Origin of the sequence: Geodermatophilus saharensis (genome assembly GCF_900188205.1) — a bacterium.
GTDB lineage: Bacteria > Actinomycetota > Actinomycetes > Mycobacteriales > Geodermatophilaceae > Geodermatophilus > Geodermatophilus saharensis.
Genome location: NZ_FZOH01000005.1, coordinates 167,234 through 222,176, shown reverse-complemented (window position 1 = coordinate 222,176; position 54,943 = coordinate 167,234). Strand labels below are relative to the sequence as shown.

Below are 54,943 nucleotides of genomic sequence, written 5' to 3'. Positions count from 1 at the left end.
AGTGCGGCTTCAAGGCCATCCGGGCCGACGTCGCCGCGCAGCTGCTGCCGCTGGTGGAGGACACCGGCTGGTTCTTCGACACCGAGCTGCTGGTGCTCGCCGAGCGGGCCGGGCTGCGCGTCCACGAGGTGCCCGTCGACTGGGTCGACGACCCCGACAGCCGGGTCGACCTCGTGCGGACCGCGCGGGCCGACCTGGCCGGCATCGTCCGGGTGCTGCGGGCCCTGTCCACCGGCCGGCTGCCGCTCGCGCGGCTGCGCGCCACCATCGGCCGGCAGCCGCTGCCCGACCCGCTGCCCGGGGTCCCCGGCTCGCTGGCGGCCCAGCTGGTGCGCTTCGCCGTCGTCGGGGTGCTCTCGACGCTGGCCTACCTGGTGCTGTTCGCCGCACTGCGCGAGGTCGTCGCCGCCCAGCCGGCGAACCTGCTCGCCCTGCTGGTGACCGCGGTGGGCAACACCGCCGCCAACCGGCGGGTGACCTTCGGCGTCCGCGGCCGCCCCGGCGCCGCCCGGCACCAACTGCAGGGCCTGGCCGTGTTCGCCCTCGCCCTGGCCCTCACCAGCGGGTCGCTGGGCCTGCTGCACCTGGCCGACCCCACCCCGGCCCGCGCCGTGGAGCTGACCGTGCTCGTCGGCGCCAACGCCGTCGCGACGCTGCTGCGCTTCGTGCTGCTGCGCGGCTGGGTGTTCCGCCCCGACCGCACCCGCGGCACGGCCGGTGCCGTCGCCGCCCCCGAGATGGAGACCGCCCGATGACCGCCACCCTGCCGGCCCCGCCCGCCGTCCCCGGTGCGCCGGCGCGTCCGCGCGCCGGGCGGGCCGCCCGGTTGCTCCGCGGCTCGCCGGCCGACCCGCGCTGGGTCCGCCCGGCGCTGCTCGGCCTGCTGGGGGCCACCGGCGTCCTGTACCTGTGGGACCTGTCGGCCTCGGGCTGGGCCAACGCCTTCTACGCCGCGGCCGCGCAGGCCGGCTCGCAGAGCTGGGAGGCGTTCTTCTACGGGTCCTCCGACGCGGCCAACGCCATCACCGTGGACAAGCCGCCCGCCTCGCTGTGGGTGATGGCGCTGTCGGTGCGCCTGTTCGGGCTGAGCTCGTGGTCGCTGCTGGTGCCGCAGGCGCTGATGGGCGTGGCCACCGTCGGGCTGCTGTACCTGGCGGTGCGCCGGGTGGCGGGCCCGGGCGCCGGGCTGGTCGCGGGGGTGGCCACGGCGCTGACCCCGGTGGCGGCGCTGATGTTCCGCTTCGACAACCCCGACGCGCTGCTGGTGCTGCTGATGACGGCCGCCGCGTACGTCCTGACCCGGTCGCTGGAGCGGGCCTCCACCCGCGGCCTGGTCGGCGTCGGCGTGCTGCTCGGGTTCGCCTTCCTCACCAAGACGCTGCAGGCGGTGCTGGTCGTCCCGGGCTTCGCGCTGGTGTGGCTGGTGGCCGCCCCGACGACGCTGCGCCGCCGCGTGCTGCAGCTGCTCGGTGCCGGTGCCGCGATGGTCGTGGCCGGCGGCTGGTGGGTCGCCGTCGTCGAGCTGGTGCCGGAGTCGATGCGGCCCTACGTCGGCGGGTCGCAGACGAACTCGGTGTGGGAGCTGATCTGGGGCTACAACGGCCTCGGCCGGCTGACCGGCGAGGAGACCGGCAGTGTCGGCGGCGGCGGGTGGGGTCAGACCGGGCTGGGCCGCACGTTCGGCGCCGAGGTGGGCGGCCAGGTGGCCTGGCTGCTGCCGGCCGCGCTGGTGCTGCTGGCGGCCGGGCTGGTCGCCGTCGGCCGGGCGCGGCGGACCGACCCCCGCCGGGCCGCGCTGCTCACCTGGGGCACCTGGCTGGGCGTCACCGGGCTGACCTTCAGCCTGATGGCGGGCATCTTCCACGCCTACTACACCGTCGCCCTGGCCCCCGCGATCGCCGCGCTGGTCGCCGTCGGCGGTGCGCTGGTCTGGCAGCGGCGGGACCGGGTGGAGGCCCGGCTGGTCCTGGCGGTGACGATGGCCGGCACCGCGCTGTGGGCCTGGGTGCTCCTGGGCCGCTCGGCGGACTTCCTGCCCTGGCTGCGCTGGACCGTCCTCGCCGCGGGCCTCGTGGCGGCGCTGGGGCTGCTCGCCGTCGACCGGCTGGGGCGCGCCGCCGTCGCCGGGGTGCTGGCCGTCGGCCTGCTCGCCGGGGTCACCGGCCCGGCCGCCTACGCGCTTCAGACCGCCGCCACGCCGCAGACCGGTTCCATCCCCAGCGCCGGGCCGGCCGTCGCCGGGACCGGCTTCGGCGGCGGCCCGGGCGGTGGCGCCCCGTTCCGCGGCGGGCAGCCACCGGCCGCCCTCCCCGGCGCCGCGCCGCAGAGCACCGTCACCCGCGGCCCCGGCGGCGGGGCAGGGAGCCTGCTGGGCGCCGCGGACGTCAGCGAGGAGACGGCCGCCGCGCTGGCCGCCGACGCCGACGGGTACACCTGGGTCGCCGCCGCGGTCGGCTCGAACACCGCGGCCGGCTACCAGCTGGCCACCGGGCTGCCGGTCATGGCGGTCGGCGGGTTCAACGGCAGCGACCCCTCGCCGACCCTCGAGCAGTTCCAGCAGTACGTCGCCGACGGCGAGATCCGCTGGTTCATCGGCGGCGGGACGGGGATGGCCGCCGACGGCGGCAGCTCGGCGTCGGCCGAGATCGCCGCCTGGGTGGCGGAGAACCACACCGCGCAGATCGTCGACGGCGTCACCGTCTACGACCTGACGCAGCCGGCGAGCTGACCCCGCGCGAGGGCCCCGGGACCCCCGGGGCCCTCGCGCGCTCAGCGGGTGGTGCCCCGCACCACCACCCGCCACTCGTCCGGCGCCGGGTCCCCGGGCTCGAGGCCCAGCGCGACCAGGGCGCAGCGGGACCCCTGCCGGCGCAGCGACTGCGCGAGCGTGGTCAGCCCGGCGCGCCCGGCGGCGTCACTGTCGTCCCAGCCCGTCACCGCGACGTCGTCGGGGACGTCGAGTCCCGCGGCCGCCACCGCCCGCAGGGCCCCGAGCGCGAGCTCGTCGCTCATCGCGGCGACGGCGTCCGGGCGGTGCGGGCTCCGGAGCAGCTCGGCGGTGAAGGCCTCCCCGTGCCCGGCGTCGTTCACCGGGCAGACGGCGAACCGCAGCTCCTCGGGAGCGTGCCCGGCCCCGGTCCAGGCGTCGCGCAGTCCCTCCCACCGGTGCCGGGTGACCGGGAAGCGCGCCGGCCCCACGGCCGGGCCGGTGAGCAGCCGGCGGGCCCGGTCCCGGTCGAGGGGGAAGCCGAGCACCACCGGCCGACGCGCACCGGCGAAGGCCACCCGGCCGATCGCCGTGGCGGCGGCACGGTCGTCGATGCCGACCACCGGCAGTCCCCGCCGGTGGGGACCGGCGTGGACGACGGCGGGCAGCCCGGTGTCGGCCACCGCGTCGAGCACCGGGTCGTCGTCGCTGGTGGTCCAGACGACGAAGCCGTCGACCACCGCCCGGGCGACGCGCTCAGGATCGCTGGGCGCGCCGGTGATCGGGACCAGCGTGAGCCCGACGCCCTCGGCGGCACAGACGTCGGCGACCCCGGCCAGGAACCGGGCGGCCTGGGGGTCGTCGAAGGCGTAGCCCAGGCGCTCACCGAGCACCACCCCGAGGCTGCCGACGCGTCCCCGCCGCAGGGAGCGGGCGGCCGGGTGCGGACCGGGGTAGCCGAGCGCCTGCGCCGCCGCGCGCACCCGGGCCGCGGCCTCGGCAGAGACCCGCCCGGGCCGCGAGTAGGCGTAGGACACCGTCATCGGCGAGACGCCGGCGGCGCGGGCCACCTCCCGCATCGTCGGACGCCGCGACGGGTCGCCGCCGGTCCTGTCCACCCGTAGATTCTAGCTGTGTATCGATACACACGGCGTGCTGCGGATCCGTCGTCCGAGGTCTCCCCCGCACCCGGGCCGGCCCCGGTGGTCGACTCCGACCCCTTCGTGCGGGACGCACCGACCGTGGTCGCGTACGCGACGTTGGCCGCCTTCACGTTCTGGCTGTACGCCTTCGGGCCCGCGCTGACCCTGCTGCGCGACGAGCTGCACTTCTCCTACACCGTGCTGGGCCTGTACTCCGTGCTGTGGTCGGGTGGTGCCGCACTCGCCGGCGCCGGGTTCGCGGTCGCCGCCCGTCACCTGCCGCGCCGCGCGTTGCTGTGGGGCTCCGCCCTGGCCACCGTCGCCGGCGCCGCGCTGTTCACCCTCGGTTCCGGGATCACCCCCACCCTGGCCGGGGCCGTGGTGCTGGGAGTGGCCGGGACGACCCTGCTCGCGGTGGTCCAGGCGGTGCTGTCCGACCGGCACGGCGCCCGGCGGGACCTGGCCCTGAGCGAGGCCAACGTCGGCGCGGCGGCCTGCGCGGTGACCGCGCCGCTGGCCCTGGGCGCACTCGCGGGCAGCCCGGCCGGCTGGCGCGCCGCCTTCGCGCTGCCGGCGCTCGCCCTCGTCGCCCTGTACCTGCGGTACCGCGGCCTCCCGCTGACGGCGACCCCTCGGCCTCGCGACGACCGGGGCACGCCTCCCCCGCCACCTCGCTCGGGACGACTGCCCCCGGCCGCCCGGCTCTTCGCCGCGCTGACCGCGGTCGGCATCGCCGTGGAGTTCTGCCTGGTCTACTTCGGCACCGAGGTGCTGGTCGGCACCGGCCTGAGCACCGCCGCGGCCGCCACCGCGCTCAGCAGCAACTACCTCGGCCTGCTGGTCGGCCGCCTCGCCGGCGCGGTCCTGACCCGTCGCCCCGGCCGGACCGTTCCGCTGCTGCACGTGTCGATGGCGGTCACCGCCGCCGGGTTCCTGCTGTTCTGGCTGAGCGACCACCCGGCGCCCGCGGTGCTGGGCCTGTTCGTCTGCGGAACGGGCATCGCCAACCTCTATCCGCTCTCGGTGGCGCTGACCCTCGGCGCCGCCCCCGGACGTGAGGACCCGGCCAACGCCCGCACCCAGCTCCTCGGCGGCCTGGTCACCGCGGCGGCGCCCTTCCTCCTCGGCAGCCTGGCCGACGCCCACGGGCTGACCGTCGCCTTCACGCTGGAGCCCGTGCTCATCGGCGCCGGCATCCTGCTGCTGCTCACCGGTCTGCGCGCCCGGGACCGCCCCGCCGGAGGGCCGCCGCCCCCGTGACACCACCGCGGTGTCACGGGTCTTGCAGATGACGTCATGGTGGTGTCATGGTGACGTCATGGACCTCACGCCGTTCGTCGACCAGCTCCGCCGGGAGCTCGCGCTGGCCGCCGCCCCGGGCGGGGAGGAGGCCCAGGCCCTCGCCGAGCGGCTGACCGCCCCGCTCGAGTCCTCGGTCCGGCTGGCCCTGCTCAGCGCACTGTCGGCCGCGGCCGAGGAGATCACCGGCCAGCTCGCCCCCGGCTCCGTCGACGTGCGGCTGCGCGGCAGTGACATCGGCTTCGTCGTCACCCCTCCCCCGGCCGAGGAGCACCCGCCCGCGCCGGCCCCCGAGACGGCGGTCCCCGACGCCGACGACGGCAGCACGATCCGCATCACCCTGCGGCTGCCCGAGACGCTCAAGGTCCGGGTCGAGGAGGCCGCCGCCCGCCTGGGCTCCTCGGTCAACACCTGGCTGGTCCGGGTCGTCGCCGACGCCGTCGCCCGCGCCGACCGTCCCCCGGCTCCCGAGGCCCGCCGCTCGCGGTGGTCGTCGGGCCAGTCCTACACCGGCTGGGTCCGCTAGCCCCGCCCCCGCACCCCGCCCGCACCGCACCCCCGGCCGACCGGACGGGGGCCGACCCGGCACGCCCAGGAGGCGCCGCCATGCCCACCTTCGACACCCCCGACCCGATCAGCGCCCGCATCGACGTCGCCGCCGGCGGAGTCCGCGTCCGGGCCACCGACCGTGCCGTCACGGAGGTCACCGTGCGGCCGCGCGACGAGCGCAGCAGCGCCGACGTGCAGGCCGCCGAGCAGGCCACCGTCACCTACGCCGACGGGCACCTGCTGGTCCGCACCACCGGCCGCCCGCGGCTGCTGTTCCTCGGCTCCGGCGGCGAGGTCGACGTCGACGTCGTCCTGCCCGAGGGCTCGGCGCTCGACGTGCGGACGACGGCCGGCGACGTCTCCTGCTCCGGCCGGCTCGGCGCCGTCGCCCTCGAGACCCGCTACGGCGACCTCCGGCTGGACACCGCCACGAGGCTGCGGGCGCGCACCAGCAGCGGCGGCGTCACCGCCGGGGCCGTGGACGGCGACGCGGTCGTGCACACCGCCTACGGCGACGTGCGGGTCGGCCGCACCGACGGCGACGCCCGGCTGCAGACCTCCTGCGGTGACGTCACCGTCGACCGCGCCGCCGGCTCGCTGCTCGGCAGCACGAGGTACGGCAGGGTCCGCGTCGGCGAGGCGGTGGGCGGGTCGGTGGTGCTGGAGACCGCCTACGGCGAGGTCGAGGCCGGGATCCCCGCGGGCACCGCGGCCTGGCTGGACCTGCAGGCGGCCGCGGGCAGCATCCGCAACGAGCTCACGGCCGCCGACGGTCCCGACGACGCCGGCGGGACCGTCGAGCTGCGGGCGCGCACCGGCTACGGCGACATCCTCGTCCGCCGGGCGTGAGGGGACCTGCGGTGATCTCCGTCGTCGGACTCCGCACGGCCTTCGGCTCCACCGTCGTCCTCGAGGGGCTGGACCTCACCGTGGCCGAGGGCACCGTCTACGCCCTGCTCGGCCCCAACGGCGCCGGGAAGACCACCACCGTCGACGTGCTGTCGACGCTGCTCCCCGCCGACGCCGGCGAGGTGCGCGTCGCCGGGCACGACCTGGCCCGCGAACCCGGCGCGGTGCGCGCCGCGATCGCGCTGACCGGCCAGTTCTCCGCCGTCGACGGCCTGCTCACCGGCGCGGAGAACCTCCGGCTCATGGGCGACCTGCACCACCTCGGCCGGCGGGAGACGCGCCGCCGCGCCGCGGCGCTGCTCGCCCGCTTCGACCTCGAGGCGGCCGCCGACCGAGTGCCGGCCACCTACTCCGGCGGCATGCGCCGGAGGCTGGACCTGGCCATGGGGCTCATGGGCGACCCCCGGGTGGTCTTCCTCGACGAGCCGACCACCGGGCTGGACCCGCGCAGCCGCCGCGCCGTGTGGGACGCCGTCCGCGACCTCGTCGCCGACGGCGTCACGGTCCTGCTCACCACCCAGTACCTCGAGGAGGCCGACCAGCTCGCCGACCGGATCGGCGTCCTCGACGGCGACCGGCTGGTGGCGGAGGGCACCGCCGAGGAGCTCAAGCGGCTGGTGCCCGGCGGGCACGTGCGGCTGCGGTTCGACGACGGGGCCGGTCTCGACGACGCCGCGCGGGCGCTCGGCGTCCAGGCGCCGGACGCCGGTTCGCTGGCGCTGGAGGTGCCGGGCGACGGCAGCGTGGCGGCGCTGCGGGCGCTGCCGGCCCGCCTCGACGACGCCGGCGTCGACGTCGCCGGGCTGACCGTGCACACCCCCGACCTGGACGACGTCTTCCTGGCCCTCACCGGCCGGACCGCCCTCGAGGAGGTGTCCTCGTGACCACGCTCGCCCTCACGCTGAGCGACTCCGCGACCATGCTGCGGCGCAACCTGAGACGCGCGGCGCGCTACCCCGGCCTGACGCTGGTGGTCGCCGCCGTGCCGATCGTCATGCTGCTGCTGTTCGTCCACGTCCTCGGCGGCACGCTGGGTGCCGGGCTCGGCGGGCCGGCCGGCGGCCGCCCGGAGTACGTCGCCTACGTCGTGCCCGGGATCCTCGTGCTCGCGATCGCCGGCGGCGCCCAGGGCACCGCGATCGGCGTCGCCATGGACGTCGCCGAGGGGATCATCGCCCGGTTCCGGACCATGTCGATCGCCCGCGCCGCGGTGCTCACCGGCCACGTCGTCGGCGCGGTGGTGCAGACGATGGCCGGGCTGCTCGTCGTCGTCGCCGTCGCCCTGCTCGTCGGCTTCCGGCCGGACGCCACCCCGGTGGAGTGGCTCGCCGCGGCCGCGCTCCTGGCGGTGACCAGCTTCGCGCTGGCGTGGCTGTCGGTGGCCATGGGGCTGAGCACGAAGACGGTCGAGGCGGCCAGCAACCTGCCGATGCCGCTGATCCTGCTGCCCTTCTTCGGCAGCGGGTTCGTGCCGGTCGAGTCGATGCCGGCCGGACTGCGGTGGTTCGCCGAGCACCAGCCGTTCACGCCGGTGATCGAGACGCTGCGCGGCCTGCTCACCGGCACCGCGGTCGGGTCGAGCTGGTGGGTGGCCACGGCCTGGTGCGCCGGCATCGCCCTCGTCGGGTACCTGTGGGCCCGGGCCCGCTACGAGCGGCGCCCGGCCCGCTAGCCACGTCGCGCCGCCGCCCGGGAATGCCGGCGGCGCGCCCGACGCTCTCCGGGTCAGCACCGCCCCGGACGAGCACCACCCCGGATGAGCACCACCCCGGATGAGCACCGCCCCGGTCGAGCACGCCTCCCCTCCCCCGCCCCGAGAGGCCGCGCATGCCCACGCTGCTGTCGTCCCGCTCCGCCTCCCCCGACGTGCGGCCGGCTCCGCGCCGCCGTCGCCGCGGCCTCCTCCGCCTCGCGGCGGCCGGTGCGGGCGCGGCCGTGCTCGTGCCGGTCGGGCTGCAGGTCGCCGGCTGGCTGCCCGAGGACCCGTTCGGGCGGGACGAGGTCGACCGGAGCACGACCCCGCTGCTGCTCGCCCTCGAGGACCTGCACGAGTACCACGCGGCGACGGGCGCGTTCCAGGTCGTCGTGGACCGGGAGGTGGACACCCGGTACGTGCCGTCGGCCATCAGCGGCGAGCGGGTCCAGCTCCTCGCGACCGGGACCGCCGACGCCTACGTGGACTTCTCCGGCCTGGACGCCGGGGCGGTGACCCTCTCCGGCGACGGCACCGTCGCGACGATCGAGTTGCCGGCGCCGCGGCTGGACGAGGTCCGGATCGACCCGGAGGAGAGCCGTGTCCTCGACCGGGACCGGGGGCTGGTCGAGCGGATCGGCGACGCGGTCGGCGACGACCCGGTCGACGACAGCGAGCTCTACGCGCTGGCCGAGGACCGGCTGACCGCGGCGGCCGCCGAGAGCGACCTGCGCGAGCGCGCCGAGACCAACACCCGCGAGATGCTGACCGGCCTGGCCCGGTCGTTCGGCGTCGACGAGGTCGAGGTCCGCTTCGAGGAGACCGCCGACAGCGCCGGCTGAGAGCGCGGGCGGCCCGGGACCGAGGTGGTCCCGGGCCGCTCGCGTTCCCGATCGGCCCCCTGCAGGGACCCGCCACGAGCCTGCGAGTGACGGGCAGGGGGTCCTGCGTCAGCGGCGGAGGCCGTACTCCTTGAGCAGACCGCGGCTGATGATTGTCTTCTGGATCTCGCTGGTGCCCTCGCCGATGAGCAGGAACGGCGCCTCGCGCATGAGCCGCTCGATCTCGTACTCCTTGGAGTAGCCGTAGCCGCCGTGGATGCGGAACGACTGGGTGGTCACCTCGGCGCAGTACTCGCTGGCCAGCAGCTTGGCCATCCCCGCCTCGACGTCGTTGCGCTGACCGGCGTCCTTGAGCCGGGCGGCGTTGACCATCATCAGGTGCGACGCCTCCACCTTGGTCGCCATCTCCGCGAGCTGGAAGGCGATCGCCTGGTGCTGGGCGATGGGCTTGCCGAACGTCTCCCGCTGCTGGGCGTACTCGACGGCGAGCTCGAAGGCGCGGATGGAGATGCCGCAGGCGCGGGCGGCGACGTTGACCCGGCCCACCTCGACGCCGTCCATCATCTGCGCGAAGCCGCGGCCGGGCTCCCCGCCGAGCACCATGTCCGCGCCGATGCGGTAGCCGTCGAACACCAGCTCGGTGGTGTCGACGCCCTTGTAGCCCATCTTGTCGATCTTGCCGGGGATGGTCAGGCCCGGAGCCACGGTGCCGAAGCCGGCGGGCTTCTCCACCAGGAACGTCGTCAGGTTCTGGTGCGGCTTGTCGGCACCCAGGTCGGTGCGCACCAGCGCGGCGACCAGCGTGGAGGACCCGCCGTTGGTCAGCCACATCTTCTGGCCGTCGACGACGTAGGAGTCGCCGTCGCGGACGGCCTTGGTGCGGATGCCGGCGACGTCGGAACCCAGCCCCGGCTCGGACATCGAGAACGCGCCGCGCACCTCGCCGGTGGCCATCCGCGGGAGGAAGTGCTCCTTCTGCTCCGGCGTGCCGTGCTGGCGGATCATGTAGGCGACGATGAAGTGGGTGTTGATGACGCCCGAGACGCTCATCCAGCCGCGGGCGATCTCCTCGACCACCAGCGCGTAGGTCAGCAGCGACTCGCCCAGACCGCCGTACTCCTCCGGGATCATCAGCCCGAAGATGCCCAGCTCCTTGAGCCCGTCGACGATCTCGGTCGGGTAGACGTCGCCGTGCTCGAGCTCCTGGGCGTGCGGGATGATCTCCTTGTCCACGAAGCTCCTGACCGTCGACAGGATCTCCTGCTGGACGTCGGTCAGGTCGGCGGTCTGTGCCAGTCGGGCCACGTCTGCTCCTCCGGGACTCCGGTGTCCGTGTTACCGGCGAGTATGGGCCACCCCCCGGCCGCCGCCCCTGTGTCCCCGGTCACGACGGGACGTCCCCGGCACAGGAAGCTCTCCGCACGTCCCACGCCTCAAGACGTGCGGAGAGCTTCCGATGCCTCAGCGCCTCAGGACTCGGGCGGGGTGAACGACGACGTGCGCGACATGCCCGCGGCGCGGCCCTTGCCGGCGATGACCAGCGCCATCTTGCGGCTGGCCTCGTCGATCATCTCGTCGCCGAGCATGGCCGAGCCCTTCTTCCCGCCGGCCTCCGACGTGTACCAGTCGTAGGCGTCGAGGATGAGCTCGGCGTGGTCGTAGTCGGCCTGCGAGGGCGCGTAGATCTCGTTGGCGGCGTCGATCTGGCCCGGGTGCAGCACCCACTTGCCGTCGAAGCCGAGCACCGCCGAGCGCTTGGCCACCTCGCGGAAGGCGTCGACGTCGCGCACCTGCAGGAAGGGCCCGTCGATGGCCTGCACGCCGCGGGCGCGGGCGGCCATGAGGATGGTCATGAGGATGTGGTGGAACGGGTCGCCCGGGTAGTCGGGGTGCAGCGCGCCCACTACCAGCGACTTCATGTTGATGCTGGCCATGAAGTCGGCGGGGCCGAAGATGATCGTCTCGATCCGCGGGCTGGCGAAGGCGATCTCGTTGACGTTGATCAGCCCCTGCGCGGTCTCGATCTGCGCCTCGATGCCGATCCGCCCGACCTCCAGGCCGTTGGCCTTCTCGATCTGGGTGAGCAGCAGGTCCAGCGCCGCGACCTGGGCGGCGTCGGCCACCTTGGGCAGCATGATGCAGTCCAGCTCGGCGCCGGCGCCCTCGACCACCTCGACGACGTCGCGGTAGGTCCACTCCGTCGTCCAGTCGTTGACCCGGACCGTGCGGATCCGCCCGCCCCAGCCGCCCTCGTTCAGCGCCGCCACGATGTTCTTGCGCGCGCCCGGCTTGGCCAGCGGCGCGACGGCGTCCTCGAGATCGAGGAACACCTGGTCGGCCGGCAGCCCCTTGGCCTTCTCCAGGAAGCGCGGGTTGCTGCCCGGGACGGCGAGGTTGGAACGGCGGGATCGGAGCTCGGCCACGGTGCCTCCAGTGGTGATCGTTGACCGGAGGGTAGTGACGGCCCGTCGGCCCCTCGCAGGGTCTCGCCACGAGCGGCAGTCGGCCTCCCTGCAGGGGCCCGCCGCGAGCCTGCGAGCGGTGGGGGGCAGGGAGGTCCGTGCAGGGGGGCGAGGGAGTCCTTCGTCAGGTGACCGGCTCGACCGGCGTCGGCGGCCGGCCGGCCCGCACCACCAGCGCCACCCCGGTGACGACGGCGGCCAGGCCCGGCAGCGCGAGCAGCGGCGGCGTCTGCTGCAGCAGCACCAGCGCCACCAGCAGCGCCCCCGGCACCTCGAGCAGCACCGCCAGGCCGACCACCGTGGGCCCGACCGTGGACAGCACCAGGTTGAGCAGCGTGTGCCCGAGGATCTGCGCGCAGACGGTGATGGCCGCGATCAGCCACCAGTCGCGGGCGCTGAACCCGGCGAGCGGGGTGGTGGTCACCAGCGCCGCGACCGCCAGCACCACCGCGCAGGTGGAGTAGCAGACGACGGAGTAGGCCGACGTCGCCAGCCGGGTGCGCGCCCGGGCGCCGGCCAGCATGTAGCCGGCGGCGCAGATCGCGCCGAGCAGCGCCAGCCCGTCACCGGCCAGCGCCTCCAGGCTCACCGCGACGTCGACCCCGGCGATGAGCGCCGCACCGACGACGGCCAGTGCCAGCCCGGTCCACACCTGCACGGGCAGCTGGACGCCGGAGACGCGCGCGGCCAGCGCCGTCCAGATCGGGGTGGTGGTGACCAGCGCCGTCGACGCGGCGACCGTGGTCATGGACAGGCTGGGCAGCCACGCGGCGAAGTGCGCGGCGAGGAAGAGCCCGGCCACCACCGACGTCGTCAGGTCCCGCGGCCGCAGGCCGGTCAGCGTGCCCCGCTCGCGGCCGAGCAGCACCGGCACGAGCAGCGCCGCGCCGGCGGCGTTGCGCCAGAAGGCGATCGCCAGGAACGAGGTGGTGACCAGCGCGGTCAGCGGCCCGGAGAACGAGATCCCGACGACGGCGACCGCCATCAGCCCGACGTCGCGGGCGCCCGGGCGGTGCACCGCCCACGGGTCGACCGCCGCCGTGCCCGCGCTCACGGGACGCGGATGCGACCGGCCGCGACCGGCATCACCGCGCCGGCCACCGTGGCGGCCTCCGCCCGGCCGGCGGTGGCGGTGACCGTGCACCGCAGCACCGACGGGCGGCCCAGCGCCTCGCCCTGGCGCACGGTGTAGGACGACGTGCCGTCGGGTGCCAGCAGCCCGGAGGCGACCAGCCAGACGCCGGCGCCGAGCGCGGCCGAGCCGGTGGCGGGGTCCTCGCTCCAGCGCAGGTCGTCGGCGAACACGCGGGCGTAGGCGGTCGAGGACGCGGCGTCCCAGCTCAGCACCGCCACGCCCTCCCCCAGGCCCAGCCCGGACAGCGCGGCGGGGTCGGGCGCGGCCTGGTCGACGACGCCGGGGTGCACGGCGAGGAAGGTCCACGGCAGTCCGCAGCCGGCCACCGACGCGGGCACGCCGACGGCGTCGGCCGCCGCCAGCCCCACCGCCTCGGCGAGGACCTCCGGGTCGGGCCCGTCCTCGATGGTCGGGCGCCCGCCGGTCAGGGTGGCGCCCTCCTCGGTCACCTCGACGGGCAGGACGCCGGCGCCGCACTCCTGGTGCAGCGTGCCCGCGGGCAGCCGGCCGGTGCGCACCAGCGTGTGCGCCGCGCCGACGCTGGGGTGCCCGGCGAAGGGCAGCTCGGCCCAGGGGGTGAAGATGCGGACCCGGTAGGACGCGCCGGGCTCGGTGGGCGCGCAGAGGAACGACGTCTCCGACAGCGCGAACTCGTTGGCCAGCGCCTGGCACTGGGCGGTGCTCAGCTCGTCGGCGTCGAAGACGACCGCCAGCGGGTTGCCCGCGAACGCCCGCGGGGCGAAGACGTCGACGACCTCGTACTCCACGGAACCGGGGGCGGCCACCCGCCGACGGTAACCTCACCGACCGTGAGCACGGTGACCAGGGCCTACGTCTCTCGGCTCGCCGGGCTCCCCGTCTTCGACCCCAACGGCGACCGGGTCGGGCGGGTGCGCGACCTGGTCGTGGCGCTGCGCGTGGGCACCGCCAGTCCCCGGGTGCTGGGCCTGGTCGTGGAGGTGGTGGCCCGCCGCCGCATCTTCGTGCCGATGGGCCGGGTCACCACGGTCGACCCCGGCGCGATCGTGCTCTCCTCGGGCACGCTCAACCTCAAGCGCTTCGAGCAGCGGCGCGGCGAGACGCTGGTGCTCGGCGAGCTGCTCGACCGCACGGTCACCCTCCGCGAGTCCGGCCGCCGCGCCACCGTCGTCGACGCGGGGATCGAGCAGACCCGCACCGGCGAGTGGGAGGTCACCCGGCTCGCCGTCCAGGAGCCCGGCCGGCTGGGCCGGCGCGGGCAGCTGCACCAGCTGGCCTGGGACGAGGTGTCGGGGCTGGCGCTGTCCGAGACCGGCCAGGGCGCCGAGACGCTGATCGCCACCTACCGCGAGCTCAACGCCGCCGACCTCGCCCACGCGCTGCAGGACCTGCCGGTCAAGCGGCGGCACGAGGTGGCCGGCGCCCTCGACGACCAGCGGCTGGCCGACGTGCTCGGCGAGCTGCCCGAGACCGAGCAGATGGCGATCCTGCAGACCCTGGAGGAGGCGCGGGCCGCCGACGTCCTCGAGGAGATGGACCCCGACGACGCCGCCGACCTGCTCTCCGAGCTGTCCAACGTCGACCGCAACCGGCTGCTGGAGCTCATGGAGCCCGGCGAGGCCGAGCCGGTGCGCCAGCTGCTGCAGTACTCCGAGGACACCGCCGGCGGGATCATGACCAGCGAGCCGGTGATCCTCACCCCCGACGCGACGATCGCCGAGGCGCTGGCCCGCGTGCGCGAGCCGGAGCTCACCCCGTCGCTGGCCAGCCAGGTCTACGTCTGCCGCCCGCCGTCGGCCACCCCGACCGGCCGCTACCTCGGGCTGGCGCACATCCAGCGGCTGCTGCGCGAGCCCCCCTCGGCCCTGGTCAGCGGCGTGCTCGACGACCTCGAGCCGCTGCGGCCGGAGGCCCCGCTGGCCGAGGTCACCCGCTACTTCGCCACCTACAACCTCGTCGCCGCGCCGGTGGTCGACGACCGTGGCCGGCTGGTGGGCGCGGTGAGCGTCGACGACGTCCTCGACCACCTGCTGCCGGAGAACTGGCGGGAGCGGGCGCGCCGTGGCTGACGGCCGGCGGCTCGACGTCCCCCGCGGCTCGCCCCGCGGGCTGGGCAGCTACCTGCGCCTGGACCCCGACGCGGTCGGCCGGTTCGCCGAGGCCATCGCCCGCTTCCTCGGTACCGGCCGCTTCCTCGCCGTCCAGACGATCATCGTGGTGCTCTGGATCGCGCTCAACGTGTTCGCCGTGCGGCTGCGCTGGGACCCCTACCCGTTCATCCTGCTCAACCTGGCCTTCTCCACCCAGGCCGCCTACGCCGCGCCGCTGATCCTGCTGGCGCAGAACCGGCAGGCCGACCGCGACCGGGTGCAGGCGGAGGAGGACCGCGCCCGCGCCGCGCAGACCCGGGCCGACACCGAGTACGTGGCCCGGGAGCTGGCCGCGCTGCGGCTGGCGATCGGCGAGGTGGCCACCCGCGACTTCATCCGCGGCGAGCTCAACCGGCTCGTGGACGCCCACCCGGCCGAGGAGCGCGAGAAGAAGGGCAAGAAGCGGCACAAGGACGCCGCCCAGCCGGCGCTCGCCGACCCTCCGGTGTAGCCCGCGCCCCCGTTCCGTCGCACCCGTGCGGCACCCTGCGGGGCATGCGTGCGCACGCGGTGGTGCCCTCCCCCATGGGGCCGCTGACCGTCGTCGCCGACGACGGCGTGCTCGTCCGGCTGTACCTCTCGCCACCGGGCCCCGAGGCCGACCTCGGCGCGCGGGACGACGCCGCCCTCGCCGACGTCGCCGGTCAGCTCGGTGAGTACCTCGCCGGCGACCGGGAGGCCTTCGACCTGCCGCTGCGGCCGGTGGGCAGCGTCTTCGAGCGGGCCGTGTGGCGGCAGCTGGCCCGGATCCCCTACGGGGAGACCCGCAGCTACGGCTCGGTCGCTGCGGCCGTCGGCGAGCCGGGCGGCGCGCAGGCCGTGGGCCTCGCGTGCGGGCGCAACCCGCTGGCCGTCGTCGTCCCCTGCCACCGGGTGGTCGGGGCCGACGGCAGTCTGGTGGGCTTCGGCGGCGGGCTGGCCCGCAAGCGCTTCCTGCTCGACCTCGAGCAGCGGGACACCCGGCTGTTCTGAGCCGGCACCGGTCACGGCGATGAGGAGCCGGCCGTCCCGTCCTCGCGCACCGCGGCTGCCGACAGCTCCAGCTCGACGTAGGCCGCGATCATCGCCCGGTACACGCGCTCGGCCACCTCGGGGCTCGCGCCGCGAGCGGCCGCCAGGGAGCGGGCGCGGGCGACGACCTGCTCGACCCGGTCCGGCGCGCGCACCGCCGCCGCGTTCGTCTTGAACCGGGCCGCCGCGCGCACGAGCTGCTCGCGCCGGGCCAGCAGCGCGACGAGCTCGGCGTCGAGCGCGTCGATCGCGGTGCGGACGGCGGCGAGGTCGGGGAACCGGTCCACCTCACCCTCCCAGGACGTGCACGAGCGCCCCGGTGACACCGGCGAGCACCAGGACGACGACGAACGGGGCGCGCAGCGCGAGCGCGAGTGCGGCGACGGCGAGCCCGGCCAGCCGGCCGTCGACGACCAGGTCGCGCCCCGACGCCACCGCCTGCACCGCCACGAGCGCGGCCAGCAGCGCGGCGGGGACGAAGGTGACCATGCGGGTGACCCACGGGCGTTCCACCCACGCGGCCGGCACCGACAGGCCGGCGAGCTTGAGCAGGTAGCAGCCCAGCGACCCGGCCAGCACGACCGCCCACAGCGTCCCGCTGCTCACCGGCTCCCCTCCTGCGGTCGGCCGGCCAGGGCGACGGCGACGACGGCGGTCACCACCTGCACGCCGGGCGGCACGAACGGGGTGAGCGCCAGCGCCACCGCCGCGCCGCCGAGAGCCACCCGGCGGGCGACGGCGGGTTCCTCGGCGCCGGCCCGCAGCCGCGGCCACAGCAGGGCCAGGAACGCGGCCGGGACGACGGCGTCCAGCGCCGCCTGCGCGGCCTCCCCCAGCGCCGCGGCACCGAGGGCGCCGACCAGCGTGGTGGTGTTCCAGACGGTGAAGATCGCCGCGCCGCCGGAGAGGAACGCCAGCCGGGCGAGGTCGCGGTCGGGAGCGGCCACGGCCAGCGCCGTCGTCTCGTCGATCACCCAGTGCGCCAGGCCCAGCCGGCGCAGCAGCCCACGCGGGGCCAGCAGCGGGGCCAGGCGGACGCCGTAGACGGTGTTGCGGGTGCCCAGCAGCAGCGCGCTGCCGATGGCCGCCGCCGCGCCGCCCCCGGCGCCGAGCACGCCGACGAGGGCGAACTGCGAGGCGCCGGTGAACATCAGCAGCGACATGGCCAGGGCCTGCCAGGAGTCCAGGCCCGCGGAGTCGGCGGCCGCGCCGAAGGCGACGCCGTAGAGACCGACGGCGACCCCCAGCCCGATCGCGTCGCGCAGGACGGCGGTGCGGGCGGTTCCGGACACGGGAGCCGAGGCTAGTGACCCGCCCGGGTGGGGAAGGGAGGCGCCCGGCACGGCGTTGACCTGCACGGGTACGGGGCGCCGGACTGCGCAGCACGTCACCCCCGCGCCGGGCGGCACCCGGTGCCGACCGCCGTACAGTGGCAGGTGGCCCGGAGAACGCGTCCCCGCCCCGTGCGGCAGGCCGCGGCCGGGTCCCCCCGTCGAAGGAGACACACACCCCCATGTCCGACACGCTGACCGGCTCGCCGGCGCTCGACGCCGTCAACGCCGCTCTGGCCACCGTCCAGGACCCGGAGATCAACCGTCCGCTGACCGACCTCGGGATGGTCAAGGACGTGCAGATCGGGGTCGGCGGCGACCCCGGCGCGGTGCGGGTCGAGGTCTACCTCACCGTGGCCGGCTGCCCGATGCGCGAGACGATCACCAACCGGGTCACCACCGCGGTGTCCGCCGTCCCCGGCGTGACCTCGGTGCAGGTCGGTCTCGACGTCATGAGCGACGAGCAGCGCGCCGAGCTGCGCCGGACCGTGCGCGGCACCGACGCCGCCGAGCCGGTGATCCCCTTCGCCCAGCCGGGCTCGCTGACCCGCGTCTACGCCGTCGCCTCCGGCAAGGGCGGGGTGGGCAAGTCCAGCGTCACGGTCAACCTGGCCGCCGCGCTGGCCCGCAAGGGGCTGTCGGTGGGCGTGGTCGACGCCGACATCTACGGCCACTCGGTGCCCCGCATGCTGGGCGTCGAGGACAAGCCGACGCAGGTCGACAACATGATCATGCCGCCGCAGTCGATGGGCGTGAAGGTCATCTCGATCGGCATGTTCACCCCGGGCAACACCCCCGTGGTGTGGCGCGGGCCGATGCTGCACCGCGCGTTGCAGCAGTTCCTCGCCGACGTCTGGTGGGGCGACCTCGACGTGCTGCTGCTCGACCTGCCGCCCGGCACCGGTGACGTGGCGATCTCCATCGCCCAGCTGCTGCCCGGCGCGGAGATCCTCGTGGTGACCACGCCGCAGCAGGCCGCCGCCGAGGTGGCCGAGCGGGCCGGCGCGATCGCCACGCAGACCCACCAGCAGGTGGTCGGCGTCATCGAGAACATGTCCTGGCTCGAGCTGCCCGACGGCTCGCGCATGGAGGTCTTCGGCTCCGGCGGCGGCCAGGCCGTCTCCGACGCGCTGACCCGCACGCTCGGCGCGCGGGTGCCGCTGCTGGGCCAGATCCCGCTCGACACCCGGCTGCGCGAGGCCGGCGACGCGGGTGCCCCGATCGTGCTCGCGCAGCCGGAGACGCCGGCCGCGCAGGCGCTCACTAAGATCGCCGACTCCCTCGCCGTCCGCCAGCGCGGGCTGTCCGGCATGTCGCTGGGGCTCACCCCCGTCCGCCGCTGACACGCACCGGAGGCCCGGTCCCGCGAGGGACCGGGCCTCCGTCGTCTCCGGGTCAGGTCCGCGGCGGCTCGCGCGGCCCGCCCTGGACCTCGTGGAACCCCGGGGTGGCGGCGACGAGCCCGACGCCGTCCCACAGCCGACCGGCGGCCTCACCGCGGGGCACCTGCGACAGCACCGGGCCGAACCAGGCGACCGGCCCCTGGGAGCCGGGCACCGCGACGAGCGGCGTGCCGACGTGCGTGCCCACGAGCCGGGTGCCGGCCTCGTGCGAGGCGCGGACCAGGTGGTCGTGCGCGTCGGAGCCCATGACCTGCGCCAGGTCCCGCGGCAGCCCGACCTCCTCGAGCAGGACCCGGGGGTCCGGCCACTCCCCGCGGGTGTGCACCGCGCCTCCCCACGCCCGGTAGAGGGCGGTCAGCGCATCCTGCCCGTGCCGGTCGGCGACCACGGCGAACAGCCGCACCGGCTGCCACAGCCAGCCCTCCGGATCACCCTCGGGATCGTCGTCGCGGCCCTCGTCGAGCACCGACAGGCTCATGACGTGCCAGCGGACCCGCACCGGCCGGACGCGTTCGACCTCCCACAGCCAGCAGGCCGTCACCCAGGTGTAGGGGCAGCTCGGGTCGATCCAGCACTCGGCGTCCACCGCCCGCGCCCGGGTCAGGTGGCGTCGACGTCGAAGGGCGGCGGGATGCTGCGGTCGCGCCGCGCCGCGGCCGGCTTCACCAGGCTCGCGGCGGTGGCCCCGGCGGCGGTGGCGCTGCCGCGGCGCACCGGCGGGGTGTCGTCGTCCTCGAACAGCTGGGCCCGGATGAACGTCTTCGGGTGGTACTTGCGCAGGTCGAGGTCGCGCAGGCCGGCGAGCTCCTCGCCGAGGGACTCGTCGACCTGGGCGCGCACCCCGGTCAGCGCCGTGCGGACCTTCTTGAGGCCGGCGGCGGCGTCGCGGGCCAGGGTGGGCAGCCGCTCGGGGCCGAAGATGAACAGCGCGGCCAGCGCCAGGACGACGATCTCGCCCCACCCGATCGAGTCGAACACCCGCCACTCCCGTCCTCGGTCGCACCCAGGGTAGTTTCGCGCGGGCTCTCGACTAGGCCTGGTCGAGCGTCGCCCGGACCGTCGTCGAGGACCCGTTGCGGATCAGCTCGATCGTCACCACGTCCCCGGGCCGGTGGGCGTCGACGGCGACGACGAGCTCCTCGGAGCTGCCGACCGGCACGTCGTCGACGGCGATCACCACGTCCTGCTCGCGGATCCCCGCGGCGGCCGCCGCGCTGTCGGGCTCCACGTTGAGCACCAGCGCGCCGTCGCGGGTGCCGTCGGTGACCGACCGGGCGTTGACCCCGAGCGAGGCGTGCACGGCCGTGCCGGTGGAGATCAGCTGCTCGGCGATGTCGCGGACGGTGTCGATCGGGATCGCGAAGCCCAGGCCCACGCTGCCGCCGCCGAGCGAGGCGATCGCGGTGTTGATGCCGATCACCGCGCCGGTGGCGTCGACCAGAGCGCCACCGGAGTTGCCGGGGTTGATCGGGGCGTCGGTCTGCACGGCGCTGATGACCGCGTTGGTGTCGCTGCCCTCTCCCGCGAGCCGCACCGGCCGGTCGAGGGCGCTGACGATGCCGGTGGTGACGGTGCCGGCCAGCCCCAGCGGCGAGCCGATGGCCACCACAGGGTCGCCGACGACGACGTCGTCGGAGCTGCCCAGCGAGGCGGTGACCAGGCCCGGCCGGTCCACCTTGAGGACGGCGAGGTCGCTGGCCGGGTCGCGGCCGACGATGCGCGCCTCGGACCCGGTGCCGTCGCTGAACACCGCGCGGATCGCGGCGCCCTCGACGCCGTCGGCGCCGGAGATGACGTGGTTGTTGGTGACGATGTAGCCGTTCTCGCCGTCGACGACCACGCCGGAGCCGGTGGCGCCGGCCTGGCCGATGCGCACCTCGATGGACACCACCGCCGGCGTCACGCGCTCGGCGATGTCGGCCACCGACCCCGGCTCGCGGGTGACGGCGTCGTCGGTCTCGGACAGGGTGGTGCCCGGCGCGAGCAGCGGCGTCTCCGCGGCCTCGCGGGTGAGCAGGTAGCCGACCCCGCCGCCGAGCGCGCCGGCCAGCAGCACCGCCAGCAGCACGAGGGCGGCCACCCGCACCGACAGGTCCCGCAGCCGCAGCTTGCGGCGGCCCTTGCGGTCGACGACGACCGGGCCCTCCTGCTCGGCCTCCTCCTCGAACACCGCCGGGCCGGCGAGGCCGGCCGGGGCGTGCGGGTCGCGCCACGGGTCGCTGCGGGCGTCGGACTTCCACCACGGCCCGGCCGAGGTGCGCCGCCGGCCCGGGCGCCCGCCGGGCGGCTCCTGCAGCCCGGCCTGCCCGGCCGGGCCGCGGAAGGCGCGCAGCACGGCCTCCGGCGGCGGCGGGGCGACCGGGCGCGGCGGCGGGGTGAGCCGGTCGCCGGCGAAGCTGCCGGGGACGGCGGCCGGCCGCCCGAACGCGGCCTGCTGGGCCGGGCTCGGCGGAGCGGCCGCCTGCACCGCGGGACGCCCGCGCTCGGGCGGGTCGAACGGTCCGGAGGCACCGGCGGGACGGGCGAAGGCCGCGTCGCCGGCGCGGTCGTCGGCCTCGGTGGTGCGGTCGACGGTGCGGTCGCCGTCGTCGGACCCGGACTGCCGGGCGTCGGGTGGCGTCACGGGTACAGGGTCCTCCCGGGACCTGGCAGGTGGGCGCGGCGGGTCGGCCCCGCCGCCGGGGAACCTTGAGTGTCGCAGCTCAGGGGGTGGTGCCGGCGGCGTCCTGCGACTGCGTCAGCGTCCGCACCACCGGGGGCCGCACCTCGGTGCGCTCGTCGGGCCCGGACCCGCCGGCCACCGACGACGGCGGCGAGGCGGGTGAGGCGGTGCCGACGTCGGGCAGCTGGAACGCGAGCACGGCGACGCCGAGGCTCAGCCCGATGAAGGTCCCGGCCACCCCGCGACGGAGCCAGCGCGCCTGGTGCAGGGGTGCGCTGCGCGCGGGCGGGTCGTCGAGCGCGATGGTCCAGCAGCCCGAGGAGTCGGTGACGGTCAGCTGGCCGGGTCCGGCGGCGACCGCACCGAGGCCGCCCGAGCCGGGGACGTCGGCGGTGAACGGGATGGCGCACAGCCGCGACAGCAGGTCGCCCGGGACGGCGACGTCGGCGGCGGTGTGCAGCGCCTCCTTGGCCTCCCGCTGGGCCTGCACGAGCATCCGGCACTCCGCGCAGCCGGCCAGGTGACGGGCGGCGCGGGCGGCGGGGCCGCTGGCCAGCTCGCCGTCGACCAGGGCCGCGATGGCCTCCTGCGCCAGGTGGCTCTCCGGCAGGCTCATGCCGTCGCTCCCGGTGCGGCGACCCCCCGGGGAGCGAGGTGCGCCAGCGCCTGGCGCAGCTGCACGCGGCCGCGGTGGATGCGGCTGCGCACGGTGCCGAGCTTGATGCCGAGAGTGGTCGCGATCTCCTCGTAGGTCAGGCCCTCGATGTCGCAGAGCACGACGGCGACGCGGAACTCCGGCGGCAGCGCGTCGAGCGCCGCCTGCACCTGCGGGTCGAGGTGGGTGTCGGCGTAGACCTGCTCGGGGCTGGGCGCGGTGCCGGGCAGCCGCTCGGTGTCCTCGGGCAGCGCGTCGAAGCGGATCCGCTGGCGGCGGCGGACCATGTCGAGGAAGAGGTTCGTGGTGATCCGGTGCAGCCAGCCCTCGAAGGTGCCCGGCGAGAAGTCCGCGAGCGAGCGGAACACCCGCACGAAGGTCTCCTGGGTCAGGTCCTCGGCGTCCTGCGCGTTGCCCGAGAGGCGGTAGGCGAGCCGGTAGACGCGGGCGGAGTGGTCGCGCACGACCTGCTCCCAGGTGGGCGCGACCCACACCTCACCGGCGCCGGACACGCCCGGCTGGTCGGCGGCAGGGGGGACGGCGGCCTCGGACACGCCTCCAGTATCGCGGACGCGCACGCTGCCGACCTCCCCCGTGGGATGGGCGGGGACGGCGGCACGCTCGGGTGTCACACCCGGCCCAACGGGCGGCCGTTCCCGCGGTGTTCCCGTTCACAGGCACCTCACAGGTCCGGGTCACACCTGCGCTTCCCGGGTCGCGGTGCCGGCGGCCTTTACCCTCGGCCGGTGATGAGCGCCGAGGGACCCCCGCCGCACGCGGGCGGCACCGGCGGCGCCGCGTGGGCCGACCGGTACGCCTCCGAGGACCCCGTCCTCGCCGCCGCCCGGGCCCGGGCCGGCGCGCTGGGCGGGCCGCCGCCGGTGGAACCGGCCGTCGGGGCCGCCCTCGCCGTCCTGGCCGCGGGCAGCAGCGCCCGCGCGGTCGTCTCGATCGGCAGCGGTGGCGGGGTGGCCGGTCTCTGGCTGCTGCGCGGCATGCGCCCCGACGGCGTCCTCACCGTGCTCGACACCGACCCCGAGCAGCTGCGGGCGGCCCGGCGCGCCCTCGCCGAGGCCGGCGTCCCGCCCGGCCGGACCCGGCTGATCTTCGGCACGCCGGCCGAGGTGCTGCCGCGGCTCTCGCCGGGCGCCTACGACCTGGTGGTGTGCACCGCCCCGCCCACCGAGTGGTCCGGCCACCTGGGCGCCGTCGCCGGACTGGTGCGCACCGGTGGCACGCTGGTCTGCCACGGCCTGCTCGCCGGCGGCCGCATCGGCGACCGCGCGGCCCGCGACCCGCAGACGGTGGCCTGGCGCGACCTGGCCCGCACGGTTCGCGAGGACGAGCAGCTCACCTCCGCCGTCCTGCCGGTCGGCGCGGGCCTGCTGCTGGCCACCCGCCGGCCGTGAGGGAGCAAGGACCTGCCTGCCCCCCACCGCTCGCACGCTCGCGGCGGGCCCGTGCAGGCCGGCCGGGGTCAACGGAACGGGTGCTCGGCCAGCGGCTCCCAGGGACCGCCGAGGTAGCGCCACAGCCCCAGCCCGCGGGCGGGCACCGCGTGCGGGACGAAGCCGGCCGCCAGCCGGTCGCGCAGCTCCCGGGCCACCTGCGGGTCGACCTTGTTCTGCACGGTCACGTGCGCCGACAGCCGCTGCCGGTCCTGCCGGGTCAGCCAGGGGTCGAACTCCGCGGCCAGGGCGGCGTGCAGGCCCGAGAGCTCGCCGGCGTGCAGCCGGTAGGCCACGCCGCGGCCGAGCAGCTGCAGGCCGGTCACCTCGACGTCGAAGGGCGACCGGTCCGCGGCCCGGGCCAGGGCCGCCTCGACGGCGGGCCGCTGCTCCCCGGGCAGCGCGTGGAACAGCGTCACGTGCGCGGCCAGGTGGTTGCGCCCGGCCGGGAAGTGCTCGGCGCGCAGCCGGTCGAAGCGGGCCTGCGCCTCCGCACCGAGCAGCAGCGTGACGACCAGCGGTGACGTGCTGGAACGGCCCTCGTGCAGGGGCCCGTCCCGAGCGGAGCGAGGGGTGGGGGCACGAGGGTCCTTCGTCACCGACGTCAGACGATCGCGCGGGCGCCCTTCCCGAGGACGGCCACGCCCCCGGCGCTGACGTGGTAGTGCTCCCGGTCGGCGTCGGTGTCGACGCCGATGCGGGCCCACGGCGGCACGACGACGTTCTTGTCGAGGATCGCCCGGCGGACGTAGGCGCCCTCGCCGACGTGCACGCCGTTCATCAGCACGCTGTCCTCGACCCGGGCGCCGCGGTCGACGTGCACCCCGGGTGAGACGACGCTGTTGTGCACCGACCCGCCGCCGATGATCGCCCCGGCGCTGACCATCGACTCCTCGGCGCGGCCGCCGAGCACGAACTTCGCCGGCGGCAGCTGGGGCGGCAGGGTGTAGATGGGCCAGCGGTCGTTGTAGAGGTTGAACACCGGCGTCACCGACACCAGGTCCAGGTGCGCGTCGTAGTACGAGTCGATGGTCCCGACGTCGCGCCAGTAGCCGTGGTCGCGCTCGGTCGTCCCCGGGACGACGTTGGTGGAGAAGTCGTAGACGTAGGCTCGCCCCTGGTCGGCGAGCATCGGCATGATCGACCCGCCCATGTCGTGCACGGAGTCGGGGTCCTCGGCGTCGGCCCGCAGGGCCTCGAGCAGGGCGTCGGTGGTGAAGACGTAGTTGCCCATCGACGCGAAGGACTCCTCCGGGGAGTCGGGCAGCCCCGGGGGGTCGGCCGGCTTCTCGAGGAAGCCGCGCACCTTGCCGTCGGCGCCGGCGTCGATGACGCCGAACTCCGTGGCCTCGCGCCGCGGCACCCGCAGCCCGGCGATCGTCACGCCCGCCCCGGTCTGCAGGTGCTGGTCGACCATCTGTCCCGGGTCCATCCGGTAGACGTGGTCGGCACCGAAGACGACGACGATGTCGGGTCGCTCGTCGTAGATCAGGTTGAGGCTCTGGAAGATCGCGTCGGCGCTGCCGGTGTACCAGCGCGGGCCGAGCCGCTGCTGGGCCGGCACCGGGGTGATGTAGTTGCCGAGCAGCTGCGACATCCGCCACGTGGTGGTGATGTGCCGGTCGAGGCTGTGGCTCTTGTACTGGGTGAGCACCGCGATCTGCCGGATCTCGGCGTTCACCAGGTTCGACAGCACGAAGTCGATGAGCCGGTAGTTGCCCCCGAAGGGGACCGCCGGCTTGGCGCGGTCAGCGGTCAGCGGCGCCAGCCGCTTGCCCTCACCACCGGCCAGGACGATGCCGAGCACCCGGGGACCCCCACGCATGGGGCGAACCTAGCCGCTCCGGCGTCCGGCGGCCCCTCGCCGGCCCCTCTAGGGTGATCGACGTGCGGATCGGCATCGTCACGCGCGAGTGGCCCCCCGACGTCTACGGCGGCGCCGGGGTGCACGTCGAGCACCTGGTGGCGGCGCTGCGCTCGCTGCCCGCGGGGCCCGACGTCGACGTCCACGCGTTCGGCGCCCCCCGGCCCGACGCCGTCGGCTGGCCGGTGCCGCCGGGGCTGGCCGGCGCCAACGGCGCGCTGCAGGCGCTGGGCACCGACGTCGAGATCGCCGCCGCGCTCGGCGGCGTGGACCTGGTGCACAGCCACACCTGGTACGCCAACGGCGCGGGCCTGCTGGCCGCGCTCGTGCACGGCCTGCCGCACCTGGTCACCGCCCACTCCCTCGAGCCGCGCCGGCCGTGGAAGGCCGACCAGCTCGGGGGCGGCTACCGGCTGTCGTCGTGGGTGGAGCGCACCGCCTACCTCGCCGCCGACGGCGTGATCGCGGTCAGCCACGGCATGCGCGCCGACGTCCTCGACGCCTACCCCGACCTCGACCCGGCCCGGGTGCACGTCGTCGGCAACGGCGTCGACGCCGAGGCCTACCGCCCGGTGCACGACCCCGACGTCGTCCGCTCCCTGGGGGTGGACCCCGACCGGCCCTACGCGCTGTTCGTCGGGCGGATCACCCGCCAGAAGGGCGTCGTCCACCTGCTGCGGGCCGCCGAGCGGCTGCCGGCCGACGCGGGTCTGGTGCTGTGCGCCGGGGCCGCCGACACCCCGGCCGAGCGGCAGCAGGTCGCCGACGCCGTCGCCGAGCTGCAGGCCCGCCGCCCCGGCGTGGTGTGGATCGAGGCGATGCTGCCGCGCGAGCAGCTCGTGCCGCTGATCACCGGGGCCACGGTGTTCGTCGTCCCCTCGGTGTACGAGCCGCTGGGCATCGTCAACCTCGAGGCCGCCGCCTGCGGCACGGCCGTGGTCGCCAGCGCCGTCGGCGGCATCCCCGAGGTGGTCGCCGACGGCGTCACCGGCCTGCTCGTGCCCTACGACCCGGACGACGTCGCCGCCTTCGAGGCCGGCCTGGCCGAGCGCATCGCCGAGCTGCTCGCCGACCCGGCGCGCGCCGCGGCGATGGGCGCGGCCGGACGGGAGCGGGTGCTGTCGGAGTTCGGCTGGGCGGCGATCGCCCAGCAGACGGTGCAGGTGTACACCGCCGTGCTGGAGGCGCGGGGCTGAACCCGTCCGGTGCGCCGGCGCGCCGGATGGGAAGCTGTGCCGTCGTGACGTCCCAGCCCTCCGCCGAGGACCCGATCCGGGCCCTGGTGCGCGCGTCGCACCACCTGCCCGCCGACGACCTGGGCGCCGTCGTGGCCGAGCACGCCCGCCGGCTGGGTGCCCACGACGCGGTCGTCTACCTGACCGACTACGCCCAGCACGAGCTCGTCCCGCTCGCCGGCCGCGGCGTCCCCGACCGCCAGCCGCTCACCGTCGACGGCTCGCTCGCCGGCCGCGCCTTCCGCCGGGTGGAGCCGTTGCGGTCGGCGCCCCACGACGGGCCGGGGAGCCTGTGGCTGCCGCTGCTCGACGGCGCGGAGCGGATCGGCGTCCTGGAGCTCGTGCTGCCGGAGGAGGTGTCGCCGGCCCTCGAGGACGACGTGCGGTCGTTCGCCTCGCTGATCGCCGAGCTGGTGGTCACCCGCGACTCCTACAGCGACGTCTTCTCCCGGCTGCGCCGGCGCCGGCCGCTGTCGCTGGCCGCGGAGATCCAGTGGGAGCTGCTGCCCCCGCTGACCTACGCCAGCGACCGCGTGGTGGTCACCGGCGCGCTGGAGCCGTCCTACGCGATCGGCGGGGACACCTTCGACTACGCGGTCAACGGCCCGCTGGTCGACCTCGCGGTGCTCGACGCCGTCGGCCACGGGCTGCCGGCGGCGCTGCTGGCCACCGCGGCCGTCGGCGCCTACCGACACGCCCGGCGCGAGGGGCTGGACCTGCCCGGGGTCGCCGCCGCCATGGACGCCGTCGTCGCCGGGCAGTTCTCCGACAGCCGGTTCGCCACCGCCGCCGTCGCCCGCCTCGACCTCGACACGGGGGTGCTGCGCTGGGTGAACTGCGGGCACCCGGACCCGCTGCTGGTCCGCGACGGCGTGCCGCTGCACCCGCCGGCGTGCCGCCCGGCCCGCCCGCTCGGGCTGCTCGCGGGCCGACCGGACGTCTGCGAGGTGCAGCTGCGGCCCGGCGACCGCGTGCTGCTCTACACCGACGGCGTCGTCGAGGCGCGCTCGCCCGAGGGCGAGTTCTTCGGCGAGGAGCGGCTGGCCGACCTCGTCGTCCGCGCCGAGCTGGCCGGCGACCCGCCGCCGGAGACCATGCGCCGGCTGATGGGCAGCGTGATGGACCACCAGCACGGGCAGCTGCAGGACGACGCCAGCATCGTCATGGTCGAGTGGCGCACCGGCCGGGAGGACCGGCTGCGGCTGTGAGCACCGCCCCTGCCGGGGACGGGCCGGAGGCCGGGGCCACCGCCCGTCCGGATGTCGTCGTCGGCCTGGTCGCCGCGCCCGGGGTGCCGGCCGAGGTCGCCGACGAGCTGGGCCCCGACCTCGCCGCCGCGCTGCGCGGGGAGCACCCCGAGGTGGCCTGGGACGTGCGGGTCGTCGAGGACGGCCTGGTCGCGCCGCCGGCCGACGACGCCGAGATCGTGGCCGCGGCGCGCGAGCGGCTGCTGGCCGAGGAGTGGGACCTCGCCGTCTGCGTGACCGACCTGCCGCTGACCGTCGCCCGGCGCACCGTGGTGGGACACGCCAGCCCGGTCCACGGCGTCGCGGTGCTGTCGCTGCCGGCGCTGGGCGCGGTCGGCCGGCGACGACGGGCCCTGCAGACGTCGCTCGGCCTGGTCCGCGCGCTGCTCGGCGACGACGGCGGGGACCCCGGGGTGCTGCGCCGGCGGCTGCGCGAGCTGGCCGCCGACCAGGGCGACGCCGGGGGCGGGTTCACCGCCCGGGTGCTCACCGGCAACCTGCGGCTGCTCGTCGGCATGGTGCGGGCCAACCGGCCGTGGCGGCTGACCGCGTCGCTGTCGCGGGCGCTGGCCGCCGCGGTGGCCGCCGGCGTGTTCGCCCTGGTCACCTCGGACATCTGGCGGCTGGCCGACCGGTTCGGTCCCGTGCGGCTCGTGGCGGTGGGGCTGGGCTCGGTGGTGGCCATCTGCGCGACGTTGGTCGTCGGCGCCCGGCTGTGGGAGCGGGCCGGCTCGCCGCGGGTGCGCAAGCAGGTGGCGCTGTTCAACCTGGCCACGGTCGCCACCGTGGTGCTCGGCGTGCTCACCCTCTACGCCGCCCTGTTCACCCTCGCGCTGACCGGTGCGCTGCTGCTGGTGCCCTCCGGGTTGTTCGCCGAGGGGCTCGGGCACCGCGCCGGCCTCGGCGACTACCTGGAGCTGGCCTGGCTGACCAGCTCGCTGGCCACCGTCGGCGGCGCGCTGGACGCCGGGCTGGAGGAGGACGAGGCCGTCCGCGAGGCCGCCTACACCCACCGGCCGGGTGCCGGCGGATGACCCGCTGGTCCCGGCCGCCCGAGCGGGGGGAGGATGCCCTGTGACCATCGCCACGCGGTTCGCCGCGGCGCTCGACGACGAGAGCACCGGCGGGTCCGGGGACGCCGAGCTCCTGCCGGTGCGGCTGGCCCGGGCCGCTGCGGTCACGCTCGGCGTGGACGGGGCGGGCCTGTCGGTCGTCGACCCCGCCGGCGAGCGGATCCCGCTCGGGGCCAGCAACGCGGAGTCCGCGTGCGCCGAGCGGCTGCAGTTCACCGCCGGCGCCGGGCCGTGCTGGGAGGCCCAGCGGACCCGCCTGCCGGTGTTCGCCGTCCCCGCCGACCTGCACCGCCGCTGGCCGGCCTTCGCCGAGATGCTCGCCGACCAGACGCCGTTCCGGGCGGTGGTGGCGTTCCCGCTGCGCGAGGACCTGGCCGGCGCCGGCGCGCTGGACCTCTACTTCACCGACGGGGCGGCGGTCCCGGCGCTCGACGTGTTCTCGGCGGTGGCGGTGGGTGAGCTGGTGACCGCGGCGCTGACCGAGGCCGCCGTGTGGTCGGACTGGCCGGCCGAGAGCGGGCCCGCGTGGCTGCACGGCCCGGAGGCGCGCCGGCGGTCCGCGGTGATGCGGGCTGCCGGCCGCGCGGCGATGGTGCTGCAGTCGGACCCGGTGACGGCGCTGGCGCTGCTGCGCGGCGCCGCCTACGCCGGCGGTCGCACCGTCGAGGACCTCGCCGAGGACCTCGAGAGCGGCCGGCTGCGGGTGGAGGACGTCATCACCGGGCCCGCCGCCTGACCCGTCCCGTGTGATCGTTCCCGCAGGTCAGCACGGGAATCGGGGTCCCGCGGCGGGCGCTGCACCTGCCGTGACCGCCGCGCTGCCGCCGTCCGCCGTCCCGGCACCCGTCCCCTCCCCCACCCGCCTGCTCGACGTGCGCACCGTCTACGCCGAGCCCGCCGCCCTCGAGTCCGCGCGCGGCCGCGAGGTGCTCGCCCGGTTCCCGGGCGCCGAGGTGGTCGAGGTGCCCTCGCACTGGCAGATCCCGGAGCTCAACGGCAACGCGGGCAACGTCGAGCGCTGGGTGCGGGTGAAGACCGAGACGCTGGTGCTCGGGGTGAAGAAGTCGCTGTCGGCCCGGCCGAACAGCCGCTCGTCGAACTGGATCGCCCCGTCGACGGCGAACGGCTGTGCGATGGCCTGTGCCTACTGCTACGTCCCGCGGCGCAAGGGCTACGCCAACCCGATCACCGTGTTCACCAACATCGAGCAGATCACCGGCTACCTGCGGCGGCACGTGGCCCGGCAGGGCGCCAAGACAGAGCCCGACCAGTGCGACCCGGTGAGCTGGGTCTACGACATCGGCGAGAACAGCGACTGCTCGGTGGACGCGCTGGTCAGCGACAACGTGGCCGACCTGGTGGCCACCTTCCGCGGGCTGCCGACCGCCAAGGCGTCCTTCGCCACCAAGTACGTCAACCGGCAGCTGCTCGACCTCGACCCGCAGGGCCGCACCCGCGTCCGGTTCTCGCTGATGCCCGACGCCGACTCGAAGGTGATCGACGTCCGGACCAGCCGCGTGCCCGACCGCATCGCCGCCGTCGACGACTTCGTCGAGGCCGGCTACGAGGTGCACCTCAACCTCTCGCCGGTGGTGCTGCGCGAGGGGTGGGAGGCCGACTGGGCCGACCTGCTGCGCCGCCTCGACGACACCCTCTCCCCCGCCGCCAAGGCCCAGGCCGCGGCCGAGGTGATCATGCTGACCCACAACCGGGACCTGCACGAGGTCAACCTCGGCTGGCACCCCAGGGCCGAGGACCTGCTGTGGCGGCCGGACCTCCAGCAGCCCAAGCGCAGCCAGAACGGCCAGTGGAACGTGCGCTACCGCAACGGCGTGAAGCGGGCCGGCGTCGAGCGGCTGCAGGAGCTCATCGCCCACCACGCGCCGTGGCTGCGCGTCCGCTACGCCTTCTAGCCCGTCTCGCCGGCCGAGGTAGCCGACCCAGCTGACCGGATCGGCGTGCGACCGCAGCTGCCCGGTGTCGTACGCCGTCCACCCGGCGATCGACGTCGCCGCCCAGGTGAGCAGGAACAGCGCGCCCACCAGCAGGCCCAGCGAGCGGGAGAACGCGCCGGCCCGCCAGCCGCCGGCGCGCACCCACGACGGCGAGTCGGCGCGGGCGTGCGCGCCCGTCCGCTGGTCCTCGTCGCTCTCGGTGCCGACCTGGTGGGGCTCCTTCGACTCCGCCGAGCCGCGCTGGACCAGCCACACCGTCGCGAACACGTAGAGGAAGAACTTCAGGTACTCCGACTGCCGGTTCTCCATGACGTCGACGGCGAACGACGACGAGGTGACGTACCTGGCCAGCGACACCGGGTCGAGCCCCTGGGCGAGGCGACTCGTCGGGCAGGCGCTCGCCGGCGCCGCCGAGGAGAGCGAGCACCACCTGCTCCACGGCGGGCAGGTGCACGTCGGAGCACCCGCTGACCAGCAGGACCCCGAGGACCGGCCACACCGCCGAGGCACGCACGGGCCGCCTCCTCCGCCCGCGAGACCGCGTCTGCTCCGCATCCAGGACCGATCCTGTTCCGCGCCCGGTGGTCCCACCACCGCTGGTGATCACCCGTTCGGGTCGCGCCGGCGCGCACTACGGTGACCGGGTGGCTCGGGTGGTGGTCGTCGGCGCGGGCCTGGGCGGTCTCGCGGCGGCCGCGCGGCTGGCCGCCTCCGGGCACCGGGTGACGGTGCTGGAGCAGTCCGACGACGTCGGCGGCAAGCTCGGCTGGTACGAGCGCGACGGGCACGCCTTCGACACCGGCCCGAGCCTGGTCACGCTGCCGCAGGTGCTGCGCGACCTGTTCGACGCCACCGGCGGGCCGCTGGAGGACGCCGTCGACCTGGTCCGGCTCGACCCCGCGGTCGACTACCGGTTCGCCGACGGCACCCGGCTGGCCGTCCCCGGGCACCTCGACGACGTCCCCGCCGCGCTCGACGACGCGCTGGGCGGCGACGCCGGCGCGCAGTGGCGGGCGCTGCTCGACCGCGCCGAGGCGATGTGGGCGATCACCGAACAGCCCTTCCTGCGCTCCCCGCTGCGCGGCGCGGCGACCCTCGCCCGGCTGGCCCGCGACCCCTCCGACGTCGGCACCGTGGCGCCGTGGCAGACGCTGCGCGGCCTGGGCGCCCGCCACCTGCGCGACCCGCGGCTGCGGGTGCTGCTCGACCGCTACGCCACCTACTCCGGCTCCGACCCCCGCCGCGCCCCGGCGGTGCTGGCCACCGTGCCGTGGGTGGAGCAGGCCTACGGCTCCTGGTACGTCCGCGGCGGGCTGCACCGGCTGGCCACCGCGGTGGCCGACCGGGCCCGCGAGCGCGGGGCGCAGGTGCACACCGGCACCCCGGTGCGGCGGGTGCTCAGCGACGGCGGCCGGGTCTCGGGCGTGGAGCTGGCCGACGGCGGGGAGGTCACCGCCGACGTCGTCGTCTCCGGCGCCGACGCCACCGCGCTCTACGCCGGGCTGCTGCCGCCGAGCCGCCGCACCCGGGCGGTGCGGCGCGGGCTGACGCGGGCCACGCCCTCGCTGTCGGGGTTCGTGCTGCTGCTGGCGCTGCGCGGCCGCACGCCCGGCCTCGCGCACCACACCGTCGCCTTCCCCGCCGACTACGACGCCGAGTTCGACGCCGTCTTCGGCACCGGCCGGCACCGGGGCGTCCCGTGCCCGGTGCCCGACCCGACGGTCTACGTCAGCGCACCCGACGACCCCGCCACCCGGCCCGACGACGACAGCGAGTCGTGGTTCGTGCTGGTCAACGCACCGCGGCACGACCCCGACGCCGGCGTCGACTGGGACGCCCCCGGCCTGGCCGACCGGTACGCCGGCCGGGTGCTGGAGGTCATGGCCGCCCGCGGACTCGACGTGCGCGACCGGGTGCGCTGGTGCGTGGCCCGCACACCGGCCGACCTCGCCCGTGAGACCGGCGCCGTCGGCGGCTCGATCTACGGCACGTCGAGCAACGGCGCCCGCGCGGCGTTCCTGCGGCCGGGCAACGCCGCGCCGGTGCGCGGCCTGTACCTGGTCGGCGGCTCCTCCCACCCCGGCGGCGGGCTGCCGCTGGTGACCCTGTCGGCCGAGATCGTCGCGGGGCTGGTCGGACCGGCCTGAGCGCGTGGGAGGGCCCCCGGTGCACACCGACCCGCCCGAGAACGCGTCCGAGACGCTGCTGCAGAAGACCTGGGCCGTCGAGCGCTTCGCCGGGCAGCCGGTCCCCGAGCCGTGGTCCGGCGTCGACTGGGACGCCACGCCCGGCTGACGACGGACCCCCTCCCCCGCCCTCGCAGGCACGCGGCGGGCTCCTGCAGGGGGCCGCCGGCGCACCGACGCGGTGGTCGCGGTCGCGGGGACCTCGGCGCGCTGTCGGCCGTGCCGCGGAGGACCGGCACCGCGTCCAGCCTGCGGTGGATGCTGCTGCACCTGCTGGAGGGGACCGCCCGGCACAACGGGCACACCGACCTGCTGCGCGAGGCGGTCGACGGCGTCGTCGGCGAGTGAGCCGCCCGGGTCAGCCGCGGGCGGCGCCCACGCCGAGCACCGCGGCCAGACCGAGCGCGCTGCGCGGCGCGTAGGCCGCGCGCCACAGCCCGCCGTGGACGGCGGCGTGGGCCTCGTCCTGCCACGGGTGGTCGTGCCGCGGGCCGCCGCCGGTGTGCAGGTCGTGGACCAGCAGCGCGGCCATGAGCACGTTGGACGTCGCCGGCTCGAACACCTCGACGCCGAAGCGGTGCGCGCCGGCGTAGGCGGCGGCCAGCGCGCGGTTCTTGAGCACCGAGCGGGTGCGGGTGGGCGGCGCGACGTTCAGCGACACGGTCGTGCCGGCCGCCCGCGCGACCGTGGCCCGCCACCGCTGCAGGCGCTTGGCCAGCGCGTAGTTGGGGCCCTGCTGCGGCACCAGCGCGTCGTGCAGGCCGGGGTCGGCGCCGGGCACGTAGCCGCGCTGCAGCAGCCGGCCGGCCGACAGCGTCCGCAGCGGCCGGCCCAGCAGCTTGCCGACCCGCGAGCGCCCCTCGTAGGCGTGCACCGACTGCGCGACGGCGTCGGCGGGGACGGCGAAGACGTCGGTGGGCGTGGCGAGGAAGGCCAGCGCGGCCTCGGGCCGGGCGGCCTGCACCCGCAGGGTCAGCGCGTCGACGGCGGCCGACACGCGGACGTTGGTGGCGCCGTCGGCGTAGACGTAGTTGCCGAGCACCGGCTCGCCGGGCAGCCCGGCGAGCCAGTCGGCGACGGCCGGCACCTCGCGCACCAGGTCGGCGCCGGCGCCGTCGGGCAGGTCGCCGCCGGCGGTGGGCACCAGCAGCGTCCCGGCGCCGCGGCGGGCGGTGTCGAGGACCCGGCGCCACAGGTCGGGCCGGGGCAGGTCGACCGCGGCGACGGTGGCGCCCCAGCGCAGCAGCGCGGTGAGCGGCCCCATCTCCGCGCCCGCGCCGAGGACGGCCACGGTGCGGCCGGGCAGCGCCAGCCACTCGGGGTGCGCGGCGACCTCGCGCACCGCCGCGGCCGCCGTCGGCTCCAGGACCCCGCACTCCACCCAGGTGTCCAGCCGCCGGGACAGGTCCTCGCCGCCGAGCCGGCGGCCGTGGAAGGGCAGCGTGAACGCGCGCTCGGGCTCGCCCTGGCCGGTGACCTCGGTGGTGTGCAGGGCCCGGCCGGCCGGTGCGGTGAGCAGCCGGTCCAGCGGCTGCTCACCCTCCTCCCCGGCGACCCGCAGCCGGCCGTGGACGGCGTCGAGCCCGGCACCGGCGATGGTGCGGGCCGCCTCCGGCGAGGCGAGCCCGGCCTCGACCAGTCGGCGGAAGTGGGTGAGGTAGCCGGCTCGCCAGTTGGTCTCCCGCTCGGCCGCGCGGGCGCCGACCGGGTCGACCGGGCGCAGCGCGTCGGCCACCACCGCCCGCCCGACCGCCGCGGTGCTGCGCCGCCCGTCGGGGCCGGCCGGGAAGACGACACCGCTGTCGTCGGTGCTCATGGGGCTCCCTCAGTGGGTGGTGGCCGGCGCGGGGTCGACCGGCGCTCCGGCCTCGAGCCAGCGCAGCAGCGTCCGCGCGCCGAACCCGGTGCCGCCCTTGACCACCTCGGCGTCGTCGGACGCGGCCCGGGCCGGACCGGCGACGTCGAGGTGGGCCCAGGGCAGGTCCCCGGCGAAGGGCCGCAGGAAGATCGCGGCCGTGGTGCCGCCGGGGTTGCCGGGGGCGTTGTTCGCGTCGGCGACGTCGCTGTGCAGCAGCTCGGCGTACTCCTCGGCCAGCGGCATCCGCCACACCTGCTCGCCGGCGTGCAGCGCGGCGGTGCCCAGCGCGCCGGCCAGCCCGTCGGTGGTGGCGTAGAGGCCGGCGGTGCGGGTGCCGAGCGCGACCTTCATGGCGCCGGTGAGCGTGGCGACGTCGACGAGCACGGTGGCGCCCAGCGACAGCCGCGCGTGGGCGAGGCCGTCGGCGAGCACCATGCGCCCCTCGGCGTCGGTGTTCTGCACCTCGGTGGTGCGCCCGCCGACGTGCCGCACGACGTCGGCCGGGCGGTAGGACGACCCCGAGACGGCGTTCTCGGCGGCGGGGACGACGGCGGTCACCGCGACCGGCAGCTCGAGGCGGGCGGCGGCGTCGAGCGCGGCGAGGACGGCGGCGCCCCCGGCCATGTCGGTCTTCATCTCGCGCATGCCGGCGTTGGGCTTGATCGAGATGCCGCCGGTGTCGAAGGTGATGCCCTTGCCGACCAGCACGGGGTGCGACGCGCCGGCGCCGGGCGGCGCGTAGGAGGCGATGACCAGCCGCGGCGGGGACGCCGAGCCGCCGCCCACGGCCAGGACGCCGCCGAAGCCGCCGGCGGCGAGCTCCTCGGGGCCGAGCACGGTGACGGTGACGTGCGGCAGGCCGGCGAGGCGCTCGACGGCCTGCCCGGCCAGCCAGGCTGGGTCCTTGGTGTTGCTGGGCGTGTTGACGAGGTCGCGGGCCCACGCGACGGCGTGGCCGGTGACCTCGCCGGCGCGGGCGGCGGCGGCCACGGCGGGGTCGGCCGCGTCGGTGGCGACGACGGCGACGGTGGCCAGCCGCGGCGGGTGCGGCTTGGACGTCTCGCGGAAGCGGTAGCCGCCGAGCAGCGCGGCCTCGACGGCGGCCCGCACCTCGTCGGCGCCGGCCGGGGCCAGGGCGGTGTCGAGGGGCAGCACCAGCCGGGTGGCGCCGTGCTCGGCGAGGGTCTGCGCGCGGCGGACGGCGGTGGCGACGTAGCTGCGCAGGTGCGGGAGGGTGCCGTCGCCGATCCCGACGGCGACGACGCTGCGCGGACGGCGGCCGGCGACCGGCAGGTTCGTGACGGTGCCGGGACGCCCGGTGTTGCCGGTGTCGGCCAGCGCACCGGCCAGCAGCCGGCCCGGGACCGCCGGGAGGGTGCCGAACGCCGGCGAGGTCAGCCAGGGCGGCAGCGTGGCGTCGGTGCCGACCGGGACGGCAAGGACGTCGTCCTCGCCGAGCCGGGGCAGGGAGGTCAGCAGGTCGACCCGCGGCAAGGGTGCGGCCCCGGTCGCCGGCGTGCTGCCGGCGGCCGGGGCCGCGTCGTCCTGCGCGGGGCTGCCCGAGGGCAGGCTCGCGGAGGCGTTCAGCTGGTCGCGCCCTTCAGGGCCTCGGAGAGCGCTGCGGCCTCGTCCGGCGACAGCTCGACGACCAGGCGGCCACCACCCTCGAGCGGCACCCGCATGACCAGGCCGCGCCCCTCCTTGGTGACCTCCAGGGGACCTTCACCCGTGCGCGGCTTCATGGCCGCCATGCGTGCCTCCTTCGCCGGCCACCCGCCGCCCTCTGCGGCAGCGGTGTGGCTGTTCCTCGGTGCTGAGCTCTCGGGACATGATCCCGTATCCCCGCCGCGGGACCAACAGGAGCCCCTTCAGGGGGTCGCCCGGAAGCAGGTCGCCACGTGGTCGTCGACCATGCCGGTGGCCTGCATGAGCGCGTAGGCGGTCGTCGGGCCGACGAACACGAAACCGCGCCGCTTGAGCTCCTTGGCCATCGCCGTGGATTCCGGGCTGGTGGCCGGGACGTCGGCCAGTGTCGCCGGGCGGGGCCTCGGCGCGGTGGGCGCGAAGGACCACAGCAGGTCCGACAGCCCCTCCGGGACCTGCTGAGCCGCGCGGGCGTTGCGGACCGCGGCGGCGATCTTGGCGCGGTTGCGCACGATGCCGGCGTCGGCCATCAGCCGCGCCTCGTCGTCGGGGGTGAACTCGGCGACCGCGTCGATGGAGAAGCCGGCGAACGCCGCCCGGAAGGCGGGGCGCTTGCGCAGGATGGTGATCCAGGACAGGCCGGACTGGAACGCCTCGAGGGTGAGCCGCTCGAACAGCGCGTCGTCGCCGCGGAGCGGGAAGCCCCACTCCTCGTCGTGGTAGCGCTGGTACTCCGGCGAGCTGTCCCCCCACCCGCAGCGCACCCTGTCCACCCTGCCGACGCTAGCGCCGCCCGACGACGTCATGCCGCTGGGACCAGCGGTGTGGGGGTGGCGATCCGGGTGCCGTCGGGTCTGTACGTGTGCCACCGGCCGGCGGGTTGTCGTGCGACCCGGAAGCCGTGGTGGTCGGCCCTCGCGTAGGGGCCCGCCGCGAGCTGGCGAGGGACGCGGGGGTCCTTCCACCAGTGCACCAGGTGGTGCACGCCCGCCCGGTGAGTCGGCGCCGAGCAGCCGGTGAACACGCAGCCGCCGTCGCGGAGCTCGACCGCGCGGCGCAGCTGCCGGCTGACCAGCCGCCGGCTTCTGCCGAGGTCGAGCGGAACCCCGTCGGGGCCGGACACCACCCGGGAGATGGCCCCGTCGCAGGCCAGCCACCGCGCGCGGGCGGCGGAGATCACCGCTCCGAAGCCCATGCTGGCCGCGCCCGCGCCGGGAGACGGGTCGGCCAGGTCGTCGAGGCCCACCCGCACCGCCACGTGCGGCTTCACCGTCCGCAGCGTCGGCAGCGACCCAGCGGCCAGGGCGTTGTCGGCCAGCTGCACCAGGGCATCGCCCTGCCGCTGCGCTCTCGTGCGCTCGTCGCCGGCGGGGCGGTCGTGCTGCACGAACGGCTCCAGCGCCGCCTGCAGCTTCTCCCCACCCACCGCGTCCCGGTGCCCGCGGAAGCTCAGCGACCCGTCACCGTGCCTCGACAGGGTCAACGACCGACCCTCGGTCGGATCCGGTTCGGGACCGTCGGGATCCAGGGCCTGCGCGTAGCGCCGGACCACCGCCACCTGCGCGGCGTGCTCCTGCTCGACGGCCACCCCGGTGAGCACCCCGTCGACCTCGCCGAGGTCGACCCCGGCGGCGGCGACCGCCGCTGCGGGGTGACCAGCCCGGCGGCCTCGGCGACCTGCTCGGCGCTCACCCACCCGGCGTCGTGGGCCTCGGCCAGGGCGGGCAGGTGCTCCAGCGCCCGCCCGTTGCCGACGAGCCGGGACGCCACCGCAGCCGACAGCCGGCAGTGCCCGCGCAGCCACGAGGCCATGCTCTTCATCCCGTCCCGCTCCGGCGCCTGCGACAGCTCCGCCGCCCGCACCCGGCGGGCCAGGGCGGCGTCGGTCCGGTTGCGCTCGGCCAGCAGCGCGGCGACGTCGTCGAGGACGTCGTCACCGGCCTGCCACCCAGTCGAACATGTACGAAGACCACCGCGACGAAAGCCTCTCTGCGGCCCACCCCCTCAGGTGACAGGCTTGTCCACAGGTTCCGCGCGTGCCTTGACGGATGCGCTCAGGGCACCGGGGACTCCACCGGGACCGGCGCCGGGGCGTTGCGCCGGGTGGCGAGCACGCAGCCCACGAGGACCAGCGGAAGCCCCACCGCCAGACCCAGGGTGAACGGCTCGTCGAGCAGCAGGACCCCGGCGACGACGGCGACCGCCGGGTTGACGAACGTGATCACCAGCGCGCGCTGCGGGCCGGCCTCGCGGATCAGCGCGAAGAACAGCACCAGCGCCAGCGCCGTGCAGACGACGCCCAGCGCCGCCATCGACCCGAGCGCCCGCGGCGACGCCGTCGTCAGCTCACCGAGCCGGGGCAGCGCGAACGGCGCGTAGACCACCGCGGTGACCACCAGCGCGACCGCGCTGACCGTCACCCCGGAGAGGTCGCCGAGCGCGCGGCTGGCCACCAGCGGCGCCGTGCCGTACCCGATGACGACGAGGACGACGGCCAGCACCGGCAGCAGCGCGATGCCCTCGACGTCGAACCCGAGCAGCGCGGCGATGCCGAGGACGCCGAGCCCCATGCCCGCCAGCCGGACCGGGGTCAGCCGCTCCTCGTCGCCGAGCAGCCGCGCGGCCAGCGCGGCGACGAACGGCACCGACGCCACCAGCAGCCCGGTCAGCGAGCTCGACAGCGTCACCTCGGCGTAGGACAGCAGCAGCCAGGGCGCGGTCATCTCCAGCACGGTGAACAGCAGCAGCGCACGCCAGTGCCGCAGCGCCGCGCGGACCCGGCCGCGCGCCAGCACCCAGGGCAGCAGCAGCGCCGCCCCGAGGGCGCACCGCGCGAAGACGAGGACGACCGGCGACACCTCGTCGACGGCGACCTTGATCAGCAGGTACGGCACGCCCCAGATGACCGACATCGCCAGGAACAGCACCCACCCGCGACGACTCACCGCGACATCCTCACCGATGCGGCGGACCTTCCCGTTGCCATCCCCGCCGAGCGGCGCTGGACTCGGTGCCGTGGACCCCGGTCAGCGCTTCGACCTCCTGGTGGAGGCCCTCGCCACCCGCCCCGGTGTCGGCCCGCCGGGCGCGGGCGGGCGCACCGGCTTCGGCTCGGCCGCGCTCACCGTCGACGGGTCGATCTTCGCGATGGTCGTCGGCGGCGCGCTGGTGTTCAAGCTGCCGCGGCACCGCGTCGAGGGCCTGGTCGCGGCCGGCACCGGGCTGCCGTTCGCGGCGGCCAACGGCACCCCGATGCGGGAGTGGGTCGCCCTGGACCACGGCACGCCGGAGTCCGACCTCGCCCTCGCCGAGGAGGCCATGGCGTTCGTGGCCTCGCGCCGGCGCACCTGAGGAGGCGCACCCGGTCGGGTCAGGCCACCGGCCAGGCCACCTCCACGTGCGGCTCGTCGGGGGCCACGTCGCGGGCGGACAGGTAGACCTCCGCCGGGCTGCCCGCGCGCTCCAGGCCCCGGGCGTCCACCCAGGCACCCACCGCGTCGTAGGCCCGCAGGATGCCGGGGAACTCCGCCTCCCCGCGGGACAGGCAGGTGACCGCCTCCCGCCCGGCCGGCTGCAGCCGGATCCGCAGGTCCCCGGCCGGCTCGACCCGGCCGGTGAACGGCCGCACCACCTCCACCGGGCCGTCGCCGTCCTCGGTGACCATGCCGTGGTAGACCACGCGCAGCGGGCCGGCGGGCACCGCGCCCGACCGCGCCAGGTGCGCGTCGATCTCCTCCCCCGCCCCGCTGATGAAGCCCTCGAGCTCGTCCACGGTCAGCCGCCGCTCGGCGGTCAGCACCGGCTGCTCGGCCACCTCGCGCAGGTACACCTCGTGCACGTCGCCCTCCTCGTCGTCGTCCGGTCCCACGGTCAGGGCGGACACCCACGTCCGGCGCCGCCGGAGGTCCTCCTCCACGCCGTCCCACCACCGCGCCACCGCGGCCCGCCGGGCCGCCGGCTCCAGGTCGACGACGTCCCGGACCCGCGCCAGCGGCATGCCGGCGCGGCGCAGGGCGGCGATGAGGCGGGCCCGGTCCACCTGCCCGGCCGCGTAGCCGCGGTGGCCGGTCCAGGGGTCGACGGCGTCGGGCACCAGCAGCCCCTGCTCGGCGTAGAGCCGCAGCGCCTTGGCCGACAGCCGGGTGCGGCGCAGGAACTCCCCGGGCCGCAGCAGGTCTCCGCTCACGGACCCGAGCCTGCGCCATGCCCCAGGGGCCGGGTCCAGCCGGAGCCGCCGGTTTCCCCCCGCGGCCGCGCGGGCAGCGCCCGGGGACCCCAGACGACGGGAGGCCCCGTGGCCGACGCACTCCCCCGCCCCCCGGCCCGCCGGCGGCTGCTGGTCTCCGGTCTGCTGCTGGGGCTGGGCACCGCCGGCGCGGTCGACGAGATCGTGTTCCACCAGCTGCTGCACTGGCACCACTTCTACGACCGGGCCAGCGGCGCGGCCGGCCTGGTCTCCGACGGCGTGCTGCACGCCGGCACGTTCTCCGCCGCCGTCGCGGGCATGGCACTGCTGGCCGACGCCCGCCGCCGCGGCCCGTTCCTGCCGGCGCTGTGGTGGGGCGCGGTGCTCACCGGCGCCGGCGCGTTCCAGGTGTGGGACGGCGTGGTGCACCACAAGCTGCTGCGGCTGCACCAGGTCCGCTACGGCGTCGACCTGACCGGCTACGACGTCGGCTGGATCGTCCCCGGTGCCCTCCTGCTCGGGGCCGGGCTGGTCCTGCTGCTGCGCGCCCGGGCCCGGCCCACGCCCGTCCGGTGACCGCCGCCGCGCTGCTCGCCGCCGCCCTCCTGGCCGGGGTCTACGTCGGCGCCACCTGGCGCTGTCGCAGCCCCTGGCCGCTGGCCCGCGCGGCGGCCTGGCTGGCCGGCGTGGCGACCGCCGCCGTCGCCGTCGCCGGGCCGCTGGCGGTGCACGGCGACCTGCGCGCGCACATGGCCGGGCACCTGCTGCTGGGCATGGTGGCGCCGCTGCTGCTGGTCCTCGGCACCCCGGTGACGCTGGCGCTGCGGGCGCTGCCGACGCCGGCCGCCCGGCGGCTCAGCCGGCTGCTGCGCACCGCGGCGCTGCGGTGGCTCACCGACCCGCTCGTCGCCGTCCCGCTCAACGCCGCGGGGCTGTGGGTGCTCTACGGCACCGGCCTGCACGCGGGGACCGCGCACGCCCCCGGGCTGACCGCGCTCGTCAGCGCCCACCTGCTGGTCAGCGGGTACCTCGCCACCGCCGCGGTGCTGGCCGTCGACCCCGCGCCGCACCGCCGCGGCGTGGGCGTCCGCGCCGGGGCGCTGGCCGCCGGCGCCGCCGCGCACGACGTGCTCGCCAAGGTGCTCTACGCGCACCCGCCGGCGGGGGTCGCCGGCGCCGAGGACGGCGCGCGGCTCATGTACGACGGCGGCACGGTGGTCACCCTCGTCACCGCGGCGCTGCTGTGGCGCCGCTGGTACACCGGCCGGGAGGCAGTGCGGGCCGCGGCTCAGCCCGCGGTGGTGGCGTCCGAGGCGGCGTAGCGGGCGAAGCGGCGCAGCGAGAGCCGGAACCCGAGGACGACGAACGGCTTCACCAGCGGCCAGCCCAGCCGCCCGAGGATCCCGAACGGCAGGTACAGCCGCTCGGTCCACACCAGGTCCGTGCCGTGCGGAGCGGGCGTGAGGTCGAAGATCCCGGGGCCGCGCACGATCCGGCCGGTGTGCTGGACGACCACGTGGTGCGGGGGGTCCCACTCGGTGACGACCATGGTGTCGAGGACGCCCAGGTGCCGGACGCTGCCGTGCCGGCCGCGCCGCCACGGCAGCGGGACGCCGGTGCGCGCGGCCAGCCGGACGCCGATGCCCTCGTCGTGCGGGGTGACCACCTCGACGTCGGTGGCCAGCATCCAGCGGCCCTGGGCCCGCCAGTCGGTGAGCACCGCCCACACCCGCTCCGGCGGGGCCGCCACCGCGACCGGCAGCACCAGCTCAGGCACCGTTGCGCACCCCCTCGTCCACGGACGGTCCTTCGTCGCCGGGCCCGCCGCCGGATGCGCCGTCGTCCGGCGGGAGGCCGGGGTCGGTGTCGGCGTCGGCGGCCCGCGCCGGACGACGGTCGCGGAGCGCGGCGATCACCTCGTCGCGCTCCTCGAGCGCCTGGGCCAGCTGCTCGAGCAGCCAGTCCACCTCGCTCATCCGGTAGCCGCGCACCGCCACCGACACCTGCAGCGAACGGACGTCGGCGCCGGTCACCGGGCGGTCGTCGGGCAGCTCGACCGGCGAGCGGTCCAGCTCCGCCGGCGGCTGGGTCTCCCCGCGCCCCAGCAGCAGCGAGCCGCCGAGGAACAGCAGCGCCCCGACGACGGCGACCGCGGCGACCCCGACGAGGGCCGACAGCACCGGCGCCCTCAGCCCTCGACCGGCTCGACCGGCGGGCTCAGCGGGGCGCGCATCCCGCCGCCGCCGTCGCCCCCGGCGCGGGCGGTCTCCGCCTCCCGGATGCGTGAGAGCACCTCGTCGACGTCGTCGGTGACGGTGAACAGGTCGAGGTCGCGAGCGCTGATCGTGCCCGACTCGAGCAGGCTGCCGCGGATCCAGTCGACCAGCCCGCCCCAGTACTCCGTGCCGAAGAGCACCACCGGGAAGCGGGTGACCTTGCGGGTCTGGACCAGCGTGAGCGCCTCGAACAGCTCGTCGAGCGTGCCGAAGCCGCCGGGGAGGATGACGAAGGCCTGCGCGTACTTCACGAACATCGTCTTGCGGACGAAGAAGTAGCGGAAGCTGATGCCGACGTCGACCCACTCGTTGAGCTCCTGCTCGAACGGCAGCTCGATGCCCAGGCCCACCGACAGCCCGCCGGCCTCCGACGCGCCGCGGTTGGCCGCCTCCATGGCGCCGGGCCCGCCGCCGGTGATGACGGCGTAGCCGGCCTGCGCCAGGGCCGCGCCGATCCGCACGCCGGCGGCGTAGTGCGGGTGGTCGGGCTTCGTGCGGGCGCTGCCGAACACGCTGACCGCCCGCGGCAGCTCGGCGAGCAGGCCGAAGCCCTCGACGAACTCGCTCTGGATGCGCAGCACGCGCCACGGGTCGGTGTGCACCCAGTCGGTCGGCCCGCGCCGGTCGAGCAGGCGCTGGTCGGTCGTCGTCCCGACCGTCTGCGGGTCCGGCTCGCCGCCGCGCAGCAGGACCGGCCCGCGGTGGCGGGTCGGCCGGGGCTTGCGCGCGCCGTCGGGCGGAGGGGTGGTCGTCATGCGCTGTCTCCGGACAGGTAGGCGGTCAGGGCGTCCTCGGCCGGCTGCAGCCGCTCGACCAGGACGGACTCCTCGCGGGTGTGCGCGAGCTGCGGGTCCCCGGGGCCGTAGTTGACCGCCGGGATGCCCAGCGCCGCGAACCGGGCGACGTCGGTCCAGCCGAGCTTGGCCCGCGCGGGGCGGCCGACGGCGGCGACGAAGGCCGCGGCCGCGGGCTCGGTCAGCCCGGGCGGGGCGCCGCCGGCGTTGTCGGTGACGGTCAGCGTGGCGCCGGCGGCGAGCGCGTCGGCGAACACCTCGCGCACGTGGGCCTCGGCGGCGTCCTCGTCCCGGTCGGGCGCGTAGCGGAAGTTGACGGTCACCCGGCACAGGTCGGGGACGACGTTGCCCGCGACCCCGCCCTCGACGCGGACGGCGTTGAGGCCCTCGCGGTAGGTGCAGCCGTCGATCTCCACCTCGCGCGCCTCGTACGCGGCCAGCGTGGCCAGGACGCCGGCGGCGCCGTGGATCGCGTTCACGCCCAGCCAGCTGCGCGCCGAGTGGGCCCGGTGGCCGCGGACCTCGAGCTCCGCGCGCAGCGTGCCCTGGCAGCCGGCCTCGATCTCGCCGTCGGTGGGCTCGAGCAGGACGGCGAGGTCGCCGTAGAGCCAGCCGCGCCGCTCGCGGACCACCCGGCCCAGCCCGCTCTTGACCGACTCGACCTCCTCGTTGTCGTAGAAGACGAACGTCAGGTCGTGCGCGGGCTCGGCGCCGGGGACGCCGAAGCGGCCGGCCAGCCGCAGCATGACCGCGTCACCGGACTTCATGTCGCTGGTGCCGCAGCCGAGGAGCCGGCCGCCCTCGAGCCGGCTGGGCACGTTGTCGGCGATCGGGACGGTGTCGAGGTGCCCGGCCAGCACGATGCGGGTGTCGCGGCCGAGCGTGGTGCGGGCGAGCACGGTGTCGCCGACCCGCTCGACCTCCAGGCCGCCCAGCGCCCGCAGCGCGGCCTCGACGGCGTCGGCCAGCGCGCGCTCGTCCCCGGACACCGAGGGGGTGTCGACCAGCGCGCGGGTGAGGGTCAGGACGTCGGCGGAGAGGTCGAGGCCGGGCCGACTGGTCACGGTGCCCGAGCCTACGGCCGGGGAGCCGGGGACCGCGGCACGGCGCCGGGCGGGGCGCTCGAGCCCCGCACGACCAGCTCGGTCGGCAGGGTCGCCGGCTGCGGGTCCTCACCGGCGAGCAGCGCCAGCAGCTGCTCGCCGACCAGGAGGCCCTTGTCCCGCAGCGGCTGGCGCACGGTGGTCAGCCCGGCACGTGCGGCGGCCGGGGTGTCGTCGAAGCCGGTCACCGTGAGGTCGCCGGGCACGGCCAGACCGGCGTCCGCGGCGGCCTGCACGACGCCCAGCGCCAGCTCGTCGCTCATCGCCAGCACCGCCGTCGGCCGGCCGGGGAGCAGCGCTGGCAGGGCGCGGACGCCGTCGGCGTGGGTGTTGTGCGCGCACTCGTGCACCGGCACGTCGGCCCAGTCGAGCCCGGCCGCCTCGACCGCGGCCCGGTACCCGGCCAGCCGGTCGCGGGTGACGGTGAAGGTGGCGTGCTGCTGGCGGGCGGCGTCGGCCGGTCCCTCCGCCCCGTCCGCGGACAGCTCGAAGGCGACCACCGCCAGCCGCCGGTGGCCCAGGCCCAGCACGTGTTCGGCGACCGCCCGCGCGCCGGCCTCGTCGTCGACCCGGACGCCGGGGACGCCGCGCAGGTCGGGCTGGTCGACGGTGACCAGCGGCAGCCCGCGCTCGCGGACGGCGGCCAGCGCGGGGTCGCCGTCGGGCAGGGAGTAGGCGACGACGGCGTCCACGACGGCCGAGCGCACCGCCTCGGGTGGCGGCCCGCCACCGGTGCGGGCGCCGGGCAGGACGAGCAGCGCCAGGCCCTCGTCCTCGACCGCCTCGGCCAGCCCGTCGAGGAAGACCGCGGCGGCGGGGTCGCTGAAGGCGTAGCCGAGCCGGTCGCCGAGCAGCACGCCCAGCGAGCCGGACCGGCCGCGGCGCAGCGCGCTGCCCGCCGGGCTCGGCCCGGGGTAGCCGATCCGGGCCGCGGTGGCCAGCACCCGCTCCCGCACCTCGCCGCTGAGCTGGTCGGGCCGGTTGTAGGCGTTCGACGCCGTCGAGCGGCTGACCCCGGCCGCGGCCGCGAGGTCGCGCAGGGTCGGTCGTCGTGGCACGGCGGCAGGTTACGACCTACGCTGGCAGCATGGTTCTGGATCGATCCAGAGAGCAGGTCGCGGGCGCTCGCGCCGCCGTCTCCGCCGTCTTCTTCCTCAACGGCGTGGTGTTCGCCAACTGGGTCACCCGGATCCCGGCGGTGAGCGACCGCACCGGCGCCACACCGGGCGCGCTGGGGCTGGCTCTGCTGTGCATCGCCGTCGGCTCGATCCTCGCCATGTCCCTGGCGGGCCGGGCCGTCGACCGGTACGGCTCGGCCCGGGTCACCGTGGTCACCGGCCTGGCGACGGCGGCCGCGGTCACCCTGCCGGGACACGTGACCGACGTCGTCGCGCTCGGGGCCGTGCTGTTCGTCTACGGCGCCGTCTTCGGGGTCCTCGACGTGGCGATGAACGTCGGGGCGGTGCAGGTCGTGCGCAGCTCGGGACGACCGCTCATGCCCTCGTTCCACGCGGCGTTCAGCCTCGGTGGGCTGGCGGGCGCCGGCACCGGGGCCCTCGCCGCCGGGGCCGGGGTGCCGCCGGCGGTGCACCTGGGCCTGGTCGGCGCGGTGGCCGCGGCCGGCGTCGTGGCCGTGGCCTCCCGGCTGCCGGCCGACGAGCCCGAGGAGCGCCCGGAGGGGTCCGCCGGCGGCAGCGCGTGGCGGCACCGCGGGATCTGGGTGTTCGGCCTGATCGCGTTGTTCGCCGCCTTCAGCGAGGGCGCGATGGCCGACTGGACGGCGCTGTTCCTCCGCGACGAGGCCGGCGCGGGCGACGGCCTGGCCGCGCTGGGCTACGCCGCCTTCGCGCTGAGCATGACCGTGGCCCGGCTGGCCGGGGAGTGGCTGCTCGCCCGGGTCGGGCGGGCCCGCGCGCTGGCCGGCTCGGGGGTGCTGGCCACCGCCGGCGTGCTGCTCGCCGTCGTGGCGGCCAGCCCCGGGGCGGCGCTGGTCGGCTTCGGCCTGACCGGCCTGGGCCTGGCCACCGCGTTCCCGGTCGCCATGCAGGGCGGCGCCGAGGTGGTCCCCGGCGGCCGCGGGGTGTCGGCGGTGTCGGTGATCGGCTACGCGGGGTTCCTCGCCGGGCCGCCGCTGATCGGCCTGCTCGCCGAGGTCGTCACCCTGCGGTGGGCACTGGTCAGCGTGGCGGTGCTCAGCCTGCTCGGCGCCGTCGTCGGCGCCCGGGCCCCGCGGCCCCCGGTCACGGCGGGGGGCACAGCGGGCACGGCGGCCCGGCAGCCGGCGGAGTGCGCTCGGTAGCGTCGGGCGCGTGACCGCTCCCGCCCGCTCCGCCGTCGCCGCCGGTCTCGCGACCGTCACCACCTCCGGCACCGTCCTCGACACCTGGTACCCCGCGCCCGCGCTGGGCGGCGAGGGGCCGTCGGGCACGCAGCAGCTGGGCACCCTGGAGCTGGAGGGCGAGCTCGGCCCGGAGTTCTCGGGCCTGGTGCGCACCGACGACGCCCGCGGCGTGCAGGTGGTCGGCGTCCGGACCACCATCGCCGACCTCGCCGCCCCGCCGGCCGACACCCACGACGTCTACCTGCGGCTGCACCTGCTCTCGCACCGGCTGGTGCGCCCGCACGAGGTCGACACCGACGGCGTCTTCGGGCTGCTGGCCAACGTCGCCTGGACCAGCGCCGGGCCGGTGCTGGCCACCGAGCTCACCCCGGCCCGCCGCGCGGTGCTGCGGGCCGCCCACGGCAGCCTGACCGTGCTGTCGGTGGACAAGTTCCCGCGGATGGTCGACTACGTCGTCCCGCCGGGCGTGCGGGTCGCCGACGCCGACCGGGTGCGGCTGGGCGCGCACCTGGCCGAGGGGACGACGGTCATGCACGAGGGCTTCGTCAACTACAACGCCGGCACGCTGGGCCCGTCGATGGTGGAGGGACGCATCAGCGCGGGCGTCGTCGTCGGCGCCGACAGCGACGTCGGCGGCGGCGCCTCGATCATGGGGACGCTGTCCGGCGGCGGCAAGGAGGTCGTGTCCATCGGCCGCGGCTGCCTGCTCGGCGCGAACGCCGGCATCGGCATCTCCCTCGGCGACGACTGCGTCGTCGAGGCCGGCTGCTACGTCACCGCCGGCTCGCGGGTGACCCTGCCCGACGGCTCCGTGGTCAAGGCCCGCGAGCTCTCCGGCCGCGACGGCCTGCTGTTCCGCCGCAACAGCGTCACCGGCGCGCTGGAGGCGCTGCCCCGCACGGGCACCTGGGGCGAGCTCAACGCCGCTCTGCACGCCAACTGACGCCCTGGGGGTGCCTTTGTCGCGCTATTGGCACCGCCCCGAGGTGCCAATAGCGCGACAAAGGCACCCCCGGGGCATCAGGTCCGGCCGAGCGTGACGCGGACGTCCTGGTCGAAGCCGATGCGCCCGTCGTCGTGGCGGCAGCGCCGCAGGCGCCGGTAGACCTCCGCCCGGACGGCGTCCCGCTCGTCCTCGGGCACCAGCTCCCAGAAGGCCCGCTGACCGACCGACCACGACCAGGTGTGCCAGTGGTCCTCGTCGGTGAAGCGCACCGGCACGGTGAGGTGGGTGGTGCGCAGGTCCCCGAAGCCGGCGCCGCGCAGCAGGTCCTCGACGCCGGCGTCGGAGGAGAAGGGCCCGCTCGCGCCGCTCGTGCGCGCGTCCCGCAGCTGCGGCGGCAGGTAGGGGGTGAAGACGGCGTCGACGTCGCGCCACGCCTCGTCGTAGGGGCCGAACGTCGTCACCCCGACCCGGCCGCCGTCGACCAGCAGCGACCGCCAGGCCCGCAGCGCCGCGGCGGGATCGGGGAGGAAGAACAGCACCAGCGACGAGGCGACGACGTCGTAGGGGCCGCCACCGGGGTCCTCGGCGTCGGCGATCCGCACGTCGGCCGGGACCCCGGTCGCCTCGGCCGCCGCCCGCGCCCGCTCGACCATCCCCGGCGCCAGGTCCACACCCGTCACCGACCCGGTCGGGCCCACCCGCGCCGCGGCGCGCACCAGTACCGCACCCCGCCCGCAGCCGACGTCGAGGACCCGCTCCCCCGGCCGGGGGTCCAGCTCCGCGACCAGCCGCTCGGCGATCGGGCCGAACATCGCGACGCCCACGGCGTCGTACGTCGGCGCCGCCCGGTCGAAGACCCCGGCGACGCGCTCCCGCATCCCGTCCATGCGCCCTCCCGCAGGGATCGTCCTCCCGGGAGCCGCACCGGTGGGACGTTCCCGCCCCGCGTCAGGCGAGGTCGGCGGGCGCCGTCGCGTCGAGGTGCTCCAGCAGCGCGACGGCGAACTCCTGCGGCCGCTCGACGTGCGGGGAGTGCCCGACGCCGGGCAGCACGACCTCCCGGTAGGCGCCGCCGGCGGCCGCGTACCGGTCGAGCACCGCGCGGGTCTGGGCGACCATCGGCTGCGGGGGGCAGACCTCCGCGCCGGGCCAGCCGGGCACCGCGCCCAGCTGCCCCAGGAACGCCAGGTCGAACGCCGAGGTGTCGGAGACGATCGCGTCGGCGTCGCCGCGCACCCACAGCACCGGCGGCCGGACCGGCGAGTCGACGATCCCCGAGACGTCGAAGACGGTCGGCGCCATCGTGTTGAGCACCCCGCGGCGTCCCGGCGCCGTCCCGGGCCACGTGTCGCTGGGGACCGCGTCGCCCGGGTAGTGGTCCTCGCCGGTGCGGGTGGACAGCATCGCGGCGACGAACACGTCCTCGAGGGCCGGGTCCAGCGGCAGCGACCCCGGCGCCACGTAGAACGCACGCAGGATCGAGCGGGGGCTGGTCGGCGCGGCGTCGGAGGTGTCCCCGGCGGCCAGCGCCGCCACGAACTCCGGGTTGGCCGCTCCCCCGCCCGAGCCCGCGCCGTCGCCACCCAGCCGGCGGCCCTCCGGCCCGGCGGTCCCGCCGAAGCCGAACGGCGACACCGGAGCGACCAGGGTCACCGAGGCCACCCGCGACGGCGCGTCGAGCAGGTGCTGCAGGACGACGCCGGCGCCCATGCTCCAGCCGACCAGGTGCACCCGGTCCAGGCCCAGCGCGTCGACGAGCGCGGCCAGGTCGTCGGACCAGTCGCGCACGCCGCGGCCGGCGTCGATCGGCAGCGGGTCGGTGTCGCCGTAGCCGCGCAGGTCGACGGCGAGCACGCGGTGCCGGCCGGTCTCGTGCAGCGTCCGCAGCGTCGGCTGCCAGAACAGCGCCGAGCTCACGTTGCCGTGCACGAACAGCACCGCCTCGCCCGGTCCGGCGGGGTCGGTGCCCTCGGGGTGCAGCACGTTCTGCACCAGGCGGGCGGTGGGGACCCGGGTGGCGGTGACCCCGGGGAGCAGGACGTCGGCCATGGCGGTACTCCTCGAGGTGTCGGGCGGCGGGCACACGCTAGCGGGGACGGCGCGTCCGCCGGTGCGCCTCGCCGGTCCGCGGACCTCCGGTCACCCGTCCGGGGGCCGACCTAGAGTCGACGGCGATGACCAGCGCACGGACCGGCTCGCGCCCCGCCGCCCGCCGGCCCGCGGCGAAGCGGGCCCCGGCGCGGCGCCCCGCGGCCACGCGGGCCCCGGCCGGGCGGCGACGGTCGGCCGGCCCGTGGGCGCTGCGCCACTGGTGGCCGGCGATGGTCCTGGGGATCGCGATGGTCCTGGCCCTGGCCTGGCGGGCCGACGGCTCGCAGGACCCGGTGCCGACCGGGCTGTGCACCGTGCCGTCGACCTCGGTGACCCTCTCGGCGGAGCAGTGGGCCAACGCGCGGACCATCGCCGACGTCGCCCGCGAGCGCGGGCTGCCCGAGCGGGCCACCGTCATCGCGCTGGCCACGGCGATGCAGGAGTCGACGCTGCGCAACCTCGACCACGGCGACCGCGACTCCCTCGGCCTGTTCCAGCAGCGCCCGTCGCAGGGCTGGGGGACGCCGGCGCAGGTGCAGGACCCGGTCTACGCGGCGGGGGAGTTCTACGACGGCCTGGTGCAGGTCCCCGGCTGGGAGACCATGCGGCTGACCGACGCCGCGCAGTGGGTCCAGCGCTCCGGCTTCCCGGAGGCCTACCAGCAGCACGAGGACCTGGCGATCGCCCTGACGGCAGCGCTCGCCCGTGCGGAGGGTCCCTGCGGCTGACCGGTCAGTGCACCCGGTTGCGGCCCTTGCCGTGGAGCTCCGGCCGGTCGAAGGGCGCCGGCATGCCGGCGGCGCCGGCGAGGCTGCGGTTGCGGTGCAGGTGGGCCTCGACAGCGACGAGCGCGACGAGGGCGAGGACGGGGACGAGCAGGAACACGACGAGGAACACGGCGGGCCTCCGCGGCGGGGCCGGGCGGGCTGCCCGGCGGCTGGGACCACCGTGGCCCCGGGGTCTTGCGACCCTCTGGCGGCCGACCGGCGCCCACTTGCGGGCCACTAGTGGGCCCGCGGCTGGTGGGGCCCGCGGCGCCGCTACGCGGTCAGGCGGGCGACGGCGGCGTCGATGCGCTCGTCACCGGCCGTGAGCGCCATCCGCACGTGCCGGGCCCCGGCCGGGCCGTAGAAGGAGCCGGGCGCCGGGACGATGCCCAGGCCCGCCAGCCAGTCGACCGTCGTCCAGCAGTCCTCGTCGCGGGTGACCCACAGGTAGAGGCCGGCCTCGGAGTGGTCGATCCGGGCGCCGGTGGCGCGGACCGCCGCGGCCAGCCGCTCCCGGCGGCGGCGGTACCGCTCGCGCTGGGCGTCTACGTGGGCGTCGTCGTCGAGCGCGGCGGTCATGGCCGCCTGCACGGGGCCCGGCACCAGCAGGCCGAGGTGGCGGCGCACCTCCCAGATCCGGCGGACCAGCAGCGGGTCCCCGGAGAGCAGCCCGGCGCGGTAGCCGGCCGCCGTCGACTGCTTGGACAGCGAGTGCACGGCGAGCAGGCCGGTGTGGTCGTCGCCGGCGACGGCGGGGTGCAGCAGCGACCGCGGCTGCACCTCCCAGCCGAGGGTGGCGTAGCACTCGTCGGCGACCACCGGCACGCCGTGCGCCCGGCCCCAGGCCGCCCAGGCGCGCAGCTCGCCGTCGGACAGCACCCGGCCGTGCGGGTTGCCCGGGGAGTTCAGCCACACCAGGACGATCCCGGCGGCGTCGTCGGGCGGGGTGTCGGTGCGGCGCACCGCCAGCCCGGCCAGCACCGCGCCGACCTCGTAGGTCGGGTAGGCGACCTCCGGGATGACCATCGTGCCCTCGTGCAGCCCGAGCAGCGTGGGCATCAGCGCCACGAGCTCCTTGGAGCCGATCGTGGGCACCACCGACGGGTCGGCGCCGAGCGGGTCGGCCAGGGTCACCCCGAGGCGGCGCTGCAGCCACCCGGCGGCGGCGGTGCGCAGCTCACGGGTGCCCAGGGCCATGGGGTAGCCCGGGGAGTCGCCCGCCGCGGCCAGCGCGGTGCGCAGGACGTCGGGCGTGGGGTCGACCGGCGTCCCGATGGACAGGTCGACCAGCCCGCCCGGGTGCTGCGCGGCCCGGGCGCGGGCGGCCTCGAGGCTGTCCCAGGGGAAGTCGGGCAGCCGGCCGGCCACCCGCCCCGCCGCCGTGGTGGTCAGTGTCCCTCGCCCTGCGGCGGCAGGGCCGCCACCAGCGGGTGGTCCTTGCCGACCCGGCCGGTCTTGGCCGCGCCGCCGGGGCTGCCCAGGTCGGAGAAGAACTCCACGTTGGCGTTGTAGAAGTCCTTCCACTTGTCGGGGACGTCGTCCTCGTAGTAGATGGCCTCCACCGGGCAGACCGGCTCGCAGGCACCGCAGTCGACGCACTCGTCGGGGTGGATGTAGAGCATCCGGTCGCCCTCGTAGATGCAGTCCACCGGACACTCGTCGATGCACGCCTTGTCGAGGACGTCGACGCAGGCCTGGGTGATCACGTAGGTCACGGTGGGTCCTCCCGGGGGACGTGCGGGCAGCGCCCCGGCTCGCGGCCGGGCTCGCGCGTGTCGCCCGTCAGTATGGCCCCGTACCGCGGCGCCGGGCGCGACGGGTCGGGCGGTGCGACCCCGTCGGAGGACGCCCGTGGGCACCGCGCAGGATCGCCGGCATGGGACAGAGCCGCTCGCCGCTGGGGGTCGCCGAGCTCGAGCGGGTCGCGGCCCGCGGCTGGCGCGCGCCGGAGGAGGAGGCGCTGGGCGGGTGGCTGCTGCGCGCGGCCGGCGGCTTCACCGGCCGGGCCAACACCGCGCTGGTCACCGGCGACCCCGGGCTGCCGCTCGGGGAGGCGGCGGACGCCGTCGGCGCCTGGTACCGCGCCCGCGGACTGCGGCCGGGCGTGCAGCTGCCGGGCGTGGCGTCCCGCCCCGTCGACGCCGCCCTCGCCGCCGCCGGGTGGGAGCGCGGCGAGGACGTCCTCGTACTGACGGCGCCACTGGTGCCCGGCGCCGCCGACGACGTGCCGGTGGAGCTGGCGCCCGCCCCGGACGACGCCTGGCTGGCCGCCTACCGCGAGGCGTCTCCGGCCGCCCGCGCGGTGCTCACCAACGCCGGGCGGGTCGTCTTCGCGGCGGTGCGCCCCGAGCCCGGTGGGGAGCCGGTCGCCGTCGCCCGCGGGGTGGTGACCGACGACTGGCTCGGCGTCGCCGCGCTGACCGTGGCCGGGCAGCACCGCCGTCGCGGACTGGCCACCGCCGTCATGGGCGCGCTCACCCGGTGGGGCGCCGGGCAGGGGGCGCACTGGGTGTACCTGCAGGTGGCGGCGTCGAACGCGCCGGCGCGGGCGCTGTACCGCGGTGCCGGGTACGTCGAGCACCACCGCTACCACTACCGCTGGGCGCCCGAGGACGCCTGAGGGCGGGGGGTGGCGACCACCCGGCCGACGGCGAGGGCGGCCCCGACCACGCCCAGGCCGAGGAAGGCGAGCGTGACGGTGCCCAGCCCGCCGGTGCCGACGGCGACCAGGTCGCCCTCGGGGCGGCGGGACGTGGCGGCCAGGGCGATCGCCAGCCAGGTCACCGCCGGGAGGACGGCGACGACGCGCGAGCCGGTGAGCCGGTGGGTGAGCGTCACCAGCAGCGGGTTGCCGACGAGCGCGGCGAGGACCGACAGCGGCACCAGGACCCCGGCGACCCGCAGCGGCAGCCAGAACACCTGGACCAGCGCCAGCCACCCCGAGACGGCCACCGCCGCGACCGCCGCGGCGGCCAGCGCGGCGGCCCGCGTCATCCGGGCAGGCCGGCGAACAGGTCGTCCTCCCACCCGTTCGGCGCGTCCCCGGCCGGGCCGCGCTGCCCGCGGACGAGCCGGTAGTACTCGACGCCGAGGACCTCCTGGCCGAGGTTGTTCGACAGCGCGAAGAACGGCCCGTCGACCGTGATCTGGGTGGCGTGCGCGCGCATGGCCGCCTCCTTCGCGCCGGCGTGGGCCCGGCCGTCGACGGCGGCGGTGACCTGCTCGTCGGGGACGGCGAAGGGGATGTCGTCGACGTCGCCGAGCCGGTCGAACGGCGAGTCCTCGCCCAGCGCCGCCATCGCCTCGGCGCCCCGCTGCAGCACCGAGCGCGGGACGCAGCACCAGTAGACCTTGGCGACGTCCCACGCCTCGCCCAGGTCGGGGCGGTGGCCGGGGTCGGCGGCGGCCTCGACGGCGGCCATCGCGACCCGGTGGGCCTGGATGTGGTCGGGGTGGCCGTAGCCGCCGTTCTCGTCGTAGGTGACGACGACCTGCGGCCGGACCTCCCGGACGACGGCGACCGCGTGGGCCACGGCCTCGTCGAGGCCGGCGTTCCAGAACGCCCGGCCCCGCGTGTTGGCCGGCGTCCCCATCATCCCGGAGTCCCGGTAGCGGCCGGGGCCGCCGAGGAAGCGCCAGTCGGTGACGCCCAGCGCGTCCATGGCCGCCCGCAGCTCGCCGATGCGGTACCCGCCGAGCTGGTCGGCGTGCTCGGGGCCGAGCAGCTCGAGCTCGGGGACGAGGACCTCGCCCTCCTCGCCCAGCGTGCAGGTGAGCAGCGTGACCCGGGCGCCCTCGGCGACGTAGCGGGCCATGGTGGCGCCGTTGTTGATCGTCTCGTCGTCGGGGTGGGCGTGCACCAGCAGCAGGCGGCGGTCAGCGGTCACGGGCGCACAGTCTCCCACCGTGCCCGGACACGACGACGGCGCGGTGACCACCCCGGGAGGTGGCCACCGCGCCGTCGGGGTGCGGGGTGCTACTCGGCGTCGACGGGGACGAC

63 protein-coding genes and 1 pseudogene (2 of these 64 cut by a window edge) are annotated in these 54,943 nt (G+C 76.6%); 28 read left to right on the top strand and 36 right to left on the bottom strand.

Features of this window, described 5'->3' with window-relative positions:
* On the top strand, positions 1–755 hold the 3' portion of the coding sequence (locus CHC04_RS14430; RefSeq protein ID WP_089404639.1) for a bifunctional glycosyltransferase family 2/GtrA family protein. 526 nt of this gene lie to the left of the window's left edge; the window shows 755 of its 1,281 coding nt (coding positions 527–1,281); its start codon lies beyond the left edge, outside the window; its stop codon occupies positions 753–755.
* Complete coding sequence (locus tag CHC04_RS14425; protein ID WP_089404638.1) at positions 752–2,728, top strand: ArnT family glycosyltransferase; 1,977 nt, start codon at positions 752–754, stop codon at positions 2,726–2,728. The genes CHC04_RS14430 and CHC04_RS14425 overlap by 4 nt, the downstream gene beginning before the upstream one ends.
* A gap of 41 nt (positions 2,729–2,769) precedes the next feature.
* On the opposite strand, the gene CHC04_RS14420 is transcribed toward CHC04_RS14425, so the two are convergent.
* On the bottom strand, positions 2,770–3,825 hold the full coding sequence (locus CHC04_RS14420) for a LacI family DNA-binding transcriptional regulator (RefSeq protein ID WP_217897373.1): 1,056 nt from the start codon (positions 3,823–3,825) through the stop codon (positions 2,770–2,772).
* Between the two features lie 123 nt (positions 3,826–3,948).
* Between CHC04_RS14420 and CHC04_RS14415 the strand changes: the two genes are divergently transcribed.
* The 6 genes from CHC04_RS14415 (at position 3,949) to CHC04_RS14390 (ending at position 9,141) form a co-directional block, all read left to right on the top strand.
* Positions 3,949–5,109, top strand: a complete 1,161-nt coding sequence (locus tag CHC04_RS14415) for an MFS transporter (protein WP_176450015.1) — start codon at positions 3,949–3,951, stop codon at positions 5,107–5,109.
* A gap of 58 nt (positions 5,110–5,167) precedes the next feature.
* Positions 5,168–5,674 carry a hypothetical protein gene (locus CHC04_RS14410; protein WP_089404635.1) on the top strand — a complete coding sequence of 169 codons (507 nt, stop codon included), beginning with the start codon at positions 5,168–5,170 and terminating at the stop codon, positions 5,672–5,674.
* Positions 5,675–5,754: 80 nt separating this feature from the next.
* A complete protein-coding gene (locus CHC04_RS14405; protein WP_089404634.1) occupies positions 5,755–6,546 on the top strand; it encodes a DUF4097 family beta strand repeat-containing protein in 792 nt (263 codons plus the stop codon).
* Between the two features lie 11 nt (positions 6,547–6,557).
* Positions 6,558–7,490: an ATP-binding cassette domain-containing protein gene (locus CHC04_RS14400; protein WP_217897372.1), complete on the top strand. Its 933-nt coding sequence runs from the start codon at positions 6,558–6,560 to the stop codon at positions 7,488–7,490.
* On the top strand, positions 7,487–8,278 hold the full coding sequence (locus tag CHC04_RS14395) for an ABC transporter permease (protein ID WP_217897371.1): 792 nt from the start codon (positions 7,487–7,489) through the stop codon (positions 8,276–8,278). Before CHC04_RS14400 ends, CHC04_RS14395 begins: the two co-directional genes overlap by 4 nt.
* Before the next feature lie 155 nt (positions 8,279–8,433).
* Positions 8,434–9,141, top strand: a complete 708-nt coding sequence (locus CHC04_RS14390) for a DUF4230 domain-containing protein (RefSeq protein WP_089404632.1) — start codon at positions 8,434–8,436, stop codon at positions 9,139–9,141.
* Between the two features lie 108 nt (positions 9,142–9,249).
* Here CHC04_RS14390 and CHC04_RS14385 read toward each other — a convergent pair whose 3' ends face one another.
* The 4 genes from CHC04_RS14385 to CHC04_RS14370 form a co-directional block, all read right to left on the bottom strand.
* Positions 9,250–10,446: an acyl-CoA dehydrogenase family protein gene (locus CHC04_RS14385; protein ID WP_089404631.1), complete on the bottom strand. Its 1,197-nt coding sequence runs from the start codon at positions 10,444–10,446 to the stop codon at positions 9,250–9,252.
* Between the two features lie 164 nt (positions 10,447–10,610).
* Positions 10,611–11,564 carry an HpcH/HpaI aldolase/citrate lyase family protein gene (locus tag CHC04_RS14380; RefSeq protein WP_089404630.1) on the bottom strand — a complete coding sequence of 318 codons (954 nt, stop codon included), beginning with the start codon at positions 11,562–11,564 and terminating at the stop codon, positions 10,611–10,613.
* 163 nt (positions 11,565–11,727) lie between these two features.
* The gene (locus CHC04_RS14375; RefSeq protein ID WP_245817223.1) at positions 11,728–12,657 is read right to left on the bottom strand and encodes a DMT family transporter; all 930 of its coding nucleotides are present in this window, start codon (positions 12,655–12,657) and stop codon (positions 11,728–11,730) included.
* A complete protein-coding gene (locus CHC04_RS14370; protein WP_089404629.1) occupies positions 12,654–13,523 on the bottom strand; it encodes a PhzF family phenazine biosynthesis protein in 870 nt (289 codons plus the stop codon). The genes CHC04_RS14375 and CHC04_RS14370 overlap by 4 nt, the downstream gene beginning before the upstream one ends.
* Positions 13,524–13,547: 24 nt before the next feature.
* Between CHC04_RS14370 and CHC04_RS14365 the strand changes: the two genes are divergently transcribed.
* From CHC04_RS14365 to CHC04_RS14355, 3 genes are read left to right on the top strand one after another with little or no spacing between them, the layout of a single operon-like run.
* The gene (locus CHC04_RS14365) at positions 13,548–14,786 is read left to right on the top strand and encodes a magnesium transporter MgtE N-terminal domain-containing protein (RefSeq protein ID WP_089404628.1); all 1,239 of its coding nucleotides are present in this window, start codon (positions 13,548–13,550) and stop codon (positions 14,784–14,786) included.
* Entirely contained in the window at positions 14,779–15,318 is a 540-nt protein-coding gene (locus tag CHC04_RS14360; protein ID WP_089404627.1) for a DUF1003 domain-containing protein, read from the top strand. Before CHC04_RS14365 ends, CHC04_RS14360 begins: the two co-directional genes overlap by 8 nt.
* A 44-nt stretch (positions 15,319–15,362) precedes the next feature.
* The gene (locus tag CHC04_RS14355) at positions 15,363–15,839 is read left to right on the top strand and encodes a methylated-DNA--[protein]-cysteine S-methyltransferase (RefSeq protein WP_089404626.1); all 477 of its coding nucleotides are present in this window, start codon (positions 15,363–15,365) and stop codon (positions 15,837–15,839) included.
* 11 nt (positions 15,840–15,850) lie between these two features.
* On the opposite strand, the gene CHC04_RS14350 is transcribed toward CHC04_RS14355, so the two are convergent.
* From CHC04_RS14350 to CHC04_RS14340, 3 genes are read right to left on the bottom strand one after another with little or no spacing between them, the layout of a single operon-like run.
* On the bottom strand, positions 15,851–16,165 hold the full coding sequence (locus tag CHC04_RS14350) for a chorismate mutase (RefSeq protein WP_089404625.1): 315 nt from the start codon (positions 16,163–16,165) through the stop codon (positions 15,851–15,853).
* Position 16,166: 1 nt separating this feature from the next.
* Entirely contained in the window at positions 16,167–16,484 is a 318-nt protein-coding gene (locus CHC04_RS14345; protein WP_089404624.1) for an AzlD domain-containing protein, read from the bottom strand.
* Entirely contained in the window at positions 16,481–17,170 is a 690-nt protein-coding gene (locus tag CHC04_RS14340) for an AzlC family ABC transporter permease (protein ID WP_089404623.1), read from the bottom strand. The genes CHC04_RS14345 and CHC04_RS14340 overlap by 4 nt, the downstream gene beginning before the upstream one ends.
* Positions 17,171–17,391: 221 nt before the next feature.
* Here CHC04_RS14340 and CHC04_RS14335 point away from each other — a divergent pair, with 221 nt between their 5' ends.
* Positions 17,392–18,552, top strand: a complete 1,161-nt coding sequence (locus CHC04_RS14335; RefSeq protein ID WP_089404622.1) for an Mrp/NBP35 family ATP-binding protein — start codon at positions 17,392–17,394, stop codon at positions 18,550–18,552.
* 52 nt (positions 18,553–18,604) lie between these two features.
* Here the strand turns inward: CHC04_RS14335 and CHC04_RS14330 are convergent, their stop codons facing one another.
* The 5 genes from CHC04_RS14330 to sigE form a co-directional block, all read right to left on the bottom strand.
* Positions 18,605–19,198 (bottom strand): mycothiol-dependent nitroreductase Rv2466c family protein, encoded by a 594-nt coding sequence (locus tag CHC04_RS14330; RefSeq protein WP_217897370.1) that lies wholly within the window; start codon positions 19,196–19,198, stop codon positions 18,605–18,607.
* Positions 19,199–19,212: 14 nt separating this feature from the next.
* Positions 19,213–19,590 (bottom strand): twin-arginine translocase TatA/TatE family subunit, encoded by a 378-nt coding sequence (locus CHC04_RS14325; protein WP_089404621.1) that lies wholly within the window; start codon positions 19,588–19,590, stop codon positions 19,213–19,215.
* 52 nt (positions 19,591–19,642) lie between these two features.
* A complete protein-coding gene (locus tag CHC04_RS14320; protein WP_176450014.1) occupies positions 19,643–21,235 on the bottom strand; it encodes a S1C family serine protease in 1,593 nt (530 codons plus the stop codon).
* A gap of 79 nt (positions 21,236–21,314) precedes the next feature.
* Complete coding sequence (locus CHC04_RS25355) at positions 21,315–21,890, bottom strand: anti-sigma factor family protein (protein WP_089404620.1); 576 nt, start codon at positions 21,888–21,890, stop codon at positions 21,315–21,317.
* Positions 21,887–22,483, bottom strand: coding sequence for an RNA polymerase sigma factor SigE (gene sigE / locus CHC04_RS14310; protein ID WP_245817221.1), 597 nt, complete (start codon positions 22,481–22,483; stop codon positions 21,887–21,889). Before sigE ends, CHC04_RS25355 begins: the two co-directional genes overlap by 4 nt.
* A gap of 195 nt (positions 22,484–22,678) precedes the next feature.
* Between sigE and CHC04_RS14305 the strand changes: the two genes are divergently transcribed.
* Entirely contained in the window at positions 22,679–23,338 is a 660-nt protein-coding gene (locus CHC04_RS14305; protein WP_089404619.1) for an O-methyltransferase, read from the top strand.
* Between the two features lie 68 nt (positions 23,339–23,406).
* On the opposite strand, the gene CHC04_RS14300 is transcribed toward CHC04_RS14305, so the two are convergent.
* On the bottom strand, positions 23,407–23,976 hold the full coding sequence (locus CHC04_RS14300; RefSeq protein ID WP_176450013.1) for a 2'-5' RNA ligase family protein: 570 nt from the start codon (positions 23,974–23,976) through the stop codon (positions 23,407–23,409).
* A 5-nt stretch (positions 23,977–23,981) separates the two neighbouring features.
* A complete protein-coding gene (glgC, locus tag CHC04_RS14295) occupies positions 23,982–25,202 on the bottom strand; it encodes a glucose-1-phosphate adenylyltransferase (protein ID WP_089404618.1) in 1,221 nt (406 codons plus the stop codon).
* A 62-nt stretch (positions 25,203–25,264) separates the two neighbouring features.
* Between glgC and glgA the strand changes: the two genes are divergently transcribed.
* From glgA to CHC04_RS14270, 5 genes are all read left to right on the top strand, one after another.
* Positions 25,265–26,437, top strand: a complete 1,173-nt coding sequence (gene glgA, locus CHC04_RS14290; protein ID WP_089404764.1) for a glycogen synthase — start codon at positions 25,265–25,267, stop codon at positions 26,435–26,437.
* 44 nt (positions 26,438–26,481) lie between these two features.
* Positions 26,482–27,684, top strand: coding sequence for a PP2C family protein-serine/threonine phosphatase (locus CHC04_RS14285; RefSeq protein WP_245817219.1), 1,203 nt, complete (start codon positions 26,482–26,484; stop codon positions 27,682–27,684).
* The gene (locus CHC04_RS14280; protein WP_089404616.1) at positions 27,681–28,757 is read left to right on the top strand and encodes a hypothetical protein; all 1,077 of its coding nucleotides are present in this window, start codon (positions 27,681–27,683) and stop codon (positions 28,755–28,757) included. Before CHC04_RS14285 ends, CHC04_RS14280 begins: the two co-directional genes overlap by 4 nt.
* Positions 28,758–28,797: 40 nt before the next feature.
* Positions 28,798–29,532, top strand: a complete 735-nt coding sequence (locus CHC04_RS14275; protein ID WP_245817217.1) for a GAF domain-containing protein — start codon at positions 28,798–28,800, stop codon at positions 29,530–29,532.
* 70 nt (positions 29,533–29,602) lie between these two features.
* Positions 29,603–30,709, top strand: coding sequence for a spore photoproduct lyase family protein (locus CHC04_RS14270; protein ID WP_245817215.1), 1,107 nt, complete (start codon positions 29,603–29,605; stop codon positions 30,707–30,709).
* A 69-nt stretch (positions 30,710–30,778) separates the two neighbouring features.
* On the opposite strand, the pseudogene CHC04_RS25435 reads toward CHC04_RS14270, so the two are convergent.
* Positions 30,779–31,306 (bottom strand): annotated as a pseudogene (locus CHC04_RS25435) (DUF6766 family protein); the annotation flags it as partial.
* 89 nt (positions 31,307–31,395) lie between these two features.
* On the opposite strand from CHC04_RS25435, the gene CHC04_RS14260 reads away from it, so the two are divergent.
* From CHC04_RS14260 to CHC04_RS25345, 3 genes are read left to right on the top strand one after another with little or no spacing between them, the layout of a single operon-like run.
* On the top strand, positions 31,396–32,898 hold the full coding sequence (locus CHC04_RS14260; RefSeq protein WP_089404762.1) for a phytoene desaturase family protein: 1,503 nt from the start codon (positions 31,396–31,398) through the stop codon (positions 32,896–32,898).
* Positions 32,899–32,917: 19 nt separating this feature from the next.
* The gene (locus CHC04_RS25350; protein ID WP_281252240.1) at positions 32,918–33,046 is read left to right on the top strand and encodes a hypothetical protein; all 129 of its coding nucleotides are present in this window, start codon (positions 32,918–32,920) and stop codon (positions 33,044–33,046) included.
* Entirely contained in the window at positions 33,010–33,285 is a 276-nt protein-coding gene (locus CHC04_RS25345; RefSeq protein WP_281252239.1) for a mycothiol transferase, read from the top strand. The genes CHC04_RS25350 and CHC04_RS25345 overlap by 37 nt, the downstream gene beginning before the upstream one ends.
* 10 nt (positions 33,286–33,295) lie before the next feature.
* Here the strand turns inward: CHC04_RS25345 and CHC04_RS14250 are convergent, their stop codons facing one another.
* From CHC04_RS14250 to CHC04_RS14225, 6 genes are all read right to left on the bottom strand, one after another.
* Complete coding sequence (locus tag CHC04_RS14250; RefSeq protein WP_089404613.1) at positions 33,296–34,753, bottom strand: hypothetical protein; 1,458 nt, start codon at positions 34,751–34,753, stop codon at positions 33,296–33,298.
* Between the two features lie 9 nt (positions 34,754–34,762).
* The gene (locus tag CHC04_RS14245; protein WP_089404612.1) at positions 34,763–36,289 is read right to left on the bottom strand and encodes a leucyl aminopeptidase family protein; all 1,527 of its coding nucleotides are present in this window, start codon (positions 36,287–36,289) and stop codon (positions 34,763–34,765) included.
* 89 nt (positions 36,290–36,378) lie between these two features.
* Positions 36,379–36,546 carry a DUF3117 domain-containing protein gene (locus CHC04_RS14240; RefSeq protein WP_012947303.1) on the bottom strand — a complete coding sequence of 56 codons (168 nt, stop codon included), beginning with the start codon at positions 36,544–36,546 and terminating at the stop codon, positions 36,379–36,381.
* A 117-nt stretch (positions 36,547–36,663) separates the two neighbouring features.
* Complete coding sequence (locus CHC04_RS14235; RefSeq protein ID WP_245817211.1) at positions 36,664–37,212, bottom strand: DNA-3-methyladenine glycosylase I; 549 nt, start codon at positions 37,210–37,212, stop codon at positions 36,664–36,666.
* 29 nt (positions 37,213–37,241) lie between these two features.
* Positions 37,242–38,135 carry a DUF222 domain-containing protein gene (locus CHC04_RS14230; RefSeq protein ID WP_176450011.1) on the bottom strand — a complete coding sequence of 298 codons (894 nt, stop codon included), beginning with the start codon at positions 38,133–38,135 and terminating at the stop codon, positions 37,242–37,244.
* Positions 38,136–38,493: 358 nt separating this feature from the next.
* Positions 38,494–39,384: a DMT family transporter gene (locus CHC04_RS14225; RefSeq protein ID WP_089404609.1), complete on the bottom strand. Its 891-nt coding sequence runs from the start codon at positions 39,382–39,384 to the stop codon at positions 38,494–38,496.
* A gap of 70 nt (positions 39,385–39,454) precedes the next feature.
* On the opposite strand from CHC04_RS14225, the gene CHC04_RS14220 reads away from it, so the two are divergent.
* A complete protein-coding gene (locus tag CHC04_RS14220; RefSeq protein ID WP_089404608.1) occupies positions 39,455–39,790 on the top strand; it encodes a hypothetical protein in 336 nt (111 codons plus the stop codon).
* 19 nt (positions 39,791–39,809) lie between these two features.
* Here the strand turns inward: CHC04_RS14220 and CHC04_RS14215 are convergent, their stop codons facing one another.
* Entirely contained in the window at positions 39,810–40,625 is an 816-nt protein-coding gene (locus CHC04_RS14215) for a MerR family transcriptional regulator (RefSeq protein ID WP_217897368.1), read from the bottom strand.
* A 108-nt stretch (positions 40,626–40,733) separates the two neighbouring features.
* Between CHC04_RS14215 and CHC04_RS14210 the strand changes: the two genes are divergently transcribed.
* Both CHC04_RS14210 and CHC04_RS14205 read left to right on the top strand, forming a co-directional pair.
* The gene (locus CHC04_RS14210; RefSeq protein ID WP_217897367.1) at positions 40,734–41,201 is read left to right on the top strand and encodes a DUF2243 domain-containing protein; all 468 of its coding nucleotides are present in this window, start codon (positions 40,734–40,736) and stop codon (positions 41,199–41,201) included.
* Complete coding sequence (locus tag CHC04_RS14205; protein ID WP_245817209.1) at positions 41,198–41,947, top strand: cytochrome c oxidase assembly protein; 750 nt, start codon at positions 41,198–41,200, stop codon at positions 41,945–41,947. Before CHC04_RS14210 ends, CHC04_RS14205 begins: the two co-directional genes overlap by 4 nt.
* Here CHC04_RS14205 and CHC04_RS14200 read toward each other — a convergent pair.
* Genes CHC04_RS14200 through CHC04_RS14180 form a run of 5 tightly spaced genes read right to left on the bottom strand, consistent with a single transcriptional unit; the run spans position 41,914 to position 45,856 of the window.
* Positions 41,914–42,402 (bottom strand): SRPBCC family protein, encoded by a 489-nt coding sequence (locus CHC04_RS14200; protein ID WP_089404606.1) that lies wholly within the window; start codon positions 42,400–42,402, stop codon positions 41,914–41,916. The genes CHC04_RS14205 and CHC04_RS14200 overlap by 34 nt on opposite strands.
* Positions 42,395–42,805, bottom strand: a complete 411-nt coding sequence (locus CHC04_RS25340; RefSeq protein WP_089404605.1) for a DivIVA domain-containing protein — start codon at positions 42,803–42,805, stop codon at positions 42,395–42,397. The genes CHC04_RS14200 and CHC04_RS25340 overlap by 8 nt, the downstream gene beginning before the upstream one ends.
* 8 nt (positions 42,806–42,813) lie before the next feature.
* Complete coding sequence (locus CHC04_RS14190) at positions 42,814–43,656, bottom strand: LOG family protein (protein WP_089404604.1); 843 nt, start codon at positions 43,654–43,656, stop codon at positions 42,814–42,816.
* Entirely contained in the window at positions 43,653–44,759 is a 1,107-nt protein-coding gene (dapE, locus tag CHC04_RS14185) for a succinyl-diaminopimelate desuccinylase (RefSeq protein ID WP_089404603.1), read from the bottom strand. Before dapE ends, CHC04_RS14190 begins: the two co-directional genes overlap by 4 nt.
* An 11-nt stretch (positions 44,760–44,770) precedes the next feature.
* Positions 44,771–45,856: a LacI family DNA-binding transcriptional regulator gene (locus CHC04_RS14180; protein WP_089404602.1), complete on the bottom strand. Its 1,086-nt coding sequence runs from the start codon at positions 45,854–45,856 to the stop codon at positions 44,771–44,773.
* A 29-nt stretch (positions 45,857–45,885) separates the two neighbouring features.
* Here CHC04_RS14180 and CHC04_RS14175 point away from each other — a divergent pair, with 29 nt between their 5' ends.
* On the top strand, positions 45,886–47,097 hold the full coding sequence (locus tag CHC04_RS14175; protein WP_089404601.1) for an MFS transporter: 1,212 nt from the start codon (positions 45,886–45,888) through the stop codon (positions 47,095–47,097).
* A gap of 10 nt (positions 47,098–47,107) precedes the next feature.
* A complete protein-coding gene (gene dapD, locus CHC04_RS14170; RefSeq protein ID WP_089404600.1) occupies positions 47,108–48,082 on the top strand; it encodes a 2,3,4,5-tetrahydropyridine-2,6-dicarboxylate N-succinyltransferase in 975 nt (324 codons plus the stop codon).
* A gap of 77 nt (positions 48,083–48,159) precedes the next feature.
* Here the strand turns inward: dapD and CHC04_RS14165 are convergent, their stop codons facing one another.
* Both CHC04_RS14165 and CHC04_RS14160 read right to left on the bottom strand, forming a co-directional pair.
* On the bottom strand, positions 48,160–48,972 hold the full coding sequence (locus CHC04_RS14165; RefSeq protein ID WP_089404599.1) for a class I SAM-dependent methyltransferase: 813 nt from the start codon (positions 48,970–48,972) through the stop codon (positions 48,160–48,162).
* 61 nt (positions 48,973–49,033) lie between these two features.
* Positions 49,034–50,134 carry an alpha/beta fold hydrolase gene (locus CHC04_RS14160; protein ID WP_089404598.1) on the bottom strand — a complete coding sequence of 367 codons (1,101 nt, stop codon included), beginning with the start codon at positions 50,132–50,134 and terminating at the stop codon, positions 49,034–49,036.
* Between the two features lie 125 nt (positions 50,135–50,259).
* On the opposite strand from CHC04_RS14160, the gene CHC04_RS25335 reads away from it, so the two are divergent.
* Positions 50,260–50,904 (top strand): hypothetical protein, encoded by a 645-nt coding sequence (locus CHC04_RS25335; protein ID WP_176450010.1) that lies wholly within the window; start codon positions 50,260–50,262, stop codon positions 50,902–50,904.
* A 4-nt stretch (positions 50,905–50,908) separates the two neighbouring features.
* On the opposite strand, the gene CHC04_RS24220 is transcribed toward CHC04_RS25335, so the two are convergent.
* The 3 genes from CHC04_RS24220 to fdxA all read right to left on the bottom strand — a co-directional run bounded on the left by CHC04_RS24220 (position 50,909) and on the right by fdxA (position 52,658).
* Positions 50,909–51,073, bottom strand: a complete 165-nt coding sequence (locus tag CHC04_RS24220; protein ID WP_176450009.1) for a hypothetical protein — start codon at positions 51,071–51,073, stop codon at positions 50,909–50,911.
* A 143-nt stretch (positions 51,074–51,216) separates the two neighbouring features.
* On the bottom strand, positions 51,217–52,311 hold the full coding sequence (gene dapC / locus CHC04_RS14150; protein WP_245817206.1) for a succinyldiaminopimelate transaminase: 1,095 nt from the start codon (positions 52,309–52,311) through the stop codon (positions 51,217–51,219).
* Positions 52,312–52,331: 20 nt separating this feature from the next.
* Positions 52,332–52,658, bottom strand: a complete 327-nt coding sequence (gene fdxA / locus CHC04_RS24600; RefSeq protein ID WP_089404596.1) for a ferredoxin — start codon at positions 52,656–52,658, stop codon at positions 52,332–52,334.
* Positions 52,659–52,819: 161 nt separating this feature from the next.
* Here fdxA and CHC04_RS14140 point away from each other — a divergent pair, with 161 nt between their 5' ends.
* Complete coding sequence (locus CHC04_RS14140; protein ID WP_089404595.1) at positions 52,820–53,563, top strand: GNAT family N-acetyltransferase; 744 nt, start codon at positions 52,820–52,822, stop codon at positions 53,561–53,563.
* Here CHC04_RS14140 and CHC04_RS14135 read toward each other — a convergent pair.
* The 3 genes from CHC04_RS14135 to CHC04_RS14125 all read right to left on the bottom strand — a co-directional run.
* Positions 53,536–53,937 carry a hypothetical protein gene (locus CHC04_RS14135; RefSeq protein ID WP_089404594.1) on the bottom strand — a complete coding sequence of 134 codons (402 nt, stop codon included), beginning with the start codon at positions 53,935–53,937 and terminating at the stop codon, positions 53,536–53,538. The two genes, CHC04_RS14140 and CHC04_RS14135, sit on opposite strands and share 28 nt — an antisense overlap.
* The gene (gene mshB, locus CHC04_RS14130; RefSeq protein WP_089404593.1) at positions 53,934–54,830 is read right to left on the bottom strand and encodes an N-acetyl-1-D-myo-inositol-2-amino-2-deoxy-alpha-D-glucopyranoside deacetylase; all 897 of its coding nucleotides are present in this window, start codon (positions 54,828–54,830) and stop codon (positions 53,934–53,936) included. The genes CHC04_RS14135 and mshB overlap by 4 nt, the downstream gene beginning before the upstream one ends.
* A gap of 89 nt (positions 54,831–54,919) precedes the next feature.
* Positions 54,920–54,943 carry the 3' end of an ABC transporter ATP-binding protein gene (locus CHC04_RS14125; protein ID WP_245817204.1) on the bottom strand. Its footprint extends 1,101 nt past the window's final position, so only the last 24 of its 1,125 coding nucleotides appear in the window; its start codon lies off the right edge, out of view — the gene reads right to left on this strand; the stop codon is at positions 54,920–54,922.

Coding starts and splice junctions, on each gene's coding strand:
- CHC04_RS14425 (WP_089404638.1), top strand. CDS start 752: ATGACCGCCACCCTGCCGGCCCCGCCCGCCGTCCCCGGTGCGCCGGCG.
- CHC04_RS14410 (WP_089404635.1), top strand. CDS start 5,168: ATGGACCTCACGCCGTTCGTCGACCAGCTCCGCCGGGAGCTCGCGCTG.
- CHC04_RS14405 (WP_089404634.1), top strand. CDS start 5,755: ATGCCCACCTTCGACACCCCCGACCCGATCAGCGCCCGCATCGACGTC.
- CHC04_RS14390 (WP_089404632.1), top strand. CDS start 8,434: ATGCCCACGCTGCTGTCGTCCCGCTCCGCCTCCCCCGACGTGCGGCCG.
- CHC04_RS14355 (WP_089404626.1), top strand. CDS start 15,363: ATGCGTGCGCACGCGGTGGTGCCCTCCCCCATGGGGCCGCTGACCGTC.
- CHC04_RS14335 (WP_089404622.1), top strand. CDS start 17,392: ATGTCCGACACGCTGACCGGCTCGCCGGCGCTCGACGCCGTCAACGCC.
- CHC04_RS25355 (WP_089404620.1), bottom strand. CDS start 21,890: ATGAGCCTGCCGGAGAGCCACCTGGCGCAGGAGGCCATCGCGGCCCTG.
- CHC04_RS14305 (WP_089404619.1), top strand. CDS start 22,679: ATGAGCGCCGAGGGACCCCCGCCGCACGCGGGCGGCACCGGCGGCGCC.
- glgC (WP_089404618.1), bottom strand. CDS start 25,202: ATGCGTGGGGGTCCCCGGGTGCTCGGCATCGTCCTGGCCGGTGGTGAG.
- CHC04_RS14250 (WP_089404613.1), bottom strand. CDS start 34,753: ATGAGCACCGACGACAGCGGTGTCGTCTTCCCGGCCGGCCCCGACGGG.
- CHC04_RS14240 (WP_012947303.1), bottom strand. CDS start 36,546: ATGGCGGCCATGAAGCCGCGCACGGGTGAAGGTCCCCTGGAGGTCACC.
- CHC04_RS14190 (WP_089404604.1), bottom strand. CDS start 43,656: ATGACGACCACCCCTCCGCCCGACGGCGCGCGCAAGCCCCGGCCGACC.
- CHC04_RS14175 (WP_089404601.1), top strand. CDS start 45,886: ATGGTTCTGGATCGATCCAGAGAGCAGGTCGCGGGCGCTCGCGCCGCC.
- CHC04_RS14165 (WP_089404599.1), bottom strand. CDS start 48,972: ATGGACGGGATGCGGGAGCGCGTCGCCGGGGTCTTCGACCGGGCGGCG.
- CHC04_RS14160 (WP_089404598.1), bottom strand. CDS start 50,134: ATGGCCGACGTCCTGCTCCCCGGGGTCACCGCCACCCGGGTCCCCACC.
- CHC04_RS25335 (WP_176450010.1), top strand. CDS start 50,260: ATGACCAGCGCACGGACCGGCTCGCGCCCCGCCGCCCGCCGGCCCGCG.
- CHC04_RS14140 (WP_089404595.1), top strand. CDS start 52,820: ATGGGACAGAGCCGCTCGCCGCTGGGGGTCGCCGAGCTCGAGCGGGTC.
- CHC04_RS14135 (WP_089404594.1), bottom strand. CDS start 53,937: ATGACGCGGGCCGCCGCGCTGGCCGCCGCGGCGGTCGCGGCGGTGGCC.